At 48.0% G+C, this 57,671-nt stretch carries 55 protein-coding genes and 2 tRNA genes (1 of these 57 running past the window's edge); all 57 read right to left on the minus strand.

Going from position 1 to position 57,671, the window contains the following annotated elements:
• Positions 1–162: 162 nt before the first annotated feature.
• Positions 163–1,263: a translation elongation factor Ts gene (gene tsf, locus ACTRDR_RS03415; RefSeq protein WP_440526167.1), complete on the minus strand. Its 1,101-nt coding sequence runs from the start codon at positions 1,261–1,263 to the stop codon at positions 163–165.
• Positions 1,264–1,365: 102 nt separating this feature from the next.
• Complete coding sequence (gene rpsB, locus ACTRDR_RS03420; protein ID WP_022153930.1) at positions 1,366–2,121, minus strand: 30S ribosomal protein S2; 756 nt, start codon at positions 2,119–2,121, stop codon at positions 1,366–1,368.
• Between the two features lie 182 nt (positions 2,122–2,303).
• Positions 2,304–2,918, minus strand: coding sequence for a hypothetical protein (locus ACTRDR_RS03425; protein WP_440526168.1), 615 nt, complete (start codon positions 2,916–2,918; stop codon positions 2,304–2,306).
• A gap of 43 nt (positions 2,919–2,961) precedes the next feature.
• Positions 2,962–3,663, minus strand: coding sequence for a DUF6115 domain-containing protein (locus ACTRDR_RS03430; protein ID WP_440526169.1), 702 nt, complete (start codon positions 3,661–3,663; stop codon positions 2,962–2,964).
• 24 nt (positions 3,664–3,687) lie between these two features.
• Positions 3,688–3,996, minus strand: a complete 309-nt coding sequence (locus ACTRDR_RS03435; RefSeq protein ID WP_176864123.1) for a hypothetical protein — start codon at positions 3,994–3,996, stop codon at positions 3,688–3,690.
• A gap of 25 nt (positions 3,997–4,021) precedes the next feature.
• On the minus strand, positions 4,022–5,611 hold the full coding sequence (locus ACTRDR_RS03440; protein ID WP_440526170.1) for a DUF342 domain-containing protein: 1,590 nt from the start codon (positions 5,609–5,611) through the stop codon (positions 4,022–4,024).
• A gap of 51 nt (positions 5,612–5,662) precedes the next feature.
• Positions 5,663–6,427, minus strand: a complete 765-nt coding sequence (locus ACTRDR_RS03445; RefSeq protein WP_440526171.1) for a FliA/WhiG family RNA polymerase sigma factor — start codon at positions 6,425–6,427, stop codon at positions 5,663–5,665.
• Positions 6,420–6,701 (minus strand): hypothetical protein, encoded by a 282-nt coding sequence (locus ACTRDR_RS03450; protein WP_176864118.1) that lies wholly within the window; start codon positions 6,699–6,701, stop codon positions 6,420–6,422. Before ACTRDR_RS03450 ends, ACTRDR_RS03445 begins: the two co-directional genes overlap by 8 nt.
• A gap of 24 nt (positions 6,702–6,725) precedes the next feature.
• Positions 6,726–7,214 carry a chemotaxis protein CheD gene (locus tag ACTRDR_RS03455; protein ID WP_176864116.1) on the minus strand — a complete coding sequence of 163 codons (489 nt, stop codon included), beginning with the start codon at positions 7,212–7,214 and terminating at the stop codon, positions 6,726–6,728.
• A 30-nt stretch (positions 7,215–7,244) separates the two neighbouring features.
• On the minus strand, positions 7,245–7,865 hold the full coding sequence (locus tag ACTRDR_RS03460) for a chemotaxis protein CheC (RefSeq protein ID WP_176864114.1): 621 nt from the start codon (positions 7,863–7,865) through the stop codon (positions 7,245–7,247).
• Positions 7,866–7,878: 13 nt separating this feature from the next.
• Positions 7,879–8,370: a chemotaxis protein CheW gene (locus ACTRDR_RS03465; protein ID WP_440526172.1), complete on the minus strand. Its 492-nt coding sequence runs from the start codon at positions 8,368–8,370 to the stop codon at positions 7,879–7,881.
• Positions 8,371–8,387: 17 nt separating this feature from the next.
• Complete coding sequence (locus tag ACTRDR_RS03470; protein WP_440526239.1) at positions 8,388–10,487, minus strand: chemotaxis protein CheA; 2,100 nt, start codon at positions 10,485–10,487, stop codon at positions 8,388–8,390.
• A gap of 51 nt (positions 10,488–10,538) precedes the next feature.
• Complete coding sequence (gene cheB / locus ACTRDR_RS03475; RefSeq protein WP_440526173.1) at positions 10,539–11,621, minus strand: chemotaxis-specific protein-glutamate methyltransferase CheB; 1,083 nt, start codon at positions 11,619–11,621, stop codon at positions 10,539–10,541.
• Positions 11,621–12,355 carry a flagellar brake domain-containing protein gene (locus ACTRDR_RS03480; RefSeq protein WP_176864108.1) on the minus strand — a complete coding sequence of 245 codons (735 nt, stop codon included), beginning with the start codon at positions 12,353–12,355 and terminating at the stop codon, positions 11,621–11,623. Before ACTRDR_RS03480 ends, cheB begins: the two co-directional genes overlap by 1 nt.
• 15 nt (positions 12,356–12,370) lie before the next feature.
• Complete coding sequence (locus ACTRDR_RS03485; protein WP_440526174.1) at positions 12,371–13,261, minus strand: MinD/ParA family protein; 891 nt, start codon at positions 13,259–13,261, stop codon at positions 12,371–12,373.
• Positions 13,262–13,285: 24 nt separating this feature from the next.
• Positions 13,286–14,527, minus strand: coding sequence for a flagellar biosynthesis protein FlhF (flhF, locus tag ACTRDR_RS03490; RefSeq protein ID WP_440526175.1), 1,242 nt, complete (start codon positions 14,525–14,527; stop codon positions 13,286–13,288).
• A gap of 80 nt (positions 14,528–14,607) precedes the next feature.
• Positions 14,608–16,647 (minus strand): flagellar biosynthesis protein FlhA, encoded by a 2,040-nt coding sequence (gene flhA / locus ACTRDR_RS03495; protein ID WP_176864102.1) that lies wholly within the window; start codon positions 16,645–16,647, stop codon positions 14,608–14,610.
• Between the two features lie 50 nt (positions 16,648–16,697).
• Positions 16,698–17,810 carry a flagellar biosynthesis protein FlhB gene (gene flhB / locus ACTRDR_RS03500; RefSeq protein WP_440526176.1) on the minus strand — a complete coding sequence of 371 codons (1,113 nt, stop codon included), beginning with the start codon at positions 17,808–17,810 and terminating at the stop codon, positions 16,698–16,700.
• Positions 17,807–18,589: a flagellar biosynthetic protein FliR gene (gene fliR, locus ACTRDR_RS03505; protein ID WP_176864098.1), complete on the minus strand. Its 783-nt coding sequence runs from the start codon at positions 18,587–18,589 to the stop codon at positions 17,807–17,809. Before fliR ends, flhB begins: the two co-directional genes overlap by 4 nt.
• Before the next feature lie 12 nt (positions 18,590–18,601).
• Positions 18,602–18,874: a flagellar biosynthesis protein FliQ gene (fliQ, locus tag ACTRDR_RS03510; RefSeq protein ID WP_440526177.1), complete on the minus strand. Its 273-nt coding sequence runs from the start codon at positions 18,872–18,874 to the stop codon at positions 18,602–18,604.
• Positions 18,875–18,894: 20 nt separating this feature from the next.
• Positions 18,895–19,776 (minus strand): flagellar type III secretion system pore protein FliP, encoded by an 882-nt coding sequence (fliP, locus tag ACTRDR_RS03515; protein ID WP_440526178.1) that lies wholly within the window; start codon positions 19,774–19,776, stop codon positions 18,895–18,897.
• Positions 19,757–20,122: a flagellar biosynthetic protein FliO gene (locus ACTRDR_RS03520; protein ID WP_440526179.1), complete on the minus strand. Its 366-nt coding sequence runs from the start codon at positions 20,120–20,122 to the stop codon at positions 19,757–19,759. The genes fliP and ACTRDR_RS03520 overlap by 20 nt, the downstream gene beginning before the upstream one ends.
• A complete protein-coding gene (locus ACTRDR_RS03525; protein ID WP_022153909.1) occupies positions 20,122–20,484 on the minus strand; it encodes a response regulator in 363 nt (120 codons plus the stop codon). Before ACTRDR_RS03525 ends, ACTRDR_RS03520 begins: the two co-directional genes overlap by 1 nt.
• A 35-nt stretch (positions 20,485–20,519) precedes the next feature.
• Positions 20,520–22,019 carry a flagellar motor switch phosphatase FliY gene (gene fliY, locus ACTRDR_RS03530; RefSeq protein WP_440526180.1) on the minus strand — a complete coding sequence of 500 codons (1,500 nt, stop codon included), beginning with the start codon at positions 22,017–22,019 and terminating at the stop codon, positions 20,520–20,522.
• Between the two features lie 2 nt (positions 22,020–22,021).
• Complete coding sequence (gene fliM, locus ACTRDR_RS03535) at positions 22,022–23,002, minus strand: flagellar motor switch protein FliM (protein ID WP_440526181.1); 981 nt, start codon at positions 23,000–23,002, stop codon at positions 22,022–22,024.
• A 38-nt stretch (positions 23,003–23,040) separates the two neighbouring features.
• Complete coding sequence (locus ACTRDR_RS03540) at positions 23,041–23,559, minus strand: flagellar basal body-associated FliL family protein (protein WP_440526182.1); 519 nt, start codon at positions 23,557–23,559, stop codon at positions 23,041–23,043.
• Positions 23,560–23,587: 28 nt separating this feature from the next.
• Positions 23,588–24,418: an OmpA family protein gene (locus tag ACTRDR_RS03545; RefSeq protein WP_176864086.1), complete on the minus strand. Its 831-nt coding sequence runs from the start codon at positions 24,416–24,418 to the stop codon at positions 23,588–23,590.
• On the minus strand, positions 24,418–25,215 hold the full coding sequence (locus ACTRDR_RS03550; RefSeq protein ID WP_440526183.1) for a motility protein A: 798 nt from the start codon (positions 25,213–25,215) through the stop codon (positions 24,418–24,420). The genes ACTRDR_RS03545 and ACTRDR_RS03550 overlap by 1 nt, the downstream gene beginning before the upstream one ends.
• Before the next feature lie 22 nt (positions 25,216–25,237).
• Positions 25,238–25,423 (minus strand): flagellar FlbD family protein, encoded by a 186-nt coding sequence (locus ACTRDR_RS03555; RefSeq protein WP_118537286.1) that lies wholly within the window; start codon positions 25,421–25,423, stop codon positions 25,238–25,240.
• Positions 25,424–25,566: 143 nt separating this feature from the next.
• Positions 25,567–27,273, minus strand: coding sequence for a flagellar hook protein FlgE (locus ACTRDR_RS03560; RefSeq protein ID WP_440526184.1), 1,707 nt, complete (start codon positions 27,271–27,273; stop codon positions 25,567–25,569).
• Positions 27,274–27,351: 78 nt separating this feature from the next.
• The gene (locus ACTRDR_RS03565; protein ID WP_118546119.1) at positions 27,352–27,741 is read right to left on the minus strand and encodes a TIGR02530 family flagellar biosynthesis protein; all 390 of its coding nucleotides are present in this window, start codon (positions 27,739–27,741) and stop codon (positions 27,352–27,354) included.
• A gap of 39 nt (positions 27,742–27,780) precedes the next feature.
• Positions 27,781–28,482, minus strand: a complete 702-nt coding sequence (locus ACTRDR_RS03570) for a flagellar hook assembly protein FlgD (protein ID WP_440526185.1) — start codon at positions 28,480–28,482, stop codon at positions 27,781–27,783.
• A gap of 31 nt (positions 28,483–28,513) precedes the next feature.
• Complete coding sequence (locus ACTRDR_RS03575; protein ID WP_440526186.1) at positions 28,514–29,875, minus strand: flagellar hook-length control protein FliK; 1,362 nt, start codon at positions 29,873–29,875, stop codon at positions 28,514–28,516.
• A 94-nt stretch (positions 29,876–29,969) separates the two neighbouring features.
• Entirely contained in the window at positions 29,970–30,845 is an 876-nt protein-coding gene (locus ACTRDR_RS03580) for a MotE family protein (RefSeq protein WP_440526187.1), read from the minus strand.
• A 22-nt stretch (positions 30,846–30,867) separates the two neighbouring features.
• Positions 30,868–31,320: a flagellar export protein FliJ gene (gene fliJ / locus ACTRDR_RS03585; RefSeq protein WP_176864073.1), complete on the minus strand. Its 453-nt coding sequence runs from the start codon at positions 31,318–31,320 to the stop codon at positions 30,868–30,870.
• Positions 31,321–31,325: 5 nt separating this feature from the next.
• The gene (gene fliI / locus ACTRDR_RS03590; protein WP_440526188.1) at positions 31,326–32,648 is read right to left on the minus strand and encodes a flagellar protein export ATPase FliI; all 1,323 of its coding nucleotides are present in this window, start codon (positions 32,646–32,648) and stop codon (positions 31,326–31,328) included.
• Between the two features lie 3 nt (positions 32,649–32,651).
• A complete protein-coding gene (locus ACTRDR_RS03595; protein ID WP_440526189.1) occupies positions 32,652–33,509 on the minus strand; it encodes a FliH/SctL family protein in 858 nt (285 codons plus the stop codon).
• Positions 33,502–34,521, minus strand: a complete 1,020-nt coding sequence (fliG, locus tag ACTRDR_RS03600) for a flagellar motor switch protein FliG (protein WP_440526190.1) — start codon at positions 34,519–34,521, stop codon at positions 33,502–33,504. Before fliG ends, ACTRDR_RS03595 begins: the two co-directional genes overlap by 8 nt.
• A 14-nt stretch (positions 34,522–34,535) precedes the next feature.
• Positions 34,536–36,140, minus strand: a complete 1,605-nt coding sequence (locus ACTRDR_RS03605; RefSeq protein WP_440526191.1) for a flagellar M-ring protein FliF C-terminal domain-containing protein — start codon at positions 36,138–36,140, stop codon at positions 34,536–34,538.
• 41 nt (positions 36,141–36,181) lie between these two features.
• Positions 36,182–36,517, minus strand: coding sequence for a flagellar hook-basal body complex protein FliE (fliE, locus tag ACTRDR_RS03610; protein WP_440526192.1), 336 nt, complete (start codon positions 36,515–36,517; stop codon positions 36,182–36,184).
• Between the two features lie 73 nt (positions 36,518–36,590).
• Complete coding sequence (flgC, locus tag ACTRDR_RS03615; RefSeq protein WP_440526193.1) at positions 36,591–37,034, minus strand: flagellar basal body rod protein FlgC; 444 nt, start codon at positions 37,032–37,034, stop codon at positions 36,591–36,593.
• Between the two features lie 10 nt (positions 37,035–37,044).
• Positions 37,045–37,434 carry a flagellar basal body rod protein FlgB gene (flgB, locus tag ACTRDR_RS03620; RefSeq protein ID WP_440526194.1) on the minus strand — a complete coding sequence of 130 codons (390 nt, stop codon included), beginning with the start codon at positions 37,432–37,434 and terminating at the stop codon, positions 37,045–37,047.
• 181 nt (positions 37,435–37,615) lie between these two features.
• Entirely contained in the window at positions 37,616–38,404 is a 789-nt protein-coding gene (gene codY, locus ACTRDR_RS03625; RefSeq protein WP_176864060.1) for a GTP-sensing pleiotropic transcriptional regulator CodY, read from the minus strand.
• A gap of 123 nt (positions 38,405–38,527) precedes the next feature.
• Positions 38,528–40,603 (minus strand): type I DNA topoisomerase, encoded by a 2,076-nt coding sequence (gene topA / locus ACTRDR_RS03630; protein WP_176864058.1) that lies wholly within the window; start codon positions 40,601–40,603, stop codon positions 38,528–38,530.
• 208 nt (positions 40,604–40,811) lie between these two features.
• Positions 40,812–40,883, minus strand: a tRNA-Glu gene (locus ACTRDR_RS03635).
• A gap of 88 nt (positions 40,884–40,971) precedes the next feature.
• Positions 40,972–41,043, minus strand: a tRNA-Glu gene (locus tag ACTRDR_RS03640).
• 179 nt (positions 41,044–41,222) lie between these two features.
• Positions 41,223–45,824 carry a PolC-type DNA polymerase III gene (locus ACTRDR_RS03645; protein WP_440526195.1) on the minus strand — a complete coding sequence of 1,534 codons (4,602 nt, stop codon included), beginning with the start codon at positions 45,822–45,824 and terminating at the stop codon, positions 41,223–41,225.
• A gap of 5 nt (positions 45,825–45,829) precedes the next feature.
• Positions 45,830–46,897, minus strand: a complete 1,068-nt coding sequence (gene ispG / locus ACTRDR_RS03650) for a flavodoxin-dependent (E)-4-hydroxy-3-methylbut-2-enyl-diphosphate synthase (RefSeq protein ID WP_176864054.1) — start codon at positions 46,895–46,897, stop codon at positions 45,830–45,832.
• A gap of 69 nt (positions 46,898–46,966) precedes the next feature.
• Positions 46,967–48,118 carry a DNA-processing protein DprA gene (gene dprA, locus ACTRDR_RS03655; RefSeq protein WP_440526196.1) on the minus strand — a complete coding sequence of 384 codons (1,152 nt, stop codon included), beginning with the start codon at positions 48,116–48,118 and terminating at the stop codon, positions 46,967–46,969.
• 27 nt (positions 48,119–48,145) lie between these two features.
• On the minus strand, positions 48,146–49,690 hold the full coding sequence (locus tag ACTRDR_RS03660) for a YifB family Mg chelatase-like AAA ATPase (RefSeq protein ID WP_440526197.1): 1,545 nt from the start codon (positions 49,688–49,690) through the stop codon (positions 48,146–48,148).
• A 197-nt stretch (positions 49,691–49,887) separates the two neighbouring features.
• Positions 49,888–50,940: a PilT/PilU family type 4a pilus ATPase gene (locus tag ACTRDR_RS03665; RefSeq protein ID WP_176864048.1), complete on the minus strand. Its 1,053-nt coding sequence runs from the start codon at positions 50,938–50,940 to the stop codon at positions 49,888–49,890.
• Positions 50,941–50,952: 12 nt separating this feature from the next.
• On the minus strand, positions 50,953–52,026 hold the full coding sequence (locus tag ACTRDR_RS03670; RefSeq protein WP_440526198.1) for an HD domain-containing protein: 1,074 nt from the start codon (positions 52,024–52,026) through the stop codon (positions 50,953–50,955).
• 74 nt (positions 52,027–52,100) lie between these two features.
• Entirely contained in the window at positions 52,101–52,736 is a 636-nt protein-coding gene (sigK, locus tag ACTRDR_RS03675; RefSeq protein WP_440526199.1) for an RNA polymerase sporulation sigma factor SigK, read from the minus strand.
• Positions 52,737–52,816: 80 nt separating this feature from the next.
• Complete coding sequence (hemW, locus tag ACTRDR_RS03680; RefSeq protein ID WP_440526200.1) at positions 52,817–53,968, minus strand: radical SAM family heme chaperone HemW; 1,152 nt, start codon at positions 53,966–53,968, stop codon at positions 52,817–52,819.
• 24 nt (positions 53,969–53,992) lie between these two features.
• Complete coding sequence (gene lepA / locus ACTRDR_RS03685; RefSeq protein ID WP_176864040.1) at positions 53,993–55,810, minus strand: translation elongation factor 4; 1,818 nt, start codon at positions 55,808–55,810, stop codon at positions 53,993–53,995.
• A 90-nt stretch (positions 55,811–55,900) separates the two neighbouring features.
• A complete protein-coding gene (locus tag ACTRDR_RS03690) occupies positions 55,901–57,055 on the minus strand; it encodes a stage II sporulation protein P (RefSeq protein WP_440526201.1) in 1,155 nt (384 codons plus the stop codon).
• A 44-nt stretch (positions 57,056–57,099) separates the two neighbouring features.
• Positions 57,100–57,671, minus strand: partial view of a GPR endopeptidase gene (gpr, locus tag ACTRDR_RS03695; RefSeq protein WP_440526202.1) — the 3' portion only. 349 nt of this gene lie beyond the right edge of the window; 572 of the gene's 921 nt are visible here — the last part of the coding sequence; its start codon lies beyond the right edge, outside the window; the stop codon is at positions 57,100–57,102.

The following is a 57,671-nucleotide window of genomic DNA, read 5'->3' on the forward strand; positions in this document are numbered from 1 at the left end:
GTGTGAGCAAGCTCCCACCGAGGTATTCCGTTCTATTTTTGCATGGCTCGTAACTTTCAAGTTAGTTGAATGTCGCCCGGATGACTTTGCTGTCTTCCCAAGCGATATATCAAAGCAAAAAAGGCATACTCACGTATGCCCTTTCTAAATAATCCGTTATAATTAAGCGTTCATCTGAGCGGCAACTTCTGCTGCGAAGTCCTCGTTCTTCTTCTCCATGCCTTCTCCAACTTCGAAACGAACAACCTTAGCGATGGTCAGAGCCTTATTAACGCTCTCTAAATACTTAGCTACGGTCTGCTTGCCGTCCTCAGCCTTAACATAGGTCTGATCTAACAGGCAGATCTCCTTCAGCTGCTTGGATACACGACCGTCTGCCAGACCCTTGAAGATCTTATCAGATACGATAGCGTCCTTGTCAGCCATAGCCAGCTCAGCCAGAGCAGCAGCTGCTTCCTTGGAGAGGAAGTTGAACAGGTAGTTCATGTTGCTCTTCTTCTCTTCGTAGATAGCCTTATCCTCATCGCTCCATGCGGAACTATTCATAGCCTTATCGATCAGCTTGTTCAGGATAGGCTTGGGCAGAGATGCAGGATCGTTCAGAGCTGCGTCAACAGTGATCTCCTGTAACTTAGCCAGTTCTTCTGCGGAAATATCATTTCTGCTGATGTAGGTAGGATTCATAGCTGCTACCTGCATAGCGATGTTGGTCAGCGCTTCTCTTGCTGCGTCATCGGATGCACCGTTAGCTGCAACGATAACACCGATACGTCCGCCACCGTGAATGTAGGATACTGCTACATCTCCGGATACCTTCTCGAAACGACGGATGGACAGCTTCTCACCGATAGTAGCGGTCTTCTCTACCAGAGCTTCCTTAACGGTTGCACCTTCGAAAGGAGCAGCCAACAGTGCCTCGATATCTTCGCCATCCTTGCCACCCTGTAAATCAGATGCCAGAGCAGCTGCATTAACAGCCTCTACAAAAGAAGTAAAGGTCTCGTTCTTTGCAACGAAGTCGGTTTCAGAGTTAACTTCGATAACGCAGGCGGTCTTGCCGTCTGCGGAGATTGCTGCACGTGCAACGCCTTCTGCTGCGATACGGCTTGCCTTCTTCTCAGCTTTAGCCTGTCCGTTCTTTCTCAGGAACTCAACAGCTGCGTCCATATCTCCATTTGTCTCGTTCAGAGCCTTCTTACAATCCATCATACCAGCGCCGGTCATTTCACGGAGCTCTTTTACCATAGATGCGGTAATTGCCATTTTTTTATCCTCTCTTCTTAATTAATATATTATCCTCAAGAACCCAGACCGTAATGACAGGCATCGCAATCTGGGTTCCTATGCTTCTCTTATGGAATCGGATTATTCAGCGTCAGCTGCAACCTCTTCGATATCCTCTGCTTCGGTAGCTACATCAGCATCGCTGTATACAGCCTCGCCCTGCTTAGCTTCGATGACAGCGTCAGCCATCTTGGAAACGATCAGCTTAACGGCTCTGATCGCATCATCGTTACCGGGGATGATGTAATCCAGCTCTTCGGGATCACAGTTGGTATCGCCGATACCGATCAGAGTGATGCCCAGTGCATGAGCCTCCTGTACACAAATTCTTTCCTTCTTAGGATCTACAACAAAGATAGCATCGGGAACTCTGGTCATGTTCTTGATACCGCCCAGGTTCTTCTCCAGCTTCTCCCATTCTTTCTTTAACTGAATAACTTCCTTCTTAGGCAGTACATCGAAAGTACCGTCCTGAGACATGGTCTCGATTGCGTGCAGTCTTGCGATACGGGACTGGATGGTTCTGAAGTTGGTCAGCATACCACCTAACCATCTCTCGTTTACATAGTACATACCGCAACGCTCAGCCTCAACCTTTACAGCGTCCTGTGCCTGCTTCTTGGTACCAACGAACAGAATGGTGCCGCCCTGTGCAGCGATCTCAGATACTGCCTTGTAAGCCTCATCAACCTTAACTACAGACTTCTGCAGATCGATGATGTGGATACCGTTTCTCTCGGTGAAGATGTAAGGAGCCATCTTAGGGTTCCATCTTCTGGTCTGATGTCCAAAATGAACACCTGCTTCAAGTAACTGTTTCATAGAAATAACGCTCATGTCTTTACCTCCGTTTGGTTAAAATCTTCCGCTTTTCTTTTCTGCCGGGACGCGTTAAGAACCCGGTTAGCTCTGACAAAGACTTCTGTAAAAACAGTAAGCACCATCGTCAAATCGAAAGGCGTGTTTTTTGTCACAACAGTGCGATTATAACATAGGAAAACCCCTGTGGCAAGGGGTTTTTAATGTTTTCCTGTGATTATTTTGGCAATTTCTTCTTCCGAAGTCCCGGGAGCTATTTCATAGATGCCGGGATTGATGCTGCGACTGTATCCGTTATTACATAAATAATTGTCAAATGCTTTCGCATTCTCCACCAGACCTGCCTCATAGAGCACTCTGCTGACACTTCCGGAATCGGAGCCTTTCTTAATAGTAATGGTTGTCTGTGACTGTTCCGGTGCTGTGATTAATTCAGGCTCTTTTGTTGCCTCAGGCTTTGTCGTCATTTCCGGCTCTGCGGTTGCCTCAGGCTTTGTCGTCATTTCCGGCTCTGCGGTTGCCTCAGGCTCTGTCGTTGTTTCAGGCTCTGCGGTTGCCTCACGCTCTGTCATTGTTTCAGACTCTTCTGTCACTTCAGGCTCCATCGTTGTCTGCGGCTGTGCACTGTTTTGTAGTGCCGCCAGGGTCAGTTCGCTGCTGTCCACCATCCCCAGCTCCGAAGCCCTCTCTCTGATCTGCTCATCTGTCAGTGTCTGCGCCTCTTGTCCTTGTCTACCGGAAAAACTGATTCCTAAAATCAGTGCTGTTACAGCCATTCCTATCCCGAGACCGCGCAGATAATATTTTAACTTCATTATTGTATTTCTCCGTCCTTATCCTTGCTTCGCACGATTCTTATCAGGCCTTGTACAGGTCGATCACAAGCTTTACCTCTCCGACACCCAGTCCCAGTTCTTTGGCAATTGCCACTGTGGATTTGCCCTGTTTGTGCATTTCAAGGATCTTCTCGTTATTGTTCTGTCCCTCCTGCACCGTCTCTCCCATAAATCCGATCTCTGGAGAATTCTCCGGCTGTATAAGAGTTTCTGTCTGGAAAGCATCCGCTGTTTTCTCCTCCGCCACCGTCCCGGCGGTCTTATCTGTGGCGGTCTTCTCTGCGGCTGCTTTATTTTCCGCCGTTTTATTCTCCAGCGTTTTATTTTCCGCCGCTTTGACCGCTTTATCCATTTTGGATACGGTGTCCTTGATATTTGCATGCTTGCTGTTCAGCATATCATATAAGAACATTGCTTCTTCATGATTTTTATGAATCTCCTGTAATACCGTGTCGGAATATTCATTAACTGCCATGATCTTCTCATTGGTCAGACGTTCCAGAGCGCGTTCTGCTTTCTCTATCGCGTCCTCAGAGGTCTCTCCCATTTTGTCCTGCATTTTACTGCGGACGTTATTCATTTCCTCTTCCACCAGACCGTGGATCTCTTCTTTTGCTGCTTTTTGATCGATTCCTGTGTTTTTTTCCCCGCCAAGCGGCAAAAAGAAACTTCCTGTAAATATTATGACTCCCGCAATCAGCAGGACGATCTCCAAAATACCCATGTTACTTGTTTTTCCTTTGCATTGTCAGATCTTAATATCAAATCCCTGATGCTCTTTTTTCACCACAACACCATCTTCCGGCTGCTTTTTGCGGCGTTTGCCGCCGTTGCCCGCATACTCGTTATTTCCCTTTTCTTTGGCGTCGTATTGTCCGGTGTACCAGTCCGCATTGTCACTGCTGTGCACCTCTTTGGTGAGCTGCTCTGTGTGCTTCTGCGTCTGCTGTCCCAGAGTCATCTGTTGGAATGCCCCCTTGTTGTCTTCATTCTGCTTCATCACAGTATAATCCTGTGTCCGGGGGATCGAAGCAATCTCTAAAGAGCCAAATGCCATATCTATGCCTCTTTTCTGTGAACTCTTACAGGGGAGTGGACTTCACATCACCGTCAATACGTTCAAAACGACAATAATGATAAGTGCTCTTCACCTGCATGGAAGAGTCTCCGATAATGATCGTAGTGCCGGGATATACCTCTCCTTTTACCAATACCATTGCTCTGTCCTGGGGATTGAATTCCAGCTGCAGCTCCTGCATTCGGCGGTTCTTCTCTTCCAGACTCTTTTTCTGTGTCTCCAATATAGCTGCAGAGTTCCGGATATAATTGATCTGATCCGGTGTAAAACAGACCCCTTTGCTCTTTTTTTCCGCAAAGCTGGTCAGAATCGGCTGAATGCCCCGGATGGTTTTAACAATCTCGGAGACTTCCTTCTGAAGTCTCATATATTCTGCCTTTTTCTCGGGATCCACACCTACTTCCACCACCGTAGGTGCACCCAGGGTCGCTCCTAAGGTCTTCACCTCGATCTTCTGTCCGGCACGTACATGTCCGCCGGTGATGAATCCTCTCTTACCGGTTACCTGAATCTCCGTAGATGCCGTCACATTGCTGTGCAGGATGGATTCGGTACTGACATATCCTCCGGCTGTTGCTGTGGAATTCTCCAAAAACTTCGCCACAATATTGCCGCCGGCTTTCAATATTCCCTTGGACATGCCGTTCATGCCTCTTGCAATGATAATGTTGCCGCCGGCCTCGATATGCGCGCCTTCCACGACACCGCTGATGATCACGTTGCCACCCGCCCGGATGACAAAATTGGATGACACATTGCCCCTGACCTGTACACTTCCTTCAAAATCAATATTACCGGTAGACAGATCCACATTTTCCACTTCGTAGACATCGGATACAAAAACCTTGCCTTCTACCAGGGATACATGTCCGTCTACCATGGAAGTGATCCTCCTGCGGTCTTCGGAGATCTCAATGTTATGGCCAAATTCCAGATGCGCCTTTTTCACCTGTCTCGGCTTTATCTTAGTGCCCTGTACCGTGGTCCCGTACTCACCCTCATCCTCCGGGATGATTTCCGCCAAAAGCTGCCCCTTCTTGCAAGGGTTGATCATATTCAGGTGGAAATAGTCCACCGTTCCGTCATCTTTTAAGGTTGGTCTGGCATGAACATCGGTGTTGAAATAATACTTAATATATGCGTCCGTTCCGTGTCTGGGTTCTTTTCCTTTTGCCACCACCAGATCTGTGCAATAGATTCCCTCAGACATAAAGTGATCCTGCAGAACACTCATCTGGATTCCATAGACTATGTTCCGGAATCTCAGATCTTTGATCACACCGTCCATAGTCGCTCTTTTCCCGGTTTGTGATGCAGGATAAAAGCGTAAGGTGACCTGCATGTTATCCTCAGCGACTTCGATACTGTAGGTCTCCTCCAGTTCCGGGCAATCTTTTCTCTCTAAAAAGCAGACAGTATCTTCACCGTCTAAAATTGCTTTTTTGATCACCACGGGATCGTAAGGCACCGATTCTCTGTCCAGGTATAAGAGAACCTCCTGAAGGTCTATGCCACTGCCCCCGTCCTTTGGCTGTACGAGCCGCAGTCCATAGCCTCCAGGGGCTTTTACTATCTGAAAATATCCGTTCTGCATATGCCTTTCCTCTGCCTTTCCTTCCTGCATTCTGTGCAGATCAATCAGGTTCTATAAAAGTCCCATGTAGTTCCCCATTTTGGTCTTCATCTTCTGTAAAGCACGGGTATGCAGCTGTGATACCCTCGATTCCGATACTTCCAGAATATTACTGATCTCTTTCAGCGTAAGATCCTCATAATAATATAAAGTAACTACTTTTTTCTCTTTTTCTGTCAAAAGCTCCAGTGCTTCTCCGAGTACTTTGGTCAGTTCTTCTTTTTCTATGCTCTCTTCCGGACTGTCAAATCGTGCCGTCGTATGTCTGCTGTAATCCTGTGAGACATCACTGCCCTGTTCCATGTATTCGTTTAAGGATACTAACCCTGTGACTTTCATCTGGGACTGCCAATCCAGGTATTCCTCGGAGGATATTCCCAATCCCTGTGCTATATCTTCGTCTGTTGCAGTGCGTCCGGTAGTCTGCTCCACTTCCTTGATGACAGCATCGATTTTTTTCTGCCGCTGTCTGATCGTCCGGGGGATCCAGTCCATTTTTCGGATCTGGTCAAGAATCGCGCCCCGGATGCGCAGACTGGCATAGGTCTCGAACTTTACTTCCTTCATACAATCGAACTTGTCGATAGCATCGATCAGTCCAAAGATACCATAACTTACCAGATCTTCATAATCTACGTTGTATCCCAGGTACATACTCAGTCTTCCGGCTACCACTTTCACGAGCGGAGCATATTCCAGTATCAGCTGTTCCCTGGTCTCCGGTCGCTTATTAGCAGCATATTCTTCTAATAACCTTTTCTTACCGGTTTCATCCATTCGATTCGCTTACACCCTTCTGCCCTGCGTCTTCTTCCGTCGCAGCTGCTTCTTCCGCCTTCGCTTCCTGCTCCTGCTTTTCCTTCTCCTCGTTCTGTCTGTCAAATCGGTCCAACAACAGACGAATCGCACTTCCCAGGCAATAGAATAAAAGCATCACCGCAAAAAGCGCCACCAGGCTTGCCAGCACTGAGTATGATCTTACTAATGTAATGATACAGGTGCATGCACCCGCGATCAGCATCAGAAGCAATGGCATGTTCTTTCTGTTCATAATCTTCTTCCCATCTAAACCCTGTCAGATCACCGATTCATCTCTTCCCACAGCACGGATATGAAATTCTCCGGTCTCAGGATAGAAGGTTACGGTTCTTCCGTAGTTTTTACCTGTATCTTCCGCAAGAATGGGGATACTGATCTCTTTCAGCTTTTTCTTGACCGCTTCTACGTTGCGTTCCCCCACCTGCATCATATCGTTACGTCCCTGGAATGTGAACATGGTGGCGCCGCCGGCGATCTTGGCAACCATTCTTGCTTTCCTCGCACCGAGCTTTTCCATCTGCCTGACCAGTTCGTCGATTCCTGTATCTGCAAATTTTGCGATATTCTGGTTACTGTTGCGGATCGTAGTGCTGTCCGGCAGCATAATATGTGCCAGACCGCCTATTTTCGTCACCGGATCGCGGATTGCTATTCCCACGCAGGATCCGAGTCCCAAAGTAGTCACTCCGTCAGGACTTACGCAGGTCTTCAGATCCGCCATTCCTACTTTAATTATCTCGCTCATTCTGCTCCCCTTCTTCTGCTTCTGCCTTCCTTATTCCACCGATATTCCCAAAGATGACAGGATCTTGGGATAGGATTCAATATCAGGAACCAGAATGAAATAACCGTCAATCTCTACCTCATCATAGAACTGTGACTGAATGAGTAAAATCTTATCTCCCAATGTTCCGAATTCAATGGCGGGCACACTTAAGATCGCACCTGCCATATCCAGAGTCAGAGAGGGAGGAGTTGGGATGATCGTCAGATTCGTCAGCATAGACAGGGAATTCAGATAGGCACCTGTAATAATGTTGCCGATCTCCTTCATGGCAGAAAATTCAATCTCCGAAAATCCATCCTGCTGTACCATGTCCCCCATAATCTTATGGAGAAGATGTTTTGCACTGTTCTGCTCTACCAAAAACATCATGCTGCCGGTAATGTCACCTTCTACTCCTAAGAATACTCCGACCATTACCTGCTCTTCTCCGCCCATCATGGCTCCTACTTCGTTAAAATCCAAAAGTTTTACCTGCGGTACTTTCATGTCCACCTTGCAGTTAAGCATCTGGGAGAGTGCTGTCATAGCGTTGCCCGCTCCAATGTTGCCGATTTCCTTTAAAACATCCAGATATGTTTCCGAAACTTTTTCTAAACTCAGGTCTCCCATGGATCCATCTCCTTTATGCATTTTCCTCCAGTGTAATGGAATTCAGATCCAGTAAAGAGATCAGCTCCCCATTGTGTTTACCGACACCCGTGATGAAGCTTTTCTTGATTTCGCCGGTATTCTGAGACATTTTTTCAATCTGACTGGTGCCGAGAGTAACAACCTCCTTCACTTCGTCAACAATAATTCCTACGCTTCCCTGCTGTTCCTGCTTCAAAATAATGATTCTGGTAGCACGGGTCATTTCATCTGCCTCCAGTCCCATTTTCAGTCGAAGGCTCATAACGGGCAATACTTCTCCGCGGAGATTGATCACGCCCTTCAGATATGCAGGCACTTTGGGAACTCTGGTGATATGCTGCATTCTTACAATATTATCGATATAGCGGATATCAATGCCGTACTGTTCGTCTCCGAGACGGATCACAATATACTGGAAAAATTCCTCCTCAACCTTACGCTCGTCTCCGGCTTTTAATGTTTCTCTCATGCTAAGTTCTTCCATAACTGTCATCTCCCTCCTTACAGTAATGCATTGGCATCCAGGATCAGTGCTACCTCACCGTCTCCGAGGATCGTTGCGCCACTGATGAATTTGCACTGCTTGATGTATTTTCCAAGAGACTTGATAACGATCTCCTGCTGTCCGATCAGTTCGTCGATGACAAGACCTGCCATCTTGTCGCCCTTCTTGACGATAACAACGATCAGGTTGTCCTCCGGGGATCTTGTACTCTCGACATCCAGCACTTCTGTCAGACGGATCAGAGGGATTACAGTTCCTCTTAAATTGATGACCTCTTTATTCTCTACCAACTTGATGTCCTTCGGGGAGATATCTTCAATTGTCTGGATAGATCCCAGAGAGATTGCATACTTTTCTCCGCCTACGACTACCATCAGAGCCTGTATGATCGCAAGGGTTAACGGCAGACGGATCGTCCAGGTACTTCCCTCGCCCCACTTGGATTTCACTTCCACTTCACCGCTTAAGGATTCGATCTTGGACTTCACGACATCCAGTCCCACACCTCTTCCGGACACATCGGTTACCTTCTCGGAAGTAGAGAAGCCTGGCAGGAACAGCAGATTGATAATATCCTTCTCCGGCATGTTGGCTGCCTGCTCTGCGGTTACCAGATTGCGCTCGATTGCTTTATTCTTAACAGCTTCCACGTCAATACCGTTACCATCATCTCTTACTTCGATGACTACGTTATTGCCATCCTGATATGCATCCAGGAAAATAGATCCCTGCTCGGGCTTTCCACGCTGTGCACGCACTTCTGCGGACTCCAGACCATGATCGGCGGAGTTACGGAGCAGATGCATCAGGGGATCTCCGATCTCATCCACCACGGTACGATCCAGTTCAGTCTCTTCACCGGTCATATACAGTTCCATCTTCTTATCCAGCTTTTTGGACAGATCGCGGATCATTCTGGGGAACTTCACAACAACACTCTCAATAGGTACCATTCGTACCTTCATCACGGATTCGTGGAGATTCGTGGTAACATTCTCCAGGTATTCAATCTGCTCATTGAAAGCAGTATTGTTGCCATGGTCGCTGCTGGATGCCGATACCAGAGAGTTCTTTGCAATGATCAGTTCACTTACCAGATTCATCAGGGAATCCAGTTTTTCAATATCCACACGTACGGTACGGTTCACTACCGGCTTATTTGCAGGCTTCTTCTCCGGAGCCTTGGCTGCAGCCGCAGGTTTTTTCTCTTCCTTCTTAGGCTCTGCCTTGACTTCCGCTACGACTTCCTTTTTCTCCTCTACAGGTTCGGCTGTCTCTTCTTCGGAATGATAATTCTTCGTCTTCTCCAGCTCCAGAACACCACCGGTTACCTGTGCAATCTCGGATACGCTCTCGGCTGCCTTGATGATTTCATCCAGAGAATAATCGGATAATACGATCAGAGTGAAATCCTTATCGAATTTCTCATCTTCCACATCCTGTGCGCTGGGCATGGATACGATGATCTCACCTTTTTCTTCCACTGCCTTGAATACCAGAAAAGCTCTTGCTGCCTTCAGTATGCAGGTCTCCTGTACCACCACGTTGATTCCGTATACATTTTTGCCCTGCTTCATAGCTTCTCTGATCACACGGATCTGGCTGTCATCAAAAGCAATGTCATTCCATTTTTCAGTACCTTCTGTGCCGGCTTCCGCTGTGGGAGCTGCAGCTGCGGGTGCCTCTTCCTTTGCTGCGGGTGCTTCGGTCTTGCCGTCGTTTAAGATATCGTTCAGTGCTTTGATGAGGTTCTCGTTGTCATTGGTTCCCTCATCAGAGGTCTCCTGAATATTATTCTTGTATTCCTCCAAAGCATCCAGGCACTGGAACAATACATCGATCATCTCCGGCTTTACTTTAATGTTGCCGTTACGTACTTCCGAGAACACATTTTCCATATCATGAGTCAGATTCTGCATGCGCTTGTAACCCATAGTTCCCGCCATTCCTTTCAGGGAATGTGCCGCACGGAATATCTCATTGATATTGTCCATGTTCTCAGGGTCTGACTCCAGTTCCAGAATCTGTGTGTTCAGGTTCTGCAGATGTTCATTTGTTTCATCCAGAAAAATTTCAAGATATTGGCTTACGTCCATCTCTTCCTCCATTCTGCCTGCCACGGTATCGCCGAAAGCGGCATATATTGCTTACTTACTTACTCCTACATGAAGTATGATCTCCTGGGCTATCTGGTCTAAGGGTACTACCTGATCGGCAAGCCCTGCCTGGATTATACTTTTAGGCATTCCAAATACTACACTGGTATCCTGATCCTGAGCGATCACATATGTCTTCCCGGAAGATTTTAATTTGCTGATTCCTTCCGTTCCGTCTGCTCCCATGCCCGTCATTACGGCACATACTACCGTATCAAAACGGCTGTTTTGCAATGATTCATACATATAATTGGCACAGGGTCTGACACCCTCTCTGTAAGGTTCCTCCGACAAATGCAGGGTATGTCGTCCTGCCGGAGAAGTGACGACATTCAGGTGTTTACCGCCCATAGCGATATAGACCCATCCCTTTTTCAGTTCTTCTCCCTCTGCTGCTTCCTTTACATGAAGCTGACTTAAATTGTCCAGTCTCTCTGCCAGGGATGCTGTAAATCCCACCGGCATGTGCTGTACGACTAACACCGGTGCATCTAAATTGGCCGGTAGAAGAGGGATCACGGACTGAAGCGATTTCGGACCTCCCGTGGAGCTTGCGATCGCTACGATTTTGCTGCCGGACACACTGACCGGATGATGATTGATGATCTTCATCATCTCTTTTACGGTGCCCTTCTCTTCGGAAAGCTTCTCCTCCGCAGCAAATGTCGGCAGCTTACTGTTTGCTACCACATTCAGTGTTCGCAGGAACTCTCTTCGGAAATTCTCGCCCCGGCAGTCCACTGCACTGTCCGGTTTATGTACAAAATCCAGTGCTCCCAGTTCCAGAGCATCCAGAGTGGTTCTGGCTCCTTCCTTTGTGTCGGTACTCGCCATCATCACTCGTGCCGGAATCTTGTATTTCCGCAGTTCCTGTAACAACTGCAATCCGTTCATTCGCGGCATATTTACATCCAGGACTACCGCATCATAGCTGTTTCTGCTCAACAGATCAAAGGCTTCCAATCCGTCTTTTGCTCTGTCAGTCACCTGGAATCTTATGTCTGAATCTATTATATCACACAGCACTCTTCTCATAAGTGCAGAGTCATCTACAAGCAGTATTTTTTTCGGCATTAATTCATTCTCTCCTTTTTGCGGCTCTTACGCTCTTCTTCAAATATAAAACGTATGATCTCTTCCCGGATATTCACATCCAGATTGTAGTACTGGACTCTGTGTTCAAAGGTTCCCTTTCTTTTCTCCAGTTCCCGTACCGCCAGCACCTTACCTACCACATCGTATTTTTTTCTCTCACCGTCCTTCGTGAGCAAATGATAACTGCACAGGATCAGGCTGCCCGGTTCGTATCTCTGCGTTGACATGAACCGTAACCCACCACCGCTGATATCTACGATAATACTATGCTTTAAGGGAAGTCCCGGCTGCAATTCATAGGGAGAGTTCTTCTCCAGTGCCTCAATCTCTTCCTCCTCCAGATTTCTGGCACACATGTCCAGCGCACAGCTGAAACGGTAATATTCTCTTCGCTGATATTTTCTGAGATTGCTGGTCAGCTCCATGACCAACACGTAGACATTGTTGCTCTTATAACGGTCCACTATTCTGGCAAAACACTGATACAGGCTGTTCTCCTCAAAAAACACCATATCATATTCGCTCTCCACCGGCAGAAGGATCAGTCTGGTCTGTTCCATTGGCATGGAAATCTCCAGTGTATCCTCCGATAGGATCTGCAGTACACGGCTCTGGTAAACCTTTGTCGTATATTCGGCTCCGGATTCTCCCAATCCATGTTCCAGCGCCCGAAGCTCTACTTTAGAACCTTCTTCCACAAATCTGGACAACATAATTTTGTACCTCTCTTATCTGGACTGTTTTGCAGCTCCGTTTCTGGTTCCTATAATGTGTGAGAAAAAAGCTGCCATTCCGCGTCTTTTCTGCTCCTCCTGTGTCTTGTCGCACAGTCTTCGCGCGATCCGCTCATATGCCTGACTGGATTTTGCCCCGGGGTTCTGTATAGATACCGGTACCTGCTGCATTACCGCCTGCACGACCTGCGGATCCTGCGGCACACATCCCAGATATTCCATAGGAGTCTTCAGGTATCTGGTGACTACCGCATTCAGTTTATCAAACAGTATCTGTCCTTCCTTCACATTATCCACCCGGTTGGCTACCATTTTGACCTTGGTATAATCTTTCTCGAACCTCGGATGTCTGTACAGAGCCTTCAGTAACGAATAAGAGTCTGTGATAGAAGTCGGTTCCGGTGTGGTCACCAGAAGTACTTCTCCGCTGGCTACTAAAAATTCCAGCACACTTTCCGAGATTCCTGCACCGGTATCCACAATGATCACATCTGTTATGGCATCCAACTCGGCCAGATTCTGTATGATGCAGGTCAGCGCATCCCGCCCCAGGTTCGACATGCCGGCGATTCCCGAGCCACCGGAGATAAAGCCTACCTCCATGGGACCCCAGGTAATGATGTCACTGATGCTCTTGCCCTCATAGACCAGATCACACAGATTGTGCTTCGGTACCGCTCCGAACATGATCTCAATGTTAGCCAGTCCGAAGTCCGCATCCAGAATGATCACTCGTTTCCCCATTTTACGAAATTGAATTGCCAGATTGATGGACATATTGGATTTTCCGACACCTCCCTTGCCGGAGGTGACGGTAATGACTCTTGCAGTAGGTCGTATCTGCTGATTTGCTTTAATGATCCTTAACTGTTCCGCCTGATCCATTTTTCCGCGCCTTTCTGTAAAAGCTTATTCCTTTCCGCCAAGGATCTGCTTTACTGTCTTCTGTGGATTGAATGCTTCCATATCGTCCGGAACATTCTGTCCGCAGGTCACATAAGCGATCGGCGCATCGGTATAAAGCTTCATATTCAGCAGATTCCCCACTGCCTCTGTTTCATCCAACTTGGTAAAGATCAGCTCAAAGTCTGCGATCTTGCCGTAACAATCCGCGATCTTCTGAAGATCCCTGTATTTGGTAGTTGCACTTAAAACCAAAAATACCTGATAACTTTCCGGTCTCTTCAGTGCTGCCACCATTTCCTTCATTTTCTCCAGTTGATCCGTATTCTGATGTGATCTCCCCGCTGTATCTATAAAAATATAATCACAGTCCCAATAATCCTCCACCGCTGCCTGCAGCTCCTCCGGGGTATAGATGATCCGAAACGGAGTCTCTAAAATATTTGCATAGGTTCTGAGCTGTTCCGCTGCAGCAATACGGTAAGTGTCTGCTGTCAAAAGTGCCACTTTCTTTTTCTCTTCCACACAATATTTACCGGCAAGCTTTGCTATGGTAGTCGTCTTGCCCACTCCCGTAGGTCCGATGAACAATACGATCCTGGGGCCTTCTTCCGAAGGAGTGATCCCTTCAGATCTTCCGAATTTGAGCACCATCTTCTGATAGATATTTGCCAACAGATAGTCAAATGGCAGATCTGCTTTTTTCGTCTTTGAAGCATCTTCCAGAATGCTGTTGACATACTTTTCATCCATTTCATTATCCAGCATCTTATTATACAGAAGTCTTATAAATTTATCCTGTTCAGGATTTTTCTCTTCTTCCTTTTTCTCCGCAGCAGCCATATCTTGGGTCTTATCCTCTTTTTCTTCGGCATCCGGTACATCCTGCGTCTTTGCGGATTCTTCTTTTTCGGACTGTCTGTTATTTAACTGGCTCTCTAGCAGCGTCTGTAAACTATCCAGCTTTTTTTCGATGTTCTCTGTGCTGTTTTTTGCTAACAGATTCTGTTGCTCCGTCCGGATTTCCTTATCCGCTGCTGTCCGGAGTATACTGCCGTATTGCGGTCTCGCCGGTGCTTCCTCCTCCAGTGCCGCGGTAACCTCTATCTGCTTCGGTAACAGGAAAGCAAACAATCCTTTCTTTTTTACCTCACGCACATTCATGATCACAAGGGTACTTCCCAGTTCCTTTTTCGCAGCCTCTGTGGCTTCCGCTTCTGTCTTCCCCGTAAATTTTTTGATTATCATACTACTCTCCATTCCGCAGACGGTTCCATTTTATTTTTCACACTATCCCTGGCTCCTGTGGCGGTTCACTGTACCTGTTCTCAGGCTGTGACCATTCCCACAGACTGTAATTCCACATTGGATTCCACTTCATTGTAGGATACCACGACCAGATCCGGATAGTAATCTTCCGTCAGTCGTTTAAAATACATTCTTACAATGGGAGATGTCATAATAATGGGAGTTTTCCCCATATTTTCCAGTTTTTTGATCTCCTCTCCCACCGCATTCAGGATGGCTTTGCTTCTGGCAGGATCTAGATTTAAGAAAGCTCCCGTCTCCGTCTGCTTCACGCTTCCCATCACCTCCTGCTCGATCTTCGGATCCAGCGTCAATACACTGGTAGTCTCATGAGAAGGAAAATATTTTGTGGAAATTGCTCTCTTCAGACTCTGTCTGACATACTCCGTAAGAATATCCGTATCTCTCGTCGTCGGTGCATAATCCGCCAATGTCTCTAAAATCGTCAGCAGATCTCGTATGGAAATACCCTCTTTTAAGAGATTCTGCAGTACTTTCTGAATTTCACCGAGCCCAAGCAACTTCGGTACCAGTTCGTCCACCAGAGAAGGATTGTTCTCCTTGACATTGTTGATCAGGTTCTGAACATCTTGTCTGGTTAGTAATTCTGCGATATGCTGGCGGATGATCTCCGTCAGATGCGTGGCAATAATGGAAGGCGGATCCACTACGGTGTAGCCCAGGCTCTCCGCACGCTCTCTCTGTCCCTCCGTGATCCAGATCGCCGGCAGATGAAAGGAGGGCTCAAAAGTAGGAATACCCGTGATCTCCTCTTCTACGTATCCGGGGTTCATCGCCATATAATGGTCAAACAGGATCTCGCCTTCGCTAACCTGAATTCCCTTAATCTTGATAATATACTGGTTCGGATTCAGCTGAATGTTATCACGCAGTCGGATGATCGGCACCACTGTACCAAGTTCCAATGCGATCTGTCTTCGTATCATAACAACACGGTCTAACAGGTCGCCTCCCTGATTAACATCCGCTAACGGAATGATACCGTAGCCGAATTCCAACTCGATAGGATCCACCTGCAACAGGCTGTTGACATTCTCCGGCTGCCTGATTTCTTCCGCCGCAGCCTCTTCACTGTCTACCTCCTGCTCAATCTTGGCTGTCTCGATAGTTCCCTCGATATTTCTGGCCACAATGATAAATACCAGTCCCAGTCCCACGAACAGGATCGTATTTAACTGTGTCACAAATCCAAGGATCGCCAGCATGGCTCCTACCAGATACAGCGCCTTCGGCACACCGAATAACTGGCTGACCAGTGTGGTTCCGAAATCTGCGTCCTTACTTCCTTTGGTCACCAGGATACCGGTGGACAGAGAGATCAACAGTGAGGGGATCTGGCTCACCAGACCGTCACCGATGGTGAGGATCGCGTATTTATTCAGAGCTGCGGTGATATCCATGCCCTGTCTCGTCACTCCCATGACAATACCGCCCACGATATTGATGGTTGTGATCAGAAGACCCGCTACTGCGTCTCCTTTTACGTATTTCACGGCACCATCCATGGAACCGAAAAAGCTTGCTTCCTCCTGGATCTTCTCTCTGCGTCTCTTTGCTTCCGCATCCGTGATCGCTCCTGTATTCAGATCGGCATCGATTGCCATCTGTTTACCGGGCATGGCATCCAGGGTAAATCTCGCCGTTACCTCGGATACACGTTCAGAACCTTTATTGATGACCATGAACTGGATCAGGATCAGAATAATGAAGATAATAACACCGATGACCAGGTCACCGCCGCCTACGAACTCACCGAAAGTCTCCACGACATTACCCGCATTACCGTCTCGTAAGATCAGACGGGTAGAGGATGTGTTCAGCGCAATACGGAAGATCGTGGTGAACAGAAGCATTGTCGGGAAAAAAGACATATCCAGTACTTCCTTGCTGAACATTGTGGCAAATAATACAGTCAGCGCAATGGAAATATTGATAGCCAGCAGAATATCCAGAAGCCAGGAAGGAATCGGCACAATAAACATGATGATCGCCGCCATAATGTAGAGTGCTACCCCCACATCCGCTTTTTTTATTTTCATCTGTGCCTTACCTCCTTTCTGTCTGTGTGTTTTCTAATCTTAATATTTTTCTATACTTTTCCCTGCAGATGATATACAAATGCCAGAACCTCCGCCACCGCCTGATATAATTCCGGCGGCACAGCCTGTCCCACATCCACATTTGCATACAGCATTCTCGCAAGTGGTTTATTCTCTACTATTTCAATCTTATGCTCTCTGGCAATCTCTTTGATCTTAGCTGCCAGATTGTCCGCACCTTTGGCGATCACAATAGGGGCCTCCGCCACCTCGGGATCGTATTTGATAGCAACCGCATAATGGGTGGGGTTGGTGATGACCACATCCGCCTGGGGAAGGTTCTGCATCATTCTCCGCTGGGAGACTTCCCGCATCTTCTGCCGGATACGTCCTTTGACCTGCGGGTCACCTTCCTGCTGTTTATATTCTTCTTTAATCTCCTGTTTGGTCATCCGCATGTCCTTACTGAACTTGTACTTCTGATAGATGAAGTCCGCCGCAGCAATGATCATGTAGATCAAGGAGATCCGGATACCTAGGTCTGTCACTGTCTCGCCGATCAGAGCGATCGCCTGGGTCAGATCCATGTCATATAAGGTATACAGTATCGGCCATTTGTCCTTCAGGTAATTATAGCATATGTATATGATCAGTCCAATCCTCAGCAAAGATTTGATCAGCTCCACCACGGAATTGACGGAAAAGATCCTCTTGAATCCGGAGACCGGACTCAGTTTGGAGAATTTGGGCTGCATCGGTTTGCCCGTGGGATGCCATCCCACCTGCACCACATCGCTTAAAAAGGCTACCGCAAAACCTATCAGTAATATCGGTGCCATAATGATCACCGATTCCAGCATCATATCGCGAAATGCAATATTTGCATCCGTCTGTGGCATATTTCCGTGCCAGAAGGTTACGACTTCCGGAATCTTTTCATAAATCGCGGAAAACATATTTATGAACTGGTAGCCCATGTGTCCCACCCATAGTTTCAATACCAGAAACACAGCAAGGAGTCCCAGTCCGTTGGCGATCTCACGGCTTTTTGCTACCTGACCTTCTTTTCTGGCATCTGTCAGCTTTTTCTCGGTAGCAGGTTCTGTTTTCTCTCCGCCCTGTCCCTCTGCGGCAAAGAATTGCAGATTGTATTCTAAGCTCACATCATACCTCCGATAAAGGACACCACCATCTTCTTCATCTCCTGATAGACAAAATCCGCTGCTCCCGGCAGCATTCCCGCTGTCAGAAACATTGCTGACAGTCCCGTCAGCACTTTCAGCTGAATGCCGACTGCGAACATGTTCATCTGCGGCGATACTTTCGCCAGTACACCTAAGATTGCATTCAGTAATAATGTTGCACAAAAAATCGGCAATACAATGCGAAAGCCGATCATGATATAGTCATTCATAAATTCGATCATGGACTGTAACAGGCTGTCTGCGTGGAACACCACGCCGTTCACCGGGATCAGCACAAAGCTGTCTGCCAGTGCCCCGAACAGGTAACGGTACATTCCGGAAGCGATCAGCATCAGCATAAATGAATACTGATACAGTACACCGGTAATACTGGTGCTCTCTCTGGTCGCCGGATCCATCAGTGTCGCCATGGAAAGTCCTGTCTCCATATCCGCGATCGAACCGGCAAAATTAACGATTGCCATACAGATATTTGCGCCAAAGCCGATCAACAGACCGGCGATTGCCTCTTTCATAACAATCACGGCATATTCCATTACCGTGTCAAACACCACTGCATCCACCGGTGTCAGTGTCTCATAGAGCAGAATTGCCGTAAATGCGCTGATACCGATCCGTATCCTGGCAGGTGTATCATTCATTCCGAAATAGGGAGCGATATACACAAAGCAGGATACCCGGACAAAAATCAGTAGAAAATATTCAAGATCGTATATGGAAAACGAAAAATCTATCATGTAGTCATCCCATCACCTGTGTACATACTGGCTGAAGCTTGACCAGAGCTGCACGGTGTATTCCACCATGGTATTCATCATCCAGCTTCCCAACAGGACAAGTGTCAGAAATATTGCAATGATCTTGGGTACAAATGTCAGTGTCTGTTCCTGAATGGATGTCACTGTCTGGAAAATACTGATGACCAGGCCAACGATCAATGACACTAAAAGCACAGGAAGGGATACCTTGATGATCACATATAACGCATTATTTGTCATTTCCGATACTGCATCAATCGTCATAACAAAACCTCATCTCCCGGTTAATAGAATGTCTGCACCAGCTGTCCTATGATCAGTGCCCAGCCGTCAGCGAGAACAAATAACAGTATCTTGAAGGGCATGGAGATCGTCGTAGGCGGCAGCATCATCATACCCATGCTCATCAACGTGGATGCAACTACCATATCGATCACGATAAAAGGAATATAGATCGTAAATCCGATCCAGAACGCAGTCCGAAGCTCACTGATCATAAAGCTGGGAACCAACACGGAATTGGGAATGTCATCCAGTGTTCCATCCCACTCCAGTCCTGCAATATCCATGAACAGCTCTACATCTTTCACCTGTGTCTGGGGATACATAAATTCCCGCAAAGGTGCCATACCTTTTTCCAAAGCTTCACTCTGATCTATTGTACCTTCCTCAAAAGGCTGTATCGCTTCTTCATTGATTCTGGTAATGGTAGGTTCCATAATGAAAAAAGTCAGGATCAGCGCCAGCCCGATCAGAATCTGGTTCGGTGGTGCCGTCTGCGTGTTCAGGGCAGATCTGGTAAAATGCAATACAATAATGATCCTCGTAAAAGAGGTCATCATGATGATGATCGTAGGAGCCAGTGCAATCAATGTCAGGGTGATAAGAATCCGCAGTGCTCCGTTGATCTGTCCGTTACCGTTATTGTAAGTAATGCTGACCGTGTTCGCAGTGTTCAGACTTCCCACCTCTTCCGGTGTGGTAGCCGTTCCTGCCGGATTGATCACGGTAGATACCTCGGTATCCCCCGTCAGATGACGTTCTGTCGCATGTACCTTCACCGGGATGCAAATACACAATATGCCCACCGTGACCAGCAGGCATACCATATAAATAGTCATCTTTAATTTTCTGTCGGAATCAAAATCAATGATCTTTCTCTTCATTCTCTTTCTTCGCCGCACGTTCCAATATCTCCCGGAAGCCGGAAGTATTTTCCAATGTTGACATATCCTTTAGTTGTTCTGCGGGAATCTCTCCCAGAGTCGTCACAGCATCCTTGCAGACCGCAACAGCAAAATAAGTCTCTCCCACCCGGATCAACTGAATGTATTTATTGTTGGCGATCCGGGCGGTCTCTCTTACTTCAATATTGCTTTCCACTCCCTGTTTTTTCTGGTATCCTGCGATCCATTTTGTCACCCATGCGGTTACCGCCAGTACTGCCACGAAGATCAGCAGTACTGTAATAAACTGGGCATAACTGTCTGCTTTTCCGGTGAGTATGATCATTAACCCACTACCTTTTTCACTGCTTCGATAACACGTTCTGCCTGGAAAGGTTTTACGATGAAGTCTTTGGCACCTGCCTGTATGGACTCGATAACCATCGCCTGCTGACCCATTGCGGAACACATGATCACCTTAGCACCTCCGTCGATCTTCTTGATCTCTTTCAGTGCCTGGATGCCGTCCATCTCCGGCATGGTAATATCCATAAGTACCAGGTCGGGATTTACTTCCTTGAACTTCTCCACAGCCTTCAGTCCGTTCTCTGCTTCTCCGGCAACATTATATCCGTTTTTGGTCAGGATGTCCTTGATCATCATCCTCATGAATGCTGCATCATCACAGATTAAAATATTCTTAGCCATTAATTTTTCCTCCGTTTATTTGGTCTATTCTCTGCTTATTTTATGATCTCCGTAATTCTTACGCCAAAGCTCTCTTCGATCACAACCACTTCGCCCTTGGCTACGAACTTGCCATTCACCAATACATCGATCGGTTCTCCGGCGATACGGTCGAGCTCTATGATCGTTCCCGGCGAGAAGTCCAGAATATCAGATATGGACTTTGTCGTCCTTCCGAGCTCTACGGTTACCTCCAAAGGTACATCTTTGATCAGGCCAATGTTCTCCTGCCCCGTCATTCCCGTATTATCATTGGAAAAGCTCTGGAACTGCGCGGGCTGTACATTCACATTCTGTACATTCTGTCCAGGCATTCCCATCATGCCCATCTGATTCATCATGCCCATGCCATTCATGTTACCCATCTGGTTCATGCCATTCATACCCATAGGGGTGTTGCCCATAGGATTCATGCCATTCATGTTGCCCATTTGGTTCATGCCCATCTGGTTCATTCCCATCTGACTCATGTTCATGCCGCCCATTTGGTTCATACCGTTCATACCCATAGGGGTGCTGCCCATCTGGTTCATTCCCATGTTACCCATAGGATTCATGCCCATCTGGTTCATACCGTTCATATTCATGGAACCCTGCTGTCCCATGCTGTCCATACCAGGCTGAGTCATATGATCTGTTGTGCCTGCCATAGCAGCACTACCCTGCATATTTTGTTCGGATGCACTGTCCTTCACCTGTGTGGGCTGCTCTTCCGCTGTTCCATCCAGGCTGCTCATCTGGGTATTGATAAATGTCTCTACTAACTTTTTTGCAAAGTCAATCGGGTACAGCTGCATAATAGTACTGTCCACCAGATCATCGATCTGCATCCGGAACGCGATTTTTACAAAAGTGCCACCAAGGAACGGAGAGATTTCTTTGCCGTCCTTTACTTCCGTCAGATCGAAAAGAGACGACTCAGGCGGGCTGATATCAATGACTGTCTGCAGCAGTGTGGAAAGTGAAGTTGCCGCAGATCCCATCATCTGATTCATGGCTTCAGAGATCGCACTCAGATGCAGTTCTCCCAGTTCTCCGTCTGTATTGGTGCCGTCACCGCCCATCATCAGATCAGTGATCACCTTTACATCATGTTCCTTCAGCACCAGAATATTGGTGCCATCCAGTCCCTGGGTATATTTGATCTGAATAAATACACAGGGCTTTTCGTAACTATCCAGCAAGGTATTCCATGTAGCCAGTGTAACCACCGGTGTGGTAATATTTACTTTGCGGTTAACCAACGAATATAATGTAGTGGCGGAAGAACCCATACTGATATTGGCGACTTCACCGATGGCATCCTTCTCCACATCAGTCAGTACCTCTCCGTCTCCGATTGTCGGTTTCGTGTCTGTCACATATCCGTTGTCATTATTGTCAGCCGTGCTGCTCTCCGGTGCAGGCGCCGCCGTGTCACTGCCATCCGCAGTGTCCGACAGATCCATGCCTTGCAGCAGGGCATTTATCTCATCCTGAGATAACATCCCATCCATCGTTACTCCTCCTCTCTGATCACCGATGTGATCTGAACAGCATACGAGTCTCTCTCCGTGCCGGGCAATGCCGTGAACTTCCTGATATTACCCACATACACATCCATGTCGGCATCGACTCTGGAATCCAGTCTGATACAGTCGCCCACCTGCAGATTTAGGAAATCATTCACCGAGATCGTGCTCTTACCCAGCACGGCCTTAATGGGAACATCCACTCTGCGGATCATGGACTCAATGTAATCCTCGTAGTGTTCATCATGATTCTCCTGCATTGTGGAGAACCAGTATTTGGTGTTCAGTTTATCCATCACATCTTCCAGCGTAAAGAAAGGAAGACAGATATTTATCATTCCTTCGACATCCCCGATCTTCATATTCAAAGTCACGATGGCGATCATGTCGCTGGGTGCGATCACCTGTGCGAACTGGGGATTCGTCTCCAACCGGCTTAAGACCGGTGAGATCTCAAGAACATTTTTCCAGGGTTCCCGCAGGAGCTGAGTAAACATAACCAGAAGCTTCTGTAAAATTGTCAGCTCTATGTCCGAGAAATCTCTGCTTTTTTCCAAAGGCTGTCCACTGCCTCCCAACATACGGTCCAGCATGGCATAGCACAGGTTTGTTGCGATCTCTATAATAATATTGCCGTTAAGCGGCGCGAAATTAACAATACCAAGTACTGACGGATTTGACAGTGCATTGGAGAATTCACTGAATGTAACCGTTTCCGAACTTGCCACCGTTACCTGCACATTTTTGCGGAGATATACCGGAAGGTTCGTGGAGATCAGACGGCTGTAATGTTCAAATATGATCTCTAACGTCCTTAAATGCTCTTTGGAAAACTTGGTAGGACGGCTGAAGTCGTAATTCTTGACCTGCTTTTCATCCTCGCCCTGGATCTGGTCCATGTCCAGATCCCCTTCCGATAACTGCTTCAGAAGGGCGTCAATTTCGTTTTGCGAAAGTATATCGCTCACAGGTCCTCACCTCCTATCATCTTATTTTTTGTGTCTCATCAGCCAAATTTCACTCCGCTGATTGCGACCTTATAGATGAAGTCGGATTGGAACAGATCCTGGATGGATTTCAAGATTTCTTCTTTCAACCCTTCCATGTCCTCACTGCACTCTTCTTCTGTATGTGCGGAGACAGTAGCCGTAATGGCATCCTTGATCAGATTTTCATAACCGGACAAGGTATCGCTGCTTCCATAGGTCTTATAATCTTTGCTCTTCTTATTGATGGACAAAGATACATCGAACATGATGTAATCCTGCTTGGCACCTGGATCACACTTTAACGGAATCGTCATTGTATCGGAAATGTTATATACTTCCGTATCGGTAAGAGACACATTTGCTGCGCTCTCTGCTCCGGGTACCGTCAATTCCAGATTCATGGCTGTGGTGATATTATCCACCAGCTGCGCGGTTTTTTTATTGGTGCCTACAATGCTTATCAGCATGACGCTGGTCAATACGATATTCACGATCAATAATGCCAGGATCAGCACCGTCATCAGGTTTTTCTTCATTTTTTTATACTTCCTTTCCCTCTCCGTATTAATTTACTGCGGAAGGATTATATATTCTGATCTCTACACGTCTGTTTTTGCTGCGCCCCTCATCGGTAGAGTTATCGGCTACCGGAGTGCGATCCCCCATTCCTGCATGTCTTAAGTTAGAAGGATCCAGAGATGTATTCTCTACCAGATAGTAGAACACTGACAATGCTCTGGCGCTGCTCAGTTCCTCATTATCTGCAAATTTGGAGTTGTGGATGGGAACATTATCCGTATGCCCCTCGATCTCGATCACTGCATCGCTGCCGTAACGCTCTAAGATCACGCCCACTTTATCCAGTACCGGTTTGGACTGATCCTTCAGTACTGCACTGCCCGAATCAAATAGCAGCGCGCCTTTCATGGACAGTTGTACATACTGTGCCGTAAAAGATACATTGACCTGATCTGCCAGACTATTTTCATCTATTGCTTCCTGCACTGTCTCGGAAAGTTCTTCATTACTTTGCAGGTTCTTCTCATTCAGAGCCTCTTCCAGAGCGGCTGCACTTTCATATTTTTCGTAATTGTCGGAATCCGTCTCGCTGTCTGCATTTCTTCCGGCATTACTGATATATTCATCGAGATCGTTCAATTGGCTGACGCCGTTGCTGATCAGTATTCCCTCACCGATGGCCGTAGAGCCGGCATTAAAAATACTAAAAGCACTGCTAGACATTGCCGCAGCCATTGCATTCCATTTATTGGCATCAATAGATGACATGGAAAACAGCATGACAAAGAAGCACAGCAGCAAATTCATCAGGTCACTGAACGTCGCCATCCATGCCGGTAATCCTGCCGGTGGATCTTCTGGCTTACGCTTTGCCATTAAGCTTCACCCCCTGCTTCCGCTTCATCATCTTCACTTGTTCTGTCCTTCGGAGGAAGGAATGATTTTAATTTTTCTTCAATGACGCGGGGATTTTCTCCTGCCTGTATGGACAAAAGACCCTCGATCATAACTTCTTTCTGCTGCATTTCTATCGCATTATCCGCTTTTAGTTTATTGGACACCGGTATACAGATCCAGTTAGCAAGCAAAGATCCGTACAAAGTCGTGATCAATGCGACTGCCATAGCAGGTCCCAGTGTGGACGGATCATCCATATGATACAGCATATCTACCAGACCGATCAGGGTACCGATCATACCCCAGGCAGGACCCATGGCTGCCAGTGTATCCCAGAAGCCAATCGTATCTTTATGTCTACCCTCCACGCTGACCAGCTCCGTCTCCATAATCGCACGTACCAATTCAGGATCGGTTCCATCGACGATCAAAAGAATTCCTTTCTTCAGAAAAGGGTCATCCAGGTCGGCTGCTGCTTCTTCCAACGAAAGCAGACCTTCCTTACGTGCCACATTGGAAAGCTCTATGATCTTACCGATCATATCCGAAGTATTCAGTGTGGGCGCTTTGAAGATCAGTGTGAAAGATTTCAAACCAGCTATGTAATTCTGCAGACTCATGGACATGAGAGTACAGGAAAAAGCTCCGCCAAAGGTGATGATCGCAGAAGCCGGATCCAGATATTCACCGAATCCTCCCACACCTGCGGAACTTATGATACCAAATACCAACATGAATAATGCCAGCAATATACCGGCTAAAGATGCTATATCCACTTAAATCACCTGACATTCTGCATTATCTTGCAAAAATATCCTTTCTGTATAATATTACAAGATTTTTTATTTCTTGTCTACTTTCTTTTACAATAATTTTTTTTCCAGTGGTCAATGTCAGCACTGTATCCGGGGTCTCCTCCACCAGTTCAATCAGGTCCGGATTCACCAATACCCTGACTCCATTGATCTTCGTGACTTCGATCATATTGTTTCCTCCTTCTCTTCCCTTCGTATCTGACAGGTTTCCTGCTATGGCATAGTACTTTTTTCCCTTGATGTTTTATATACGCAAAAGGGACAGGTTTCTATCCTATCCCTTTATGCAGTCAAATTATTTTTTACGATTTCTTAACGCTTCAGATTGGTCAGTTCCTCAAGCAGTGTATCGGATACCGTAATGATACGGCTGTTCGCCTGGAAGCCTCTCTGTGTGGTGATCATCTCGGTAAACTCGGAAGACAGATCCACGTTACTCATCTCCAGCTGGCCGGTAGACATATATCCGCCGCCTGCAGTGATATCTACGCCGATACCATCGAATTCACCGGAGTTCAGTGTTGCGGAGTAGAGGTTGTCTCCTTCCTTCTCCAGACCGGAAGCATTGGCAAATGCTGCGGTAGCGATCTGACCTAACAGCTTGGTCATACCGTTGTCATAGCTTGCGTAAATCATACCATCCTTCTGGATGGATACACCGATCATATCTCCCAGACGACGTCCGGTTCCCAGTCCGTCCAGGTCTCCGCTGGTAGCACCGACAGTGGAGGTACCCTTATTATCGTAGTTAGTACACTCGGACAGGTCAATGGTGATATTGGAGAAGTTACCCATTGAAGCTGGGAAATTCAATGTTGTGGAAAGATTTGTCGTGCTGTTGTTGATACTCTGCAATTTACCACTATCCTTATCAAATACAACCTTTGCACCATCAAACTTTCTTCCGGTCATCGTAAGTTCTTCGTTCTTGGCTTTCGGCAGAATATCATCTCCCGTCATGTTCTTGGACATATTTTCCAGCATTTTCTGCACAGTGACCTGACCGGCTTTTCCCGTAGTATACAATTTTAAAAATTCATCCGTAGAGCCTTCATAACCATATGCCTTGGCAATGGCATCCAGATTCTTTTGTACTTCTTCTGCTTTATCTTGATCGGTTATGAGTGCACCGTTCTTAAATATTTTATCAAGTGCTGCTACTGTTTCCGGCGGTGTCGCTGTTGTCTGCAACGTTTTTGTAGCATCATCCCATTTATAGGAGTCTGTATTTAATGAAAGCTTCGAGCTTAAGGTCTGTTCCAGGTTCTTCTCTCCGAATGTAATACCTGAGATATCCATTTCCTTTCCGGTAGAATCCAGAATCTTATTTAATTCCAGGCTGTATTCATTGGTCTTGTCACCGCCGGACTGCTTAAAGGTGAACTTTGCAGTATAGCTGTAACCTCTTGCATCGAAGAAGTTCAGGTTGACTGTCTTACCGTTGGCACTGGTCACATCCTTATCGTTCTCATCCAGAATACCGGAAATATTCGCTTTTGTGGTAGCCTCAGGGGGATAAGTCATATTCGCAGAACTCATAATACGCAGTGCAGTTACAGTATCCTGCTTGATGTTGCCTGTGGTCTTATCCACGCCCCAACCCATAACATTGTAACCGGTGCTGGTCATTGCCAGGTTACCGGCACCATCTACATAGAAAGAGCCGTCTCTGGTGAAGAAATTCTCGGAGCCGTTGCTGACTACGAAGAAGTTGTCTCCGGTGATCATGATATCAAAGGGGTTACCGGTAGACTGTGCGGAACCCTGCGTGGTAATGGCAGTGTTAATAGCACCTGCCTTAACGCCCAGACCGATCTGTTTGGCATTGGTACCGCCGACACCGGTGGTGGCGTTGGCACCGCTGGCCTTCTGTGTGGTCTGGCTCATCAGTTCACTGAAAGTCATGGAACTGGATTTGTAAGCTGTTGTGTTGACGTTGGCAATATTATTACCGATTACGTCCATTCTGGTCTGGTGTGTTTTCAGTCCTGCTACACCAGAATACAATGATCTCATCATAGTGCTTGTTCCTCCTGTGTTCGGAACCGTACTCTTTCTCTGTCATTCAAAAGAGTGTAACCTCCGTTAAGGTCCGGTCTACATAATTACGGCTCCGTTAATATTTGTAAATACATTTTCTTCGGTCTCTCTGCTGTCCATCGCAGTGACTACGGTCTTATTGGGTACATTCACAATAAATGCCAGATCGTCCACGATCACCAGAGAATCCCTGATTCCCTTCTGTCCCGCTTTTTGCGCTCCGTCGTTCAAGCGTTCCAGCTGTGCATCGGTCAATTCAATGCCTCTGTCTGCCAGCCGCACCGTAGCATGTTTGGAAAATTTCAGTTGCTCGTTACTTTTGCTCTGTAAGATTTCCTGGAATGATACCAGATTTTCCTGTGCTGCTTTTACGGTCTTACGACTGTTGTTTAAATACTGATTTGCCAGCTGGTCAATGGACAGAAAACTGTTTTTCTGAATATCCATATTCAAACACCCCTCTGTGTCAGCCGCTTACTTACTGTTCTATGCTTCTTCGGTACCCTCTGTCTTCTCCGTACTCTCGGAATCCTTTTCTTCGGCTTTTTCTTCCGCCTTACGGATCTCCTTCAGTCTCTCGATGTACTTATTCAGACTGGTTACGGTATCTTTGGCCAGGAAGGATTTCTCATAATCACTCATCTTGTTGTATTCCTTCTCCAGCTCATCAATGCTCTCACCATCCGTAGAATCAATGCCGTTTACATTAGGAAGCTTGTTCAGCTTTACCGTAAAGTTATATGCCTTGTTATACGCATCCAGATAATTCGCATCCACAATGGAATCCAGATCATCGATGGAGTACTTCTTCTCATTGATGTAGAGGTATGCTTTGTTGTTCTCATAGGACACATAATCTACTCTGCCCTGTACCAGTTTGGTATCTCCGGAGGATGTGGTGGTCTTGATGTAGACCTCCTTGCCTACCAGTGCGCTTGCTCTCTGTAAGTCCATGCTGCTGGACATATTCTGCATCTGCTCTACCTGTGAGAACTGTGCATACTGGGATATGTACTCGGTGTTGGATGTTGGTTCCAGAGGATCCTGGTACTTCATCTGCGCTACCAGAAGCTGTAAAAATGCTTCCTTGTCCATTCCGTCTTTGCTTGATTTTGTAGATTTTTTCACAGAAGTCTGGGATGCGGTTTCTACGATCTTGCCGTTTTCTACGGGTGCAACTAATGCCATCTCTTTCTCCTCTCGTTGTTTTATCTGTGTCTTATGCGGTGAAATCCACCGTATTGCCGTTCGCCGACATCATGTCTGCCGTGATCCGGTCTTCTTCGGTCTGCGGCTCTTCCTCCGCAAATGCTGTATTCAGATTGATCCTGCGGGTACGTCTTTTGCCTACACCGGCTTCTGCTTCCCGGCTGCCGCTGCCATCTCTGCCCTGTTCCAAGTTCTGTTCGAATTGATGGGTCTGTACCGTAACTTCGATGGCTTCCACTTTAATGCCCTGCTCTGTGAAGTTTTCCTTCAGCTGAACCATCTGGCTCTCCAGTGCTGCCTTGACCGTCTCATTTTCTGTGATGAAGTTTGCCGTGACCACACCGTTCTTGGCTGCCATTTGAATGTGCAGGGTTCCCAGGCTCTGCGGATGCAGCTGCATTTCCAGATCAGAGCTGTCCGGCTTTACGGATACTTTCATGTAATCCATGATCTGACGCATGATATCCTGTGTGTCTACTGGTCCTGCTTCCTCAGTCTGTGCTGTCTGCTGTAACTGTGTGAGGAAATTGCCTTCCTTCAGATTCTGTAACAGAAGATTGCCATGTTCGCCGTTCGCCGCATGTTCCTGTTTCTCACCAAAGTCTCCGGCTTTCTCTCCCTGCGTGTTCTGCGCTGCCTGATTTTCTAAAATTTCCGGCTCCTGCGTCGGGATTGCTGCCTCGCCCGTCTGGGATCCTGCTGCCGTATTCACAACATCATCCATCTCCACGGTGATCACAGGTTCCGCCACAGTCTCCTGTGCGATCCCGGCAACTGTCTGCTGCCATTCTTCGGGAGCCAGCTTCAGGTCTTCCTGTGCCTGTCCCACAAGTTCATTCTGCAGATTCATGATTCCCTTTACATTGCCATACAGATTCTCATCTGTGAGCAGTGCAAATGAATCCTGTGCGCCGCTGATGTTCATAAGGAGTTCATTTAAGCTCGCGGGATCTGTCAGATCCATCTTGGTCATTCCCAGATCATCCATAATTCCCTGCAATTCTTCTTCGCTGATGGAAAAAGTCCCGGTGATCTGTCCGATCAGATTCTGTACAATGGTTCCCAACACTTCCTGCACTTTCTCCAGGTCTTTAGCATCTGTCTTCTCGGTGTCCATTCCTTTGTCATCAGAAGCATGCACGAGATTGTCCCGCTGTCTGTCGCCGTTTTTTAAGGAATCACCTCTTCTGACATCACTGTGATCTGTACGGTTACGGTTATTCGTGCTCGCGTTTGCTGTCTGGGCACTGCTCTGGGTCTTATTCCATACTGCCTGAAAACCGGTTCCCGCATTCTGCTTTGCTGCTGTTGCCATATCCGGCATCTGCACATTGCCACTGTTTTCTACGCCCCTAATTGTCGTTCCTGCCATTTTTCCTCCTTTCCCAAGTCATCCTTTCCCTTTGTCAGGTAATTTGACCTGTAATTATACTACAAATTATTTATCGGAGCTTTTGCTTAATTTCTTAAGATTCCGGATCCATAATTTTTGTGATCTTTGCTGCTACTTCAGAATCCATAGCGCCTAAAATAGCACCTCTGTCATCTGCACTCATTACCTTCAGTATCCGTGCCGCCAGATCCAGATTGTTGGTCATCTTTTCAAAAATGGCCGCTGCCTGCTTCGGCTTCATGGACGAATATGCCGCTGCATAATCCTGCACTTCTTTACTCTCCTGCAGTTGGGTTACTACCTGCTTATAGATATATTCTGCGGTTGCAGGATCCATGGATTCATAATATTTCTTATACTCTTCCGCACCCGGTCCCTTGTCGGAATAGACTACTTCGTCATAGAATTCCTTTTGGATACGCTGGAATTCCACCTGCTGATCCTCAAATTCTTTCAGTCGTAAGACTTCGGCTTTCAGCTGGTCCAATTCCTCATCTTTGGCTGCGGATGCTGTCTGTGACTGCTCTAACTGTAACTCCAGACTCTTGATCTGATCCACTGCATCCTGTAAGCTGGTATAGCCACCGTAGGTGCTTCCATCCGTAGTCTCCGTAATGGAATTGCCGGGAAGTATTCTGTTAAGCACCGGAACATCTTTTAAAATAGGTGTCACCACAGAGCTTCCGAATCCGCCGATATCCAGCTTGATGACTGCACAGATCACAGCAATCCACAGAATTACAATCAATATGGTTGCACCGAACGTAAGCAGGCTGCTGCCTTCGCTCCCGTCGTCTAAAGCATCTTCCTGCTTTGCGATCTCTTTTGCCCGGCGTTTTGCTTCTTTACGCTGCGCCTGCTGCTCTTTTTTCAGTTTTTTCTTTTCTTCCGCCAGCTGTTTTCTCTCGTTGTCCGTTGTCTGTTCTTCCGGAGTCTTTTCTCTTGCCATTTAAATTCTCCTGTTGTCTTGTTTACGCCTGCCTGGTCTTCTGCCCGTAGGTATAACTGGTCAGTTCATCGATTGCCTTGCTTTCCGCATGATTCTCTTCCTGTAAAAATGCCTCGAAGGCCTTTTCCCGCAGTGTCTCATGCATTTTTCTCTCTTTCATGGCTTCTGCCATACGTTCTCTGGCAGCCTCCACATTTTCTTTGGCCTTTTCCACCCGGATTGTCTGCGTCGCCACAATACTGTCCATTTTAAGCAGTGCTTCTTTGTTCTCTTCAATGGCACGCAGATCCAGTTTTCCATTTAAGAGACCCGCAGACTGTGCTTCGTACTCTCTTCTGCGTGCTTTCAGCCGTTCCAAATGTTCGATTTCCACATTTAATGCCGCCTGCGCCGTTCCGAATTCCTGCTTTGCCTGCGTTTCCATTTTTTCTTTGATATTCAGAATGTTCTGCAGGGAGTATCTGAACTTTGCCATTTATCTCACCCCTGATCCGCAAATAGATCTTCTAACATCTGCACCGTCTCTTCAAAGGTAAACTTTTCTTCTGTGCCCTGGCACAGGAAGCCGTTCACGGCATCGATCCGGGAGATTGCATAGTCAATGTTAGGATTGCTGCCCTTTTTATAAGCACCGATGTTAATCAGGTCTTCCGCTTCATTATAGGTTGCCAGTACATTTTTGAGCTTATTGGCTGCCTGCTTATGTTCCCTGGTAGCGATCTGACTCATGCATCTGGAAATACTCTGTAAAATATCAATCGCCGGATAATGGTTTTTATGTCCCAGTTTTCTGTCTAACATAATATGACCATCCAAAATACTTCGCGCCGTATCCGTGATCGGTTCGTTGAAATCATCGCCGTCTACCAAAACGGTATACAGACCGGTGATGGACCCGACCGACGCTCTTCCGGCACGCTCTAAAAGCTTCGGCATCTCGGAATACACACTGGGGGGATATCCCCTGGTCACCGGCGGTTCTCCGCTGGCCAGTCCGATCTCTCTCTGTGCCATGGAAAATCTGGTCAGTGAGTCCATCATCAGAAGAACATCCTTCCCCTGATCTCTGAAGTATTCTGCGATAGCGGTAGCTGTCTTCGCCGCCTTATTACGTTCCAGTGCCGGTCTGTCGGAAGTCGCCACGACTACCACTGATCTGCGCATACCTTCCTCGCCTAAGTCTCTCTCTATGAATTCCCGGACCTCTCTGCCACGCTCGCCGATCAGCGCAATGACATTGATGTCTGCCTTGGTATTTCTGGCAAACATACCCATCAACGTAGACTTTCCAACACCGGAGCCGGCGAAAATACCGATTCTCTGCCCCTTGCCGACAGTGATCATACCGTCCACCGCCTTTACCCCCAGGGGGAGCACCTGATCAATGATCTCTCTGGACATAGGATCCGGCGGTGCCGCTTCCACAGGATAAGCAGCTCCGTTAATGGTCTCTCCGTCAATGGGAATGCCCAGTCCGTTTACCGTCTTACCAAGCAGCTTGTCGCTTACTGTCACCTTCAGAGGTGCGTCCGTATTCTCCACCACGCAGCCCAGTCCGATACCATCCACGGAATCATAGGGCATGAGCAGGGTCTTTTTGTCACGAAAACCCACCACTTCTGCCATGATCGGCTTCGTTCCTTCCGTCTCCGGGAGAATCCTGCACAAATCTCCCAGCTTAGAATCCGGTCCTGCGGATTCTATGGTCAGCCCCACCACATTCACTACTTTTCCGAGCTTACGATAGAAGGTTTTATCCGCTACTTTATTATATTTTTCAAAATTAATGTTCTTTATGACCATTTATCAGCCTTCGTAAGATAGCAATTTTAATTTCTGACGCAGTTCTGCAAGCTGTGTTCCCAGTCCGCAGTCGAAGATACCACCCTCTGTCTCGATCAGGCATTCTCCCTTGCCCAGTGTCATATCTTCTATGATCTCCACGGATGCATTCGGTGACACTGCCTGGGCAGTAATCTGCTTTTTCTGCATGCTGACATAGGGATAATCTTCCTTGGACACATGAATCAGAAAACTCTTGTTATCCTCTGTGTTTCTCATGGTTGTAGAGATCAGATAACACAGAACCTCTCTGTAAGAATGCAGATCTACATGAAAAATATGCTCGTAAATACCGGTGATGGTATCTACGAACTTCGGTTCCAGTTCATCTATCATTTTCTGATATTCCGCATCCAGTCCGGCTGTCTTTTCCCTGTACTCAGCTTCCCTCTGTGTCTGTATGCGGTCTGCCTGTTCCTGTGCTTCGGCCAGTCCCTGTTTCCTTGCCTGTTCTAACACCGCCTGCTTCTCGGACTCCGCCTGTGCCCTTGCGTCCTGTAAAATGCTTTCCGCCCGGGCTTTTGCCTCCTCTACGATCTGCGCGGCCTGTGCTTCAGCATCTTCCCGCAGCTTCTGTAAATCTTCTCCTGCCTTGATCACATTCCCACAGTTCTGCGGTTCCACTTCGGGCTCTTCCGTATCTGCCACCAGGGCATCCACTTTATCTGCCGCAAGACCGGAGACAAAGCCCTCCGTTTTTGTCTGCTGCATTTTTGCAGACAGTTCCTGAATCCGCTTTGCCACCAGGTCATTGGTATTGATCACTCTGGTATCGTCTTCCGAAAGCTTGGTAAATCCACGTTTTAACAGATTACTAGACAACGATCTCGTCACCTCCACCTCTGGAAATGATGATCTCACCGGAATCCTCCAGCTTACGGATAATATTGACGATCTTCTGCTGTGCTTCCTCTACATCCTTCATACGGACAGGTCCCATGAATTCCATATCTTCCTTAATCATAACCACCAGACGCTTGGACAGGTTATTGAAGATCGCATTCTGTACCTGTTCGTTGGCGCCCTTCAGTGCCACTGCCAGATCGTTATTGTCCACATCACGCAGCACACGCTGAATTGCTTTGTCGTCCAGTAAAAGGATATCCTCGAACACAAACATTTTTTTGCGGATCTCGTCTGCCAGTTCCGGCTCCTCGATCTCCAATGTCTCCATAATGTGTTTCTCGGTACCGCGGTCTACGGTATTCAGAATATCTACCACTGCATCGACACCACCGATAATGGTATAGTCCTGATTCACCAGACTTGCCAGCTTGGATTCCAGTACCTTTTCCACTTCTTTGATGACATCGGGACTGGTACGATCCATAACAGCAATACGTCTTGCCACTTCCGCCTGACTGTCGGGAGGCAGTGCAGAGATGATCAGTGCTGCCTGACTGGGAGCCAGATAGGACAGGATCAGGGCTATGGTCTGCGGATGCTCATCCTGAATGAAGTTGATCAACTGGCTGGCATCGGTCTTACGCACAAATTCGAAAGGCTTCACCTGCAGAGACGCAGTCAGCTTACCGATAACATCCATTGCCTTGTCGGTGCCCAGTGCCTTCTCCAACAGTTCCTTCGCATAATTGATACCGCCCTCGGCAATATACTGCTGTGCCAGACAAACTTCATAAAATTCGTTGATCACTTCTTCCTTCACCTGGGGGGTTACGCTTCGGGTATTGGCAATCTCCAGGGTCAGTTCCTCGATTTCTTCCTCTTTTAAGTGTTTAAAAATTCCGGCGGATCTCTCCGGTCCCAATGCGATCAAAAGGATTGCTGCTTTCTGCACCCCCGATATTCCGCCTTCTGCTTTTGTCTTTGCCATAGTTACTCCGTTTCTTAGTTCCAGTCCTCGTTCAGCCAGTTACGCAATAATGCTGCTGCGGATTCCGGATTCTCATCTACGAATTTCTCGATCATCTTACGTGTCTCGGATTTGGATTCCACATCGATATCTTCCAGTTCCGACTCAGGAGTGGATTGCAGCATATTTTCCACAGATACTTCCTCTTCCTGCTGTACTGCCTGTCTGGTGCGCATGCTGTGCAGTACCACAAAGGCTAACAGTCCGAGGATCAGTACTAACATTACTATGCTGAGTATGTTCTGTACACTGACAGGCTTACTCTCCTTGTCATAAAAGATCGGGCTTTCATAAGCAATGATCGTAATCTTATCTTCGCTGATGCCGGTGGCATTTGCTACCAGGCTGTACATATCCTGATCCACATCGATCTTTTTGTCTGCACTGTTCTGGGATTTGTATTCGTCCCATGTTGTGCCATCCAAAAGTCCCTGTCTCTTCACATCCTCGTAATGGACCTCCCGGTAAGTGATGGCCGCAATAGAGATGGAAGAATTCGTATAATTGATTCCCCCTGCCGGAGTTACGGTGTTCGTAATAGACTCGTTGGGCAGGTAATCTCTGCTCGTCTCGGAAGTGGACGAAGAGCTGTTATTGCTGTCCGGTGATACATAGGTGGTATTACCGCTCTCGCCGTTGGAGGTAGTACCGGGTACTCCGCCACCGTCATTGGTATTCTCACTCTCATAGGTCTCCTCATGAGAAAGCATACCCTCTGTTCTGTCGGAGTTTGCATAATATTCTTTTACGGTCTCTTCGTAATCGGAGAAATCCATGCTCAGATGGCTGGTAACTGCCGCATCGTTATACTGCTTGGTTCCCAGCAGCACCTTTTTTACCTGATTGGCGATCATAGACTCCGCCTGATTCTGCAATTCCTGCATGGAATTGGCAATACCCGCGGAGCTGTAATCATCCCCGCCTGCAAACAGCAGATTGGAATCTGTATCCATAATCGTAATATTCGCCGTAGTGTCATTTCGCAGCCAGGTAGCCACACATTTTGCCAGTGCTGCCGCATTGGCGGAAGTAAAGGTTCCGTCCAGTTCCAGCTGAATGAACGCAGAAGCCTCTTCCTTCTGTGCTGCCAGCGTTCCGTTATCCTTTGGAAAGCTCAAATGCACTTTAGCGGATTTTACGGCACTCTGTGCCTCTATGGTCTGGGTGATGTATTTTTCCAGATAGGAATTGTAAAGTCTCTCCTTGTCAGTAGCAGTCGTAGACATACTGTTGCCCAGATAATCGCTCAGTTTCAATTCATCCGGCATGTATCCCGCAGATCCGAGTGCCAGATTTGCCGCACTCTGTTTGCTGCTCTCTACATCGATCTTCAGTCCATCATTGGATTCTCTGTGTCCGATCCCCGCGCTATCCAGAGTGGATATGATCTCTGACGCCTGTGCGGTGGTCTCACAGGTGATCAGCCGGACATACTGTGGTTTGGTCATGACGTACATGATGATCGCAAATGCGAAAATCACGACCGCAGCAGCTCCGATAATGATGCTCTTCTGTCTGGTCGTGAACTTGTTCCACCATTCCAGTATTTTTGCAGGTATTTCTTTTAATCTGTCTGCCATTGCAGCTCTCTCCTCTTATGTCAAGATTAACTTCTGCCTGATCAGATCTGGATCTGCATCAGTTCCTTGTATGCCTCCATCACCTTATCGCGGATAGCTACCGTATACTGCAGTGCGGTAGATGCCTTCTCCATGGCAATGGTAAGATCATGAGTGTTGTCCGTCTCACCCAGTGCAAAACGGATCTTCTCATTCTCGGCATCCGAGAGATAGCTGTTGGTTGTCTTTACGTTGTCAATAGCTGTATTCAGAAAAGCTTCGAACATTGTGCCCTCTGCCTTTTTCTCCTTCTCTGCCAGCATTCCGGTCAAAGAGGTGGGAGATACACTGGCGGTACCATTTACACTATTCAAAGCGGTAATTGCGGAAATATCCATTTTAATAAACCATGTCCTTCCTTACATGTATTGCGGCTTTTGTATCCGGCAGCCGCCTAAGGGATCCGTCAGATTACTGACCGATCTCAAGACCTTTTAGTGCCATGGACTTGCTGGCATTAAATGCCGTAGAGTTCGCCTCGTAGGATCTGCTGGCATCGATCAGGTCTGTCATCTCGGTGATAATATTCACGTTGGGATAGGTCACATAACCGTTCTCATCCGCATCCGGATGGGAAGGATCATATACCATATTCATCTCCGTTGTGGTGTCCTCGAAGATCTGACTCACTTTAACACCGCTGCCGGTATAGCTGCTCTTCACATCATGGAACACCTGACTGAAGGTCTGCTGCTGATTCTTCTGCTGAAAAGTAACGATCTTACGGCGGTAAGGGGTACCATCTTCGGTTCTCGTGGTATTGGCGTTGGCAACGTTTTCAGAGATCACGTCCATACGCAGTCTCTGTGCGGTAAGTCCCGACGCCGTAACATCAAATGCTGAAAACATACTCATACGCTATTCCTCACTTCATCACTGTCTGTAAATTGGTAAATTCCTGATTAATACTGCTGATCAATCCTTGATATTTTAGCTGATTCTCCGCCAGCATTACATTTTCGTTCTCAATATCCACATTGTTGCCGTCCAGGCGGTAGGAATAATTGGCATAATCCACATACGCTCTGCCACGGAGTCTGCTTAAGTTAATATTGCTGACCTTCTCGTCCATGGACTCATACCGGTTGTTCCCCAGTGCCTTCTGCAGTACTGATTCAAATGCCACATCCTGTCTCTTGTAGCCCGGTGTATCCACGTTTGCAATATTATTGGAAATAGCTTCGTTGCGTTGCCATGCAGCATCCGCTGCACGATTTAAAACATTGATATAATCAAACGCGTTTGTCTGTATCATACTACCTCACATTCTGCTGTTCCTTAGGGAATCGATAAAATCGCCTAGGAACCGCTTCTACCATACCCACACTACTTTATTATAAAGTATTTCGACAAAAACACAATACTAAAATAAGAGAAGAGACCATTTTTCGCAATAGTCTCTTCTTCCTAATCTGTCATTATTTTCGTATTTTTGCTTAATTCCGGCCGTTCTGACGCTTTAATTCTTCGATCTCATCAAACACGGCATCGTTCAACACCTTGATATATGTTCCCTTCATGCCGGAGGATCTGGACTCAATAACGCCGGCACTTTCAAACTTTCTTAAGGCATTGACAATGACGGATCTGGTAATACCGACTCTGTCGGCGATCTTGCTTGCTACCAGGATTCCTTCCATACCGTTTAATTCATCGAAGATATGGGTAATGGCTTCCATCTCCGAGAAAGACAGGGTGCTGACTGCGGATTTCACAACCGCTACCTTACGACTCTCTTCCGCACTCTCTTCGTTCACTGCCCGGAGCATTTCCAGTCCCACCACGGTGGTCCCATACTCGCAGAGAATAATATCGTCAATGTCATACTGTTCGTTGCACTTATAAATAAAGAGTGTTCCCAGTCTCTCACCGGCGATCTCGATAGGAGTGATGATCGCCTGGAACTTTCTCGTATCGATATTCTCGAAGCCCAAAGTCTCCAGATTGACATTCTCCTTCGTGGATAACACACCAAGCAGTCTCTCATTTAACATTGGATCGATAAATCCGCCGATATTGTCATCCAAAAGCTCTGTAATGGGTTCGATCCCGTCGGATTTACCTACTCCCAACACCTTACCCTTCCTGCTGATTACCAGTACATTGGAATTCAGGATCTCGCGCATTACCTTACAGATATCGCTGAATACCACTTTGCTGGAGTTGTTATTGTGTAACAATTTACCGATCTTACGTGTCTTGTCCAACAATTGTACGCTGCTCATCTATCTTCCTCCGTTTACACATACTACGAAACTACGAGATGTTATGCACATTGTAGCACATGTAATTTCAGATTACAATGGAAATAGCGCTAATTTATGAGAAAATTCTGACAGTATATAAAACTACTTCTCTTCCGTCGGTTTATTTTTTACATAACCACATTGTTCGTCCATGCAGACCAGCTTGTTACCTTTTTCCAGTAGCAGCTTACCACAACGGGGGCATTTCTCCCCCGAAGGCTTCTGCCATACCATGAAATCACATTCCGGATTATCGATACAGCCGTAATATCTTCTGCCCTTCTTGGTCTTCTTCATGACAATATCTTTGCCGCACTTGGGGCATGCCACACCAATCTTCTCGAAATAAGGCTTGGTATTGCGGCACTCCGGAAATCCGGGGCATGCCAGGAATCTGCCGTGAGGTCCGTATTTGATCACCATGCGTCTGCCGCACAGTTCACAGACTTCATCGGATTCTTCATCTGCGATCGTCACCTCTGCCAGATCTTTCTCAGCTTTTTTCACTGCTGCATCCAGATCCGGATAGAAGTTCTCCACAATGGTCTTCCACTTCACGGTGCCTTCTTCCACGCCATCCAGTAAGGTCTCCATATTGGCGGTAAAATTTACATCCACGATGGCAGGGAAGGCTTCCTTCATCATATGATTGACCACTTCCCCCAGCTCCGTTACATAGATATTACGATTCTCCTTGGTAATATATCTTCTGGCGAGAATCGTGGTGATGGTAGGTGCATAGGTACTGGGACGTCCGATGCCCAGTTCTTCCAGGGCACGCACCAGACTTGCCTCGGTATAATGTGCGGGAGGCTGGGTAAAGTGCTGCTTCGGATCAAAATTTAAAAATTCCAGTACACTATTCTCATCCAGGTTGCCACCCAGTACATTTTCCTCGTCCTTATCCTCTTCCTGGGTATAGACACTCATAAAACCGTCAAAGCGCATTTTCGATGCTGCCAGAGTGAAGATCCGGTTCTTTGCCTGGATCTTTACAGAGGTGGTATCATACTGTGCTGCACTCATGCGGCTTGCTACAAAACGCTTCCAGATCAGCTGATACAGCCGGAATAAATCTCTCGGAAGCTGCTCTTTGATAGCAATGGGCATACGGTTTAAATCCGTAGGGCGGATGGCTTCGTGTGCATCCTGGATCTTCTGACCGTTCTTTTTTTCTGAATTTGCAGCGGTCTTGTACTTTTCACCGTAATGTGCATCGATGAACTGCGCAGCCTGGGCTTCCGCCTCTTCCGATACACGGGTGGAATCGGTACGTAAATAGGTGATCAGACCTACCGTACCTTCTCCCTTGATATCCACACCTTCGTATAACTGCTGTGCCAGACGCATGGTCTTTTGTGTGGAGAAATTCAGCACCTTGCTGGCTTCCTGCTGTAAGGTGGAGGTAGTAAACGGAAGGGGTGCCTTCTTCACACGCTCGCCGTGTCGAACTTCCTTCACTTCGTATTTGGCGCCCTTCAGGGAATTCATGATCTCATCAGCTTCTTCCTTGCTGCCGATTCCCTGCTTTTTCTCCGTAGTTCCGTAATATTTTGCGCAGATGGGCTTTTTCTCGCCCTTTACTTTCAGATTCACATCCAGGGACCAGTACTCCTCCGGAATGAAGGCATTGATCTCATCCTCTCTGTCGCAGATGATCCGCAGAGCCACAGACTGCACGCGGCCGGCACTTAAGCCTCTCTTGATCTTCGCCCACAGAATAGGGGAGATCCGATAGCCTACCACGCGGTCTAACACACGTCTCGCCTGCTGGGCATCTACCAGATTCATATCAATCTCTCTGGCATGCTTTAAGGATTCCTTCACCGCACTTTTGGTGATCTCATTAAAGGTGATACGATATACTTTTTTATCTTCCAGTTTCAAGGCATAGTATAAATGCCAGGAAATGGCCTCTCCCTCACGGTCCGGGTCGGTTGCGAGATAGATCTTCTCTGCTTTCTTCACTTCTTTACGTAAGGATGCCAGCAGATCTCCCTTGCCGCGGATCGTAATGTATTTCGGTTCATAGTCATGTTCCACATCAATTCCCAGCTGACTCTTGGGCAGGTCCCTCACATGCCCCTGGCTGGCCATAACCTCATAATTCGCTCCCAAAAATTTTTTGATTGTCTTCACCTTCGCCGGTGACTCAACAATTACTAAATATTTTGCCATATATGCTCCCATCCATCCGTTTTCGCGGATATACGGCTTTCGGTTCCCGCCACTTTGCCGTAATTTCCCCATGATTTGAGTAATCGTGAACCACTATACAACAAAAAAATGGGAATGGCAAGAAAAATTTATAAAAAAAGAGCCAAAAAGCAATCATTTCTGCTCTTCGACACTTTTCAGGGTTGGGCTATTCTATTAAAAGAATAAGCAGCTGATAGGGGAATCGAACCCCTGTTTTCGCCGTGAGAGGGCGACGTCTTAACCGCTTGACCAATCAGCCATAGGTTACTTACGAACCTTGTTCAGTATAATACATTTATTTGAAAATTGCAAGTATTTTTTGAAAAATTTCTACAATTTTCAAAGAGCAGCTGATAGGGGAATCGAACCCCTGTTTTCGCCGTGAGAGGGCGACGTCTTAACCGCTTGACCAATCAGCCACAAAAGCAGTACTTGCATAGTATAATCGAGTTGTCGAAAAAAAGCAAGAGGTTTTTTAAAAATTTTTGCGCGGCTCAGCTTTTGCTTCATGGATCGGGCGCTCAGCCATACCGTGTGGAACACGCTGCTTTGTACGCAAGCGTCCACGCAGCGATTTCCACACGGTATGGCTGAGCTGTTACACCAGATCAAAGATGCTGATCTGATTGGACTCGGGCAGGTCTCCTAATAATCCTAACGAATCCATAAGGTCAATTATCGTCTTGGAAACCTTAGTTCTTTGACGAAAATCATCCTTGGACAGAAAGGGACCGTCTTTTGCCGCTTCCACGATGGCATCTGCCGCCTTCTCTCCCAGTCCGTCAATACTGTTCAGGGAAGGCATCAGCTTCCCATCCACGATCTGGAACGATCTGGACTGGGCCCGGAAGATATCAATAGGCTCAAACTCAAAGCCTCGCGCATACATCTCCTGCACGATACGCATATCGCCCATAGCATCTTTTTCCTTATTAGAGAGAGTATCCTGTCGTTTTTTGTACTCTGCCATCACGCTCTCCAAGTGTTTCTGCCCCTGACACATGATCTCGTAGGAAAATGCCTTGGCGCGGATACTGAAAAACGCACCATAATAAGCTAACGGATAATGAATCTTGCAATAAGCGATACGCCATGCCATCATAACGTACGCCGCCGCATGTGCCTTCGGGAACATATACTCGATCTTCTGGCAGGATTCGATATACCACTGGGGTACGTCATGCGCCAGCATATCCGCTTTCCATTCTTCCCACATGGCACATTTTCCCTTCGCCACCATACCCTTACGTACTGCCTCCATGATCTTGAAGGACTTCTCCGACTCCACGCCCATCTGGATCAGATACAGCATGATATCATCACGGGTACAGATTGCCGTGGAAATGGTCGCCACGCCGCTCATGATCAGATCCTGTGCATTGCCCAGCCATACGTTGGTACCGTGGGACAGACCGGAGATACGCACCAGATCGGAAAACGCCTTGGGTTTTGCATCGATAACCATCTGCATAGCAAAGTCCGTACCGAACTCCGGAATGCCTAATGCTCCTAACTTTGTTCCACCGATCTGTTCCGGGGTGATGCCTAATGCGTCCGTGTTCTGGAACAGGCTCATAACATCCTGTCCATCCAGCGGGATCGTCAGAGGATCTCTCCCCGTCAGATCCTGCAGCATACGGATCATGGTAGGATCATCGTGTCCCAGAATATCCAGCTTCAACAGGTTATGATCGATGGAATGGTAGTCAAAGTGTGTCGTTATGGTATCCGTGGTCATATCATTCGCGGGATGCTGCACCGGGGTAAAGGAGTTGATATCCTGTCCGAGCGGCAGCACGACGATTCCACCGGGATGCTGCCCGGTACTGCGTCGTACGCCGGTACATCCGGAAGCAATACGGTCGATCTCGCTGGTTCGCTTATGAATGCCACGTTCTTCAAAATAATTCTTCACATAACCAAAGGCGGTCTTATCCGCCAGGGTTGCAATGGTTCCGGCACGGAAGGTCTGACCCGCACCGAAAATAACCTCCGTGTATTTATGCGCTTTGGACTGGTACTCACCGGAGAAGTTCAGGTCGATATCCGGCTCCTTATCTCCCTTAAATCCCAGGAATGTCTCGAAAGGAATATCAAAGCCATCCTTATGAAGCTTCTCTCCACACACCGGGCACACCTTGTCCGGCATATCGATTCCCGCTTTACCGGCGTAAGCTTTGACCTCTTCACTGTCGAAATCCACATAATGGCACTTGCTACAATAATAATGGGGGCTTAAGGGATTGACCTCCGTAATTCCCGCCATGGTCGCCACGAAGGAGCTTCCTACGGATCCACGGGAACCTACCAGATATCCATCCTCCACCGACTTCCATACCAGCTTCTGCGCAATGATATACATTACGGCAAATCCGTTTTTGATAATGGAATTCAATTCCTTCTCCAGTCTTGCCTCTACGATCCCCGGCAGATTGGGTCCATAGATCTCATGGGCCCTATTATAACAGATCTCCGTCAGTGTCTTATCACTGTCCGGGATGACCGGGGGACATTTATCCGGGCGCACCGGCGCAATGGTCTCGATCATATCGGCGATCATATTCGTATTGGTAATGACGATCTCTTCCGCCTTGTCGCTGCCCAGATAGGAGAACTCTTCCAACATCTCCTCCGTGGTATGTAAATACAGCGGGGCCTGATCATCCGCATCATCAAACCCCCGTCCTGCCATGATGATACGACGGTAGATCTCATCCTCCGGATCCAGGAAATGCACATCGCAGGTAGCTACCACCGGCTTATGGAACTGCTCTCCCAGCTCCACGATCCTGCGGTTGATATTCTGAATATCCTCGACAGAATTCACATTTCGGACACGCTCCGAAGCGATCATGAACTTATTGTTGCCGCAGGGCTGAATCTCCAAATAATCATAGAATTTTACCAGCCTTGCGATCTGCGCATCCGACTGCCCGTCAAGCAATGCCCGGTACAGTTCTCCCGCCTCACAGGCACTTCCTAAGATCAATCCTTCCCTGTACTTCATCACCAGACTCTTGGGAATCCTAGGATGTTTGTTAAAATAGGTCAGGTGTGACTGGGACACCAGTCGGTAGAGATTGATGCGTCCCAGATCATTTTTTGCCAAAATAATGGCATGGTAGGAGGGCATTTTTTTCACAGCATCCACACTGGATGCCCCCAGTGCATTGACTTCCGTCAGATTATGGATATCCTGCTCCTCCAGCATTTTAATAAATTTCACAAAAATATGTGCCGTACACTCTGCATCATCCACGGCTCTGTGATGGTTCTCCAGAGATATCCCCAAAGTCTTCGCTACCGCATCCAGGGTATGCTTTGACTGATTCTTCAACAATACTCTGGAGATGCCCACGGTATCCACATAGGTAAACTCCTGCGGATATCCCAGTCTTCTGCAGTTCTCCATAATGAAGCTCATATCGAAGCTGGCATTGTGTGCCACCATGATACATCCCTCACAAAACTGCAAAAATTGCGGCAGGATCACATCGATCTGCGGATAATCCATAACATCCTCATCCCGGATACTTGTCAGCTTCTCAATTTCAAAAGGAATGGGTACATCCGGATTGACGAAAGTGGAAAAACGATCCACGATCTCACCGCCGGACACCTTGACCGCACCGATCTCGATGATCCGGTTATTCACCGGAGAGAATCCTGTGGTCTCGATATCGAACACCACATAATCCTCGTGCAGACTCTGTCCCTTATCATTGGTCACGATCTCCTTCAGATCATCTACCAGATAAGCCTCCACACCATAGATGATTTTGAAAAAGTCCTGCTTGTCCGGATTCTCGTCTCCGGCATCCTTACGTTTGCCCTTTTCCGCCTTCCACAGATCGTCCCAGACATGATTGGCATCGGTAAAACTCTGTACCACACCGTGATCCGTGATGGCGATGGCGCGATGCCCCCATTTATAGGCGCGTTTTACAATATCTTTGGCTTCCGAGACGCCGTCCATATCACTCATTTTGGTATGGCAGTGCAGTTCCACACGTTTTCGGGCGGAAGTATCCATTCTTGTATTAGTAAAATCAGGGATCTTCTTGATTCCGGCGATGGAGCCGATGGCAAGCTCATGGTCAAACTTATCCATCATGCAGATTCCCTTTACCTTTAAAAAGACTCCCGGCTTAATATCCCCGGTCACTTCCTTCACCTGTTCCGTACGCACGAACATCTTGATGGTCATGGTATCGGTAAAATCGGACATATTGAAGATAATGATGGTCTTCTCATTCTTAATATCCCTGGTATCCACGGACAGTACTTTTCCACGGATGGTCACTTCACCCATATCACCGATCAGTTCCTCGATCTTCATGGCTTCCTCTTCAAAATCTCTGCCATAGATCACATCGGGATTGTCCGATCTCTTCAGGGCACCTTTTTCAAAATTGCCACCCTTACGAAACTCTCCTTTTTTGAATTCGCCACGCTTGAATTCGCCACGGCCGCCCCCCTGGAAGCTCTTGGTTACGCCACCTGCCGGTTCGCTTTTTGCCTTGTCGGAATTGTCTGCCTTTTTTGGTTCCGGGCTCTGTGTATTTTCCTGCTCCGTGTTCTGTGCAGGCGCTGTGCTGTCCACAGCTTCTTCCTTCCTGCCTCTGGTGCGGCTGTAGATGGCGTCTACCTTCATGCGGATCTTGGCTTCCTCTTCCTCCTTGAATCTTCCGATTTCTTTTTCCACATAGGCTGCATGTATCTTCACAGAGAATCCACAGCGTTCCACCAGTATCTTCTCAAGGATCTGTAATATCTCTCCTTCCATACTGCGGTTCAGCACCGTATCCTCCATCGTTATCAGCATTTCATTCTCCGCAGGATACTCGATCTTGGCCGTCTTCAAGGCGTTGTACTGGATATGACTGTATTCCCGAAATTCCTCCAAAATACTTTCTTTATAGATATCCATCAGCTTTTCCGGATTGTATTGGGAAGAAAGTTCAAATTTTTCGTATATTTTTACTGTCAGATTGGCATCCGGAAACAACTGCTTTTTAATCTCCTGTTCCGCGGTCCAGATATCTGTTTTCTGAATCAGACGGGTACTTTTTAAATACACCCGAAGAAAGTCTCTGCGCTTTGTCGCCGAGACTCTCTCTACTTCTGTCTGACCCATCAGGTCATGAATATCCATATTCAACTGTAAATTCGGAAATACTTCAAAAAAAGGTTTACTCATCTATTTTAACTCCAATGATCCAATTCCTCTTTTAAGGCGGGGAGCAGCTGATCCTCCGGAAGCTTTTTCACGATCTCACCATGTTTGATCAACAGTCCTTCTCCGATACCGCCCGCTACTCCCAGATCCGCTTCCTTCGCTTCTCCGGGTCCGTTCACTACGCAGCCCATTACTGCCACCTTAATATCTAACGGATAATCCTCCACCAGCTTTTCCACCCTGGTCGCCAGTCCGATCAGGTCGATCTGGGTTCTGCCACAGGTAGGGCAGGATACGACTTCGATGCCGCCCTTTCTGAGTCCCAGGGTACGCAGGATCAGCTTCGCGGACTTGATCTCCTCCACCGGATCTCCGGTCAGGGATACACGGATCGTGTCACCGATGCCCTGGCTTAAGATCAGGGACAGACCAATGGCAGATTTGATATTGCCGCTATTGACTGTACCGGACTCGGTAATGCCCACATGCAGCGGGTATACTGTCTTCCCTGCCAGCAGTTCATGGGCTTTCACGCACATTAATACATCCGAAGACTTGATACTGATGACCAGATTGTCATATCCTAAGTCTTCGATCATGTGCACCTTATCCAGTGCGCTCTCCACAATGCCCTCGGCTGTCACACCACCGTATTTCTCTATTAACGGCTTCTCCAGGGAGCCGCTGTTGACACCGACACGTATGGGGATATTCCGCTCCTTCGCCGCATCCACCACAGCCTTCACCCGCTCCGTACTTCCGATATTGCCGGGGTTGATACGGATCTTGTCCGCACCGTTCTCGATGGCAGCCAGAGCCATACGGTAGTCAAAATGAATATCCGCCACCAGCGGAATATGAATCTGCTTCTTGATCTCACGGATGGCTGCTGCCGCCTCTAATGTGGGCACCGTACAGCGGATGATCTCACAGCCTGCCTTCTCCAGACGTAAAATCTGCTCCACCGTAGCCTTCACATCCTCCGTCTTCGTATTGGTCATGGACTGAATGGCGATCGGATTCCCGCCACCGATCTTCCGGCCTCCGATCTGTATCACTTTCGTATGCATTCTGTAAGTATCTTTATCGTTCATAAGGGGTACCTGACCTTTCTCATCATTCTCATGTATGACTATTACTATACCCCTTTTTTCAAATCCTTGTCAATTCGCAGAAGTGCCAAAATACCCCGGGCTGCTTTGTCTCACATACCCGGAAAGTTCCAGCTCCATCAGTGCCCGGTGTAATGCGGCAATGTCAAGATATTCTCCCTTTTCCCACAGCTCTGCAAGAATCGTCTCCGCAGTCTTCGGCACGGGAGTCAGTCTCTCATACACCTTTTTCAGAGGCTCCTTCAATTGCAGATTTTTATTTTTTCTGTGCTTTTTCTTTCTTTTATAAATATCGCTCTCCACAGGAAGCTCCTGTCTCTCTTCCCAGCTTTGCAAAAATTCCTCCAGAAACTGTTCCGGCGAAAGCATCACTCCCGCGCCCTGGTTTAGCAACCGGTTACAGCCATCACTGAGTCTGTCCGTGATTCTGCCCGGCACCACATACACATCTCTTCCCTGTTCCAATGCCATATCCACAGTGATCAGTGTCCCGCTCTTCTGCCTGGCTTCAATGACGATCAGCGCATCCGACAGTCCGCTGACAATGCGGTTTCTGGGCGGAAAATATGCCGGCATGGCGCGGATTCCCGGCGCATAGGTGGAGAGCAGTCCTCCCTCCCTGCCCAGTTCTTCATACAATCTTCTGTTCTGGCTGGGGTAGCAGATATCCACACCGCATCCCAGTACCCCGTAGGAGGTGCCTCCCGCTGACAATGCCGCCTGCTGACTGATTCCGTCAATGCCTCTCGCCATACCGCTGATGACCTGGATTCTATGTGTGCCAAGATACCTCCCCAGTTCCTCCGCCACATATCTGCCATACTCCGAACATTCTCTGGCTCCGATGACCGCCACCGAAGGAATGGTATCCTTCGGGAGCCGTCCTTTATAAAAAAATCCATACGGTGGATCCGGTATAGTTAATAACTTTTTTGGAAATCCTTCTTCCCAGGGAAACACCAAATGGATCTGTTTCTCTGCAAGCTGTGCATATTCCTGCCTCCATGCATCCTCTTTTTTCTGCCTGTCCATATACTCCGCAATGGATTCACTCACGCATTCTCTCCAACCGGTTACTCCGGCCTCATATATCCCCTGTGGTGAGCCGAACCGCTCTTCGAGCTGTCCCGCACGTACACCACCGATCATGGGAATGCTGCATAGAAAATACGCATACATTCTCTCTGTTTCCATCCTATTCATACCGTATCTATTCCTTTCCTTCATCCCTTAATTCCAGTATTCCTCCGAAGGTCTGTAACAGGCTGCCTCCAGCAGATGATCCTTCGTGATCTCCCCATATCCCTCCAGGTCGGCGATGGTGCGCGCCGTTTTTAAGATCCTGTGATACGCCCTCGCACTCAAGGCAAGTGTATGATACATCTGTCCCATCACCTTTTTTTCTTCCGTTCCGAGCACACAGTATTTTTCCGCATCTGCGGAAGAGACATCTCCATTGAACCGGTAGTCGGTGCCTGCATATCGTTTTTCCTGCATTTTTCGTGCCGCACCTATTTTCTCCCGCATCTCTTCGCTGCTCTCTCCGGATCCGTTTTCCTGTAAATGCAGGATATCCACAGGCTGCAGCTCCACACACAGATCAATACGGTCTAACAGCGGTCCTGACACTTTTCCTAAGTATTTATCGATCTGGGGCTGTGTGCAGCGGCATTTGTTCCGATCCGGATAATATCCGCAGGGGCAGGGATTCATGGCTGCCACCAGCATAAAATCGGAAGGATAGGTGATCAGTCCCGCACTTCTTGCAATCTGTACCCTGCGTTCTTCCAGGGGCTGACGCATGCTGTCGAGCACCACCCTCTGAAACTGTGGGAGTTCATCCAAAAACAGCACCCCCCGATGCGCCAACGACACCATTCCCGGTCGCGGCACCGTCGCTCCTCCACCGATCAGAGCCGCCAAAGTGACGTTTTGATGAGGTGCATAAAAAGGTCTCTCTGTAATCAGCGCCTGCTCCGGTGGCAGAAGCCCTGCCACACTGTAGATGCTGGTGACCTCCAGGCTTTCCTCCAGCGTAAGCGGTGGTAAGATTCCGGGAATCCTTCCGGCGATCATGGACTTGCCAACACCGGGCGGTCCCATCATTAACAGATTATGAAAGCCTGCTGCCGCGATCAGCGCACCTCTCCTGGCACTCTCCTGACCCGCCACTTCCCGGAAATCCCCTCTTCTGTCTCCCCCGCTGCATTTCAGCAGATCCTCCGGGCAGACTCTCGGTCTGTATATTTTCTCTTCATCCTCCCCTGGATGTAACAGTGCCGTAAACAGTTCTCCCAAATTCCCAACGCCCCATACTGTCACTCCCGGGATTACCGCTGCCTCCAGGGCATTTTCCCTGGGGACAATGACCCTGTGAATTCCCCGACGGGTCGCCTCTCTTACAATCGGCAGTACTCCTTTTGCTTTTTTGATCTCACCGTTTAATCCCAGTTCCCCTAAAAACAGCGTGTCTTTCACCGCGTCCTCTTTCAGAAGCTCCATATCCTGCAATAGTCCGATGGCTATGGGCAGATCAAATGCGGTACCGTCCTTCCGTCTGTCCGCCGGTGCCAGATTCACGGTAATGTGGCCGGTCGGAATCTGAAAACCTGAATTTTTCATGGCAACACATACTCTTTCCCTGGATTCTCTCACTTCACTGCCCAGAGAACCCACCATCAAAAAAGCCGGCAATCCTCCCGCCAGATCCACCTCCACGCGGATCAGATACGCCTGCAGACCGCAGACCGCGCCGGAATAAATTGTAGAAAACATAAACTACCTCCTTTATTTTTGTTATTTTTATAAATAATGAAAAATGGAAAACGATTGCAGAAATTCTGCGGAATGTCCCGAAGGACAGTTGCTTGAAAAAAACTTTGATAATACTTAGAAAAAAGAAGAAAAACAAATACCTATGCCCCGGCGGCCCACGATACCGTAAGCTGCCGGAGTCTTTTATTACCTCTTAATCAGATCTTATTCTCCATGCTGTCGGGATCCTGTGCAAACTGGATCGCATGCTCTCTGTCGATTTTACCTTCAAAATAGAGCTGGACAATGGCTTCGTCCATGGTGATCATGCCAAGCTTCCGGTTCGTCTGCATGACACTAGCCAGCTGATGGGATTTGCCCTCACGGATCAGGTTACGGACCGCATGGTTGGCATGCATGACCTCAAACGCTGCCACACGGTGTTTACCGTCCGCGGTAGGGATCAGCTGCTGAGAGACTACGGCTTCCAGGGTATTGGACAGTTGTACTCTGATCTGTTGCTGCTGATGGGGCGGGAATACATCGATGACACGGTCTACGGTACTGGCGGCACCAATGGTATGCAATGTAGACAATACCAGATGTCCGGTCTCCGCTGCCGTGATTGCTACGCTGATGGTCTCGAAGTCACGCATCTCTCCTACGAGAATGACATCGGGGTCTTCACGAAGGGCTGCTCTTAAGGCATTGGCATAATTGTTAGAATCAATGCCGATCTCCCTTTGGTTGACCATGGACATCTTATGCTGATGCAGATACTCGATGGGGTCTTCCAGAGTGATGACATGGGCATCTCTGTTGTTGTTGATCTTGTCAATAATAGCGGCAAGGGTAGTGGATTTACCGCTTCCGGTAGGCCCGGTGACCAATACCAGTCCACGTTTGCGCTGATACAGATCCACCACGGATTCCGGTACACCCAGTTCTTCCGGAGAGGGCACCACGGTACCCACCAGACGGAATGCCAGTGCCACAGAGCCTCTCTGTTTATAGGCATTGACACGGTAACGTCCACAGTTGGGGATGGAGAATGACATATCGTATTCTCCCCGTTCCTCGAAACGTTCTCTCTGTACTTCCGTCATAATATTGACTAATACCTCCAAAGTATCCGCAGGAAGCATCTTCGGGTAATCCATGGTGATCAGATTACCGTTCACACGCATCTTCGGCGGAATACCTACCGTAAGATGCACATCACTTGCTCCCGCCTCCTTGGCGGCTCTGAGTATTTCTTCGATTGTTGGCATAGTTGCTCCTCACTATTTGCTGAATATGTATCTGTTATCCATGGTCTTCATGATATCCACGATGTGAATATCTTCGTTCTCCGGAAGTGACAGATTCAAAATACTGTTATCCCGGAAACTTACCAGTGTGGGACGCAGTACATTTTCTTCATTTTCATTTAATACCAGTGCCTTTTCCCCTGTGCTGAGTTCCACGCTTGCCCCGGGCGGCAGAATATTGATAGAACGGATCAGCGCCCGTACCGTCTCCGGATCATAGACCTCAGGGTGTTCTATGAATTCCTGGATGGCTTTCACTTCCGATTGTGCTGTACCCTGCAGCGTCATGGCAGTGATCTCATCGTAGCGGTTCGCCACCAGCAGGACACCGGATCCCGCCAACATCTTGTACCGGCTCTTCTCCCCGTCTGCCGGGAACAGATCCATCTGCTTTCTCGCTGCCTGCTGGCAGATTCTGCGGATATGCATTCCTTCGGTTGCAAAGGCCTCCTCGATCATCCCATAAGCTTCTTCCTGGGTCTCACAATTCTTAAGCATGTCCTCCTCGGAATAGGGTGCTCCGTAATACACAGCATCCTTTTTTCCCAGTTTGCCCATATCGTGGAGAATTGCAGCACATACCGTATGGTACTGTTCTTCCCGCCTTAGATTCATTACATGGGTGATCATGGCACAGAGTATTGCCACATTCAGGGAATGTCTGGAGACATAGTCCTCCAGACTCCTCAGATTCTGATAGAAATTGATCTTCTCATCCAGATGTCCGTAATTGCGGATGACCATGTCTGCAATCGCCTGGGTACGGCTCTGCTTTCTGGTCTTTCGGATACGTTCCTGTTCCTCTTCGATGGCGCCAACTGCCTTGATCTGGAACCGTTCAAACTCCAGGTCCTCCTGTGTCATGGGCGGAAGCGGTTCTGCCGGTTCCAGCACATAGACGCCGATCAGTCCGAAATTGCGGATGCTTTCTATTGCCTGTACTGACAAAAGGGAATTCCGGTCAAACAAAAGAATGCTTTTCTTATTATAAACAGGTCTCGCCAGGCGCATTCCTGTCTTTAAGTCTTCCGTTCTCACAAAGTGCATCCTTTTCCCCCCTTATCCTGTGTAGTAACACTATTACCAATATAGCACAGCGTCGTACTCTTGACAAGCCTGCGTTATTCTTCCTTCAGCTCTGCTGCCAGCTTCTGCAGTGCTCTTTTTTCCATGCGGGAGACATAGCTCCTCGAGATTCCTAAAACATCTCCCACTTCCTGCTGTGTATATTCTTTGTATCCTAAAATTCCGTAGCGCATCACCAGAATCTTATACTCTCTCTCGGTCAGACAGTGGTCTAACGCCACCAGCAGACGTTTTCTGTTCCTCAAAAACTCCAGGTCCTCTACCACATCTCTCTGCTTCTCTTCGATCACATCCAGCAGATGAATGGCATTGCCTTCCTTATCCTGCCCGATGGGTTCGTACAGAGAGACTTCTCTGGACAGTTTTTTGCGGCTGCGCAGCATCATCAGAAGTTCATTATCGATGCAGCGGCAGGCATAGGTAGCCAGTCTCCCTTTTCCGGAATCAAAAGAATTCACCGCTTTGATCAGACCAATACACCCGATGGAGATCAGATCCTCCATATCTTCCTCTACATTTTGGTATTTTTTCGCAATGTGCGCCACCAGACGCAGGTTCCTCTCTACCAGAATCTCTTTTGCCTGCCTGGCTTCTTCCACGGTACCTTCCCTGAGCATACGGATATAATAAGCTTCTTCTTCCGCGGTTAATGGCTGTTGAAAGGTCTTCAAAGAGCACCTCCGTGGACAGTTGCTTATGATAGTTTATGTGATTTTCTGTCCACAAGTGCCTGTCAGTCCCCCGGGGATCTTCAGAATAAAAACTGCGCCATGACGTAATTGCTTACATCCAGCCCCCGCCCGGTAAGCATAAGCCGCCGTCCCGTCTCATCTTCCCTGACAGTAAGCAGCCCATCCGCTACATTTCGTGCGATCACTTCTCCGTAGACCTCTTCCAATGTCTGCCCATAGCAGCGTGCAAATTCCGGATACGACACGCCCCGTATTAACCGCAGTCCTAAAAACATGGTCTCTTCCATCTGTTCCTGCGTGGTAAGGCTCTGTTGTTCTTCCCGGCAGGCAAGCGGATGTGCCAGATAAGCGTTAAGATCTCTTCCGTTCTGAAATCTCACGTTGCCGATCAGGGAAGCCGCCCCTATACCAAATCCAAGATAATCTCTCCGGATCCAGTAGCCCACATTATGCCTGCATTCGTATCCGTCTAAAGCATAATTGGAGATCTCATAGCGATGGAAACCATATCCCGCCAGCACCTCTATGGTCTCCTCATACATGGCGCGCTCCGTATCTTCTTCCGGCAGAGGCAGTTCTCCTCTGTCCGCCATCGCCGCAAAAGGGGTTCCTTCCTCCACGATCAGGCTGTAAGCTGAGATATGCTGCGGCATGGGCTCTAACCGCAGCACCTTTTCCAGTGTGTCCTTATAGCTTGCAAGAGTCTGTCCCGGCAGTCCGCTCATGACATCCACATTGATGTTCGTAAAACCTGCTTCCACCGCCTCCCGATACACCTGACAGAAACCGTCAAAATCATGGATTCTTCCAAGTATCTTCAGTTCCTGCTCCTGCGCCGACTGCATGCCGATGCTGAGACGATTGATCCCCGCCGCATAAAATGCTGTGAGTTTTTCCGTAGTGACAGTGCCCGGATTCACCTCCATAGTGATCTCCGCATCCGGTGCCAGTCTAAATCCTTCCCGGATATGTTCCATCAGCTGTCTTATGCTGTCGCCGGATAACAGGGAAGGGGTCCCGCCGCCGATAAATATGCTGGTTACAATACGCTCTTTATAATCCTTTGCTCTTCCCCCGATCTCTGCAAAAAGTGCAGCCATATAGGCTTCCTTAGTCTGCTCCGTGGCAGGGGCAGACAGGAAATCACAATAGCTGCACTTTTTTACGCAAAAGGGAATATGAACATACAGTTCCAGTTCTTTTTGATTCATATTGCTCCTTCAAATGACTTGTGGTTAATTTTTATCATCCAGCTTCAGTACGCTCATAAATGCCTTCTGGGGGATCTCTACGTTACCGAACTGACGCATACGTTTCTTACCCTCTTTCTGCTTCTCTAACAGCTTCTTCTTACGGGTAATATCACCACCGTAGCATTTTGCCAGTACATCCTTACGCATGGCTTTTACCGTCTCTCTGGCAATGACCTTGCCTCCGATGGCAGCCTGAATGGGGATCTCGAAAAGGTGTCTGGGGATCTCGTCCTTCAGCTTCTCGCACATCTTACGTCCTCTCTCGTAGGCGGAGTCAGCACAGACGATAAAGGACAGGGCATCCACTTCCTCACGGTTGATAAGGATGTCCAGCTTCACCAGATTGGATCTCTCGTAACCCTTTAAGTCATAGTCAAAAGAAGCATAACCGCGGGAACGGGATTTCAGTGCATCAAAGAAATCATAAATGATCTCGTTTAAGGGCAGTTCGTATTTTAACAGTGCTCTGGTACCCTCGATGTATTCCATACCGAGGTATTTGCCCCGACGCTCCTGACACAGTTCCATAATGGAACCGATGAATTCAGAAGTAACCATGATCTCCGCATTCACCACCGGCTCTTCCATATATTCAATCTCGGAAGGATCCGGCAGGTTGGAGGGGTTGGTCAGTTCGATCACTTCGCCGTTGGTCTTATGCACCTTATAGACTACGCCGGGTGCGGTTGTCACCAGGTCGAGGTTGTACTCTCTCTCCAGACGCTCCTGGATGATCTCTAAGTGTAACAGTCCTAAAAATCCACAGCGGAAACCAAATCCCAGTGCCACGGAAGTCTCCGGCTCATAGAACAGAGAAGCGTCGTTTAACTGTAATTTTTCCAGTGCATCACGCAGATCCGGGTACTTAGATCCGTCTGCGGGGTACAGTCCGCAGTATACCATGGATTGTACTTTTTTATAACCGGGCAGGGGCTCTGCGCAGGGATTGTTGTCATCCGTCACGGTATCACCCACCGCCGTATCCTTTACATTTTTAATGGACGCAGTAATATAGCCTACCATTCCTGCGGAAAGCTCGTCACAGGGGATAAACTGTCCCGCTCCGAAATAGCCGACCTCTACCACTTCTTCCTTCGCTCCGGTAGCCATCATGCGGATCATGGTACCTTTTTTCACGGTACCTTCCATGACACGGCAGAATATAATAACACCCTTATAGGAATCGTACACGGAGTCGAAGATCAGCGCCTGTAGCGGCTTGTTGGGGCTTCCCTTGGGTGCGGGGATCTTTTTCACGATCTGTTCTAAGACTTCCTCGATGCCGATACCGTTCTTGGCTGAAATTAACGGTGCGTCCTGTGCTTCAATACCGATGACATCCTCGATCTCCTCGATGACTCTCTGGGGATCCGCGCTGGGCAGGTCGATTTTATTAATAACCGGGAATACATCCAGGTCATGATCCAGCGCCAGATAGACATTCGCCAGGGTCTGTGCCTCAATGCCCTGTGCCGCATCCACCACCAGGATTGCGCCGTCGCAGGCCGCCAGAGAACGGCTGACTTCGTAGTTAAAGTCCACATGTCCCGGAGTATCGATCAAGTTAAAGATATACTCTTCTCCGTCCTGCGCCTGATATACCGTGCGTACTGCCTGTGCCTTGATGGTAATACCGCGTTCCCTCTCCAGGTCCATATTGTCCAGCACCTGTGCCTGCATCTCTCTGCTGGTGAGCAGACCGGTCTTCTCGATGATGCGGTCTGCCAGGGTGGATTTACCGTGATCTATATGTGCCACAATACAAAAATTGCGGATCTTACTCTGGTCTATTGCTGCCATACTACTGTCCTTTCCTGACATATTCTTACGTCTGACAATTGTAGCATAAATTCCGCATTCTTGTCTATGTTTTTGCTTCGATTCCTTTCCTTATTCTCCCTTTAGCACCATATCCAGGATATGCGCCAGCGGATCACAGGCATTCATGGCCTCCTCCACCGTATTGTTCTGTGCTCCCAGTTCCACCAGAAGCGTCCGGGGACGTAAGTGCATGTTGTACCGGTAGCCCTTTAAGTAGATCCGGCGGGTCAGTCCCGGATAATATTCCGCTGCCTTTAGCTGCATCTGAAAGGAAAATGCCAGGTTTGCCTCCTGGTTTTCATTCTGAAGATAGTCGATATCTCCCGTCTTACGGGTGCGGCTGAGTCCGTTGAAAAACATAAAGCGCGCAGTGGGTCTGCCCTGGAGATCTGTTACCAGCCTCGTTCCTTCCGCCACTTCATCCCGGTGCAGATCTACGATCACCTGTATGGACGGATTCTCTGTAAGGATCTGTTCCACTGCCGGAAGGGCTTTAGAATATGCATTGTCTCTGGTCTCCACATCGTACTCGCCGGTATGATGCAGTACCGCGTAGCCATATTGTTCCCTCAGGATCTGTGTCAGATGCTCTCCCACTCCTACAATACCGGTATTCACATCTCCCGGTACAGAATCCGCAAAAGCTTCCTGGGAATGGGTGTGATAGATCAAAATCTGCGGTTTTTCTCCTTCTTTTGCCAGTGTCATATCCATCCCCAGGAGTTTCTCCGCGGACAGTTGATCACTCCCCGCCATAGTATTGGCATCAATGGCATAGAAATTCTGCACCAAAGTCTCATAATCGGACAGCTGCGTTCTGTCGATCTGCACCTGTCTGGCTGCCGGCCGGAATCCTCCCTCTGCTGCCCCGATTGTCTGCTCTGCGCGCTCCGAATCCTGCGCTGTCTGTGTCTGTTCTTCCGAAGACTGCGGAAGCAGAAGTTCCTCACTGATCAGCTCCTGCGTAGTCAGTGTCCTGTAGGTGGTCTCATCCTCCGCGATCTGCGTTTTTTGCTCCGGCAGACTTCCGTAGCCCAACAGAGGAACCACCTCTTCCATACTCTGCTGAAGCGACCATCCAAAGCCGCCTGTCTCTCCCGGGAAAGCGCCTGCTCCGGTAAATACCGGGAATTCATTTGTTCCTCCATCCACCAGCAGCAGTCCGCAGACAACCGCCAGACAAAGCATCTTCGGGCGCACGGCGGCATTTTCGTTTTTTTTCACTGTCCACGCTTTCCTTCCGCACATTCTCCCTTATATATATGCATCTATACCCAGTTTTTTTCCATGGCAATATTAATTCCTTCGGATACGGTATAGCTGACACGTTTGATCACGGAGTCAATATCTTTTCCGGTCATATACATATTATTCAGTTCTGCAAATGCCATACGATGCTGCCCCATGTATTTGACGGCATCGAACTCTTTCTCCCCGTTCATCAGTTTCTCCAGGGCATCTCCCACGATGGTGGCTGCATCCACCACTGTGGGAATCCCGATAGCGATCACCGGCACTCCTAATGTCTCTTTGGTCAGAGCATTTCTGTGATTCCCCACTCCGGATCCCGGCTGGATCCCGGTATTGGTGATCTGAATCGTACGGTTTAACCTTTTTATGCTGCGGGCTGCAAGGGCATCCACAGCGATCAATACATCCGGCTCTGTCTCCTTCACTACACCGCCTATGATCTCCGCCGTCTCCATACCGGTCTTCGCCATCACCCCCGGCTCAATACTGCTGACCAGATTCATGCGGGTACAGTTATAGGCTGCCTTTCCATAGGCTCTGACCACATGTCTGGTGATCAGCAGATTGTCCACCACCTGAGGGCCCAGGG

The organism is Simiaoa sp., from assembly GCF_051972595.1.
GTDB classification, from domain to species: Bacteria; Bacillota; Clostridia; order Lachnospirales; family Lachnospiraceae; genus Acetatifactor; species Acetatifactor hominis.

Coding starts and splice junctions, on each gene's coding strand:
- ACTRDR_RS03540 (WP_440526182.1), bottom strand. CDS start 23,559: ATGAAGAAAAACCTGATGACGGTGCTGATCCTGGCATTATTGATCGTG.
- fliG (WP_440526190.1), bottom strand. CDS start 34,521: ATGGCAAAGACAAAAGCAGAAGGCGGAATATCGGGGGTGCAGAAAGCA.
- topA (WP_176864058.1), bottom strand. CDS start 40,603: ATGGCAAAATATTTAGTAATTGTTGAGTCACCGGCGAAGGTGAAGACA.
- ACTRDR_RS03525 (WP_022153909.1), bottom strand. CDS start 20,484: ATGGCTAAGAATATTTTAATCTGTGATGATGCAGCATTCATGAGGATG.
- flgB (WP_440526194.1), bottom strand. CDS start 37,434: ATGATACAGACAAACGCGTTTGATTATATCAATGTTTTAAATCGTGCA.
- ACTRDR_RS03435 (WP_176864123.1), bottom strand. CDS start 3,996: ATGGCATTTGGCTCTTTAGAGATTGCTTCGATCCCCCGGACACAGGAT.
- ACTRDR_RS03470 (WP_440526239.1), bottom strand. CDS start 10,487: ATGGACGTAAGCCAATATCTTGAAATTTTTCTGGATGAAACAAATGAA.
- ACTRDR_RS03450 (WP_176864118.1), bottom strand. CDS start 6,701: ATGAACAGAAAGAACATGCCATTGCTTCTGATGCTGATCGCGGGTGCA.
- codY (WP_176864060.1), bottom strand. CDS start 38,404: ATGAGCAGCGTACAATTGTTGGACAAGACACGTAAGATCGGTAAATTG.
- hemW (WP_440526200.1), bottom strand. CDS start 53,968: ATGAATCAAAAAGAACTGGAACTGTATGTTCATATTCCCTTTTGCGTA.
- flhF (WP_440526175.1), bottom strand. CDS start 14,527: ATGATAATCAAAAAATTTACGGGGAAGACAGAAGCGGAAGCCACAGAG.
- ACTRDR_RS03645 (WP_440526195.1), bottom strand. CDS start 45,824: ATGAGTAAACCTTTTTTTGAAGTATTTCCGAATTTACAGTTGAATATG.
- fliR (WP_176864098.1), bottom strand. CDS start 18,589: ATGATAGATTTTTCGTTTTCCATATACGATCTTGAATATTTTCTACTG.
- ACTRDR_RS03465 (WP_440526172.1), bottom strand. CDS start 8,370: ATGGAAGAACTTAGCATGAGAGAAACATTAAAAGCCGGAGACGAGCGT.
- ACTRDR_RS03660 (WP_440526197.1), bottom strand. CDS start 49,690: ATGTTTTCTACAATTTATTCCGGCGCGGTCTGCGGTCTGCAGGCGTAT.
- ACTRDR_RS03460 (WP_176864114.1), bottom strand. CDS start 7,865: ATGGGAGACCTGAGTTTAGAAAAAGTTTCGGAAACATATCTGGATGTT.
- ACTRDR_RS03445 (WP_440526171.1), bottom strand. CDS start 6,427: ATGGATGAAACCGGTAAGAAAAGGTTATTAGAAGAATATGCTGCTAAT.
- ACTRDR_RS03575 (WP_440526186.1), bottom strand. CDS start 29,875: ATGGCAGGAACGACAATTAGGGGCGTAGAAAACAGTGGCAATGTGCAG.
- ACTRDR_RS03580 (WP_440526187.1), bottom strand. CDS start 30,845: ATGGCAAGAGAAAAGACTCCGGAAGAACAGACAACGGACAACGAGAGA.
- cheB (WP_440526173.1), bottom strand. CDS start 11,621: ATGCCGAAAAAAATACTGCTTGTAGATGACTCTGCACTTATGAGAAGA.
- ACTRDR_RS03605 (WP_440526191.1), bottom strand. CDS start 36,140: ATGGCAGACAGATTAAAAGAAATACCTGCAAAAATACTGGAATGGTGG.
- ACTRDR_RS03520 (WP_440526179.1), bottom strand. CDS start 20,122: ATGATCATACTCACCGGAAAAGCAGACAGTTATGCCCAGTTTATTACA.
- fliJ (WP_176864073.1), bottom strand. CDS start 31,320: ATGGCAAAGTTCAGATACTCCCTGCAGAACATTCTGAATATCAAAGAA.
- ACTRDR_RS03665 (WP_176864048.1), bottom strand. CDS start 50,940: ATGCCAACAATCGAAGAAATACTCAGAGCCGCCAAGGAGGCGGGAGCA.
- ACTRDR_RS03440 (WP_440526170.1), bottom strand. CDS start 5,611: ATGCAGAACGGATATTTTCAGATAGTAAAAGCCCCTGGAGGCTATGGA.
- ACTRDR_RS03560 (WP_440526184.1), bottom strand. CDS start 27,273: ATGATGAGATCATTGTATTCTGGTGTAGCAGGACTGAAAACACACCAG.
- ACTRDR_RS03455 (WP_176864116.1), bottom strand. CDS start 7,214: ATGAGCGAGATAATTAAAGTAGGAATGGCGGATCTGAAGACCTGCGTA.
- fliI (WP_440526188.1), bottom strand. CDS start 32,648: ATGGTCATAAAGAACATTAATTTTGAAAAATATAATAAAGTAGCGGAT.
- fliE (WP_440526192.1), bottom strand. CDS start 36,517: ATGGATATTTCCGCAATTACCGCTTTGAATAGTGTAAATGGTACCGCC.
- fliP (WP_440526178.1), bottom strand. CDS start 19,776: ATGAAGAGAAAGATCATTGATTTTGATTCCGACAGAAAATTAAAGATG.
- ispG (WP_176864054.1), bottom strand. CDS start 46,897: ATGAACGATAAAGATACTTACAGAATGCATACGAAAGTGATACAGATC.
- ACTRDR_RS03430 (WP_440526169.1), bottom strand. CDS start 3,663: ATGGGTATTTTGGAGATCGTCCTGCTGATTGCGGGAGTCATAATATTT.
- ACTRDR_RS03480 (WP_176864108.1), bottom strand. CDS start 12,355: ATGTTGTCCAGATTTGTGGAAGAAGGTTCTAAAGTAGAGCTTCGGGCG.
- ACTRDR_RS03570 (WP_440526185.1), bottom strand. CDS start 28,482: ATGGCATTAGTTGCACCCGTAGAAAACGGCAAGATCGTAGAAACCGCA.
- fliQ (WP_440526177.1), bottom strand. CDS start 18,874: ATGACGATTGATGCAGTATCGGAAATGACAAATAATGCGTTATATGTG.
- rpsB (WP_022153930.1), bottom strand. CDS start 2,121: ATGAGCGTTATTTCTATGAAACAGTTACTTGAAGCAGGTGTTCATTTT.
- ACTRDR_RS03565 (WP_118546119.1), bottom strand. CDS start 27,741: ATGGATATTCAGAAAAACAGTTTTCTGTCCATTGACCAGCTGGCAAAT.
- ACTRDR_RS03555 (WP_118537286.1), bottom strand. CDS start 25,423: ATGATCGAAGTCACGAAGATCAATGGAGTCAGGGTATTGGTGAATCCG.
- flgC (WP_440526193.1), bottom strand. CDS start 37,034: ATGAGTATGTTTTCAGCATTTGATGTTACGGCGTCGGGACTTACCGCA.
- lepA (WP_176864040.1), bottom strand. CDS start 55,810: ATGGCAGCAATAGACCAGAGTAAGATCCGCAATTTTTGTATTGTGGCA.
- dprA (WP_440526196.1), bottom strand. CDS start 48,118: ATGAATAGGATGGAAACAGAGAGAATGTATGCGTATTTTCTATGCAGC.
- ACTRDR_RS03425 (WP_440526168.1), bottom strand. CDS start 2,918: ATGAAGTTAAAATATTATCTGCGCGGTCTCGGGATAGGAATGGCTGTA.
- flhA (WP_176864102.1), bottom strand. CDS start 16,647: ATGAAAATAAAAAAAGCGGATGTGGGGGTAGCACTCTACATTATGGCG.
- fliY (WP_440526180.1), bottom strand. CDS start 22,019: ATGGATGGGATGTTATCTCAGGATGAGATAAATGCCCTGCTGCAAGGC.
- ACTRDR_RS03670 (WP_440526198.1), bottom strand. CDS start 52,026: ATGCACTTTGTGAGAACGGAAGACTTAAAGACAGGAATGCGCCTGGCG.
- ACTRDR_RS03485 (WP_440526174.1), bottom strand. CDS start 13,261: ATGGATCAGGCGGAACAGTTAAGGATCATTAAAGCAAATCAGCAGATA.
- ACTRDR_RS03545 (WP_176864086.1), bottom strand. CDS start 24,418: ATGGCAAAGCGTAAGCCAGAAGATCCACCGGCAGGATTACCGGCATGG.
- tsf (WP_440526167.1), bottom strand. CDS start 1,263: ATGGCAATTACCGCATCTATGGTAAAAGAGCTCCGTGAAATGACCGGC.